General features: G+C 67.8%; 32 protein-coding genes and 2 pseudogenes (1 of these 34 running past the window's edge). 14 read left to right on the forward strand and 20 right to left on the reverse strand.

All coding sequences use genetic code 11. The features are described from left to right. Window positions 1-461, reverse strand: a 461-nt coding sequence (locus ON27_RS37490) for a HAMP domain-containing protein (protein ID WP_169334583.1), incomplete at its 3' end; no start/stop codon positions are given. 387 nt (window positions 462-848) lie between these two features. On the opposite strand from ON27_RS37490, the gene fxsT reads away from it, so the two are divergent. Beyond that, window positions 849-3,572, forward strand: a complete 2,724-nt coding sequence (fxsT, locus tag ON27_RS37505; RefSeq protein ID WP_169334584.1) for an FxSxx-COOH system tetratricopeptide repeat protein — start codon at window positions 849-851, stop codon at window positions 3,570-3,572. A 39-nt stretch (window positions 3,573-3,611) separates the two neighbouring features. On the opposite strand, the pseudogene ON27_RS45265 reads toward fxsT, so the two are convergent. The 3 genes and pseudogenes from ON27_RS45265 to ON27_RS37515 all read right to left on the reverse strand — a co-directional run. Continuing rightward, window positions 3,612-3,683: pseudogene (locus tag ON27_RS45265) on the reverse strand (type 1 glutamine amidotransferase domain-containing protein); the annotation flags it as partial. A 72-nt stretch (window positions 3,684-3,755) separates the two neighbouring features. Further along, window positions 3,756-4,127 (reverse strand): hypothetical protein, encoded by a 372-nt coding sequence (locus ON27_RS37510; RefSeq protein ID WP_043738613.1) that lies wholly within the window; start codon window positions 4,125-4,127, stop codon window positions 3,756-3,758. Continuing rightward, the gene (locus ON27_RS37515; RefSeq protein WP_043738614.1) at window positions 4,124-4,660 is read right to left on the reverse strand and encodes a hypothetical protein; all 537 of its coding nucleotides are present in this window, start codon (window positions 4,658-4,660) and stop codon (window positions 4,124-4,126) included. Before ON27_RS37515 ends, ON27_RS37510 begins: the two co-directional genes overlap by 4 nt. 101 nt (window positions 4,661-4,761) lie before the next feature. On the opposite strand from ON27_RS37515, the pseudogene ON27_RS42235 reads away from it, so the two are divergent. After that, window positions 4,762-5,004, forward strand: a pseudogene (locus ON27_RS42235) (DUF4158 domain-containing protein); the annotation flags it as partial. Beyond that, window positions 4,965-5,222, forward strand: coding sequence for a hypothetical protein (locus ON27_RS37520; protein ID WP_043738616.1), 258 nt, complete (start codon window positions 4,965-4,967; stop codon window positions 5,220-5,222). The pseudogene ON27_RS42235 and the gene ON27_RS37520, both read left to right, overlap by 40 nt. Window positions 5,223-5,386: 164 nt before the next feature. Here ON27_RS37520 and ON27_RS37525 read toward each other — a convergent pair whose 3' ends face one another. The 3 genes from ON27_RS37525 to ON27_RS37535 form a co-directional block, all read right to left on the reverse strand. Further along, window positions 5,387-6,427: an alpha/beta hydrolase gene (locus ON27_RS37525; protein WP_083888112.1), complete on the reverse strand. Its 1,041-nt coding sequence runs from the start codon at window positions 6,425-6,427 to the stop codon at window positions 5,387-5,389. Between the two features lie 104 nt (window positions 6,428-6,531). Further along, window positions 6,532-7,629: an MBL fold metallo-hydrolase gene (locus ON27_RS37530; RefSeq protein ID WP_043738618.1), complete on the reverse strand. Its 1,098-nt coding sequence runs from the start codon at window positions 7,627-7,629 to the stop codon at window positions 6,532-6,534. Further along, window positions 7,629-8,477 (reverse strand): SDR family oxidoreductase, encoded by an 849-nt coding sequence (locus ON27_RS37535; RefSeq protein WP_051047493.1) that lies wholly within the window; start codon window positions 8,475-8,477, stop codon window positions 7,629-7,631. The genes ON27_RS37530 and ON27_RS37535 overlap by 1 nt, the downstream gene beginning before the upstream one ends. Before the next feature lie 114 nt (window positions 8,478-8,591). On the opposite strand from ON27_RS37535, the gene ON27_RS37540 reads away from it, so the two are divergent. Then, window positions 8,592-9,254: a TetR/AcrR family transcriptional regulator gene (locus tag ON27_RS37540; protein ID WP_043738622.1), complete on the forward strand. Its 663-nt coding sequence runs from the start codon at window positions 8,592-8,594 to the stop codon at window positions 9,252-9,254. 180 nt (window positions 9,255-9,434) lie between these two features. Continuing rightward, window positions 9,435-9,755 carry a hypothetical protein gene (locus ON27_RS45270; protein WP_051047494.1) on the forward strand — a complete coding sequence of 107 codons (321 nt, stop codon included), beginning with the start codon at window positions 9,435-9,437 and terminating at the stop codon, window positions 9,753-9,755. 528 nt (window positions 9,756-10,283) lie between these two features. On the opposite strand, the gene qcrB is transcribed toward ON27_RS45270, so the two are convergent. Beyond that, on the reverse strand, window positions 10,284-11,900 hold the full coding sequence (gene qcrB, locus ON27_RS37550; RefSeq protein WP_043738623.1) for a cytochrome bc1 complex cytochrome b subunit: 1,617 nt from the start codon (window positions 11,898-11,900) through the stop codon (window positions 10,284-10,286). 133 nt (window positions 11,901-12,033) lie between these two features. After that, entirely contained in the window at window positions 12,034-12,924 is an 891-nt protein-coding gene (sigJ, locus tag ON27_RS37555) for an RNA polymerase sigma factor SigJ (protein ID WP_043738624.1), read from the reverse strand. A gap of 134 nt (window positions 12,925-13,058) precedes the next feature. On the opposite strand from sigJ, the gene ON27_RS37560 reads away from it, so the two are divergent. The 4 genes from ON27_RS37560 to ON27_RS37575 all read left to right on the forward strand — a co-directional run bounded on the left by ON27_RS37560 (window position 13,059) and on the right by ON27_RS37575 (window position 16,418). Continuing rightward, window positions 13,059-13,643 (forward strand): NADPH-dependent FMN reductase, encoded by a 585-nt coding sequence (locus ON27_RS37560; RefSeq protein WP_043738625.1) that lies wholly within the window; start codon window positions 13,059-13,061, stop codon window positions 13,641-13,643. Window positions 13,644-13,695: 52 nt separating this feature from the next. Beyond that, window positions 13,696-14,118, forward strand: a complete 423-nt coding sequence (locus tag ON27_RS37565) for a YybH family protein (RefSeq protein ID WP_043738626.1) — start codon at window positions 13,696-13,698, stop codon at window positions 14,116-14,118. A 96-nt stretch (window positions 14,119-14,214) separates the two neighbouring features. Then, window positions 14,215-15,015, forward strand: a complete 801-nt coding sequence (locus ON27_RS37570; RefSeq protein ID WP_083888108.1) for a phytanoyl-CoA dioxygenase family protein — start codon at window positions 14,215-14,217, stop codon at window positions 15,013-15,015. Between the two features lie 206 nt (window positions 15,016-15,221). Continuing rightward, entirely contained in the window at window positions 15,222-16,418 is a 1,197-nt protein-coding gene (locus ON27_RS37575; RefSeq protein ID WP_043738627.1) for a hypothetical protein, read from the forward strand. A gap of 71 nt (window positions 16,419-16,489) precedes the next feature. On the opposite strand, the gene ON27_RS37580 is transcribed toward ON27_RS37575, so the two are convergent. Then, window positions 16,490-17,482 carry an AraC family transcriptional regulator gene (locus ON27_RS37580; RefSeq protein ID WP_157227904.1) on the reverse strand — a complete coding sequence of 331 codons (993 nt, stop codon included), beginning with the start codon at window positions 17,480-17,482 and terminating at the stop codon, window positions 16,490-16,492. A gap of 122 nt (window positions 17,483-17,604) precedes the next feature. Next, window positions 17,605-18,816, reverse strand: coding sequence for a cytochrome P450 family protein (locus tag ON27_RS37585; protein WP_306306982.1), 1,212 nt, complete (start codon window positions 18,814-18,816; stop codon window positions 17,605-17,607). 375 nt (window positions 18,817-19,191) lie between these two features. Between ON27_RS37585 and ON27_RS37590 the strand changes: the two genes are divergently transcribed. After that, the gene (locus ON27_RS37590) at window positions 19,192-19,593 is read left to right on the forward strand and encodes a VOC family protein (protein ID WP_043738629.1); all 402 of its coding nucleotides are present in this window, start codon (window positions 19,192-19,194) and stop codon (window positions 19,591-19,593) included. A gap of 103 nt (window positions 19,594-19,696) precedes the next feature. Here ON27_RS37590 and ON27_RS37595 read toward each other — a convergent pair whose 3' ends face one another. Then, complete coding sequence (locus tag ON27_RS37595; protein ID WP_245560549.1) at window positions 19,697-20,692, reverse strand: NAD(P)H-binding protein; 996 nt, start codon at window positions 20,690-20,692, stop codon at window positions 19,697-19,699. Between ON27_RS37595 and ON27_RS37600 the strand changes: the two genes are divergently transcribed. After that, window positions 20,600-20,998, forward strand: coding sequence for a winged helix-turn-helix transcriptional regulator (locus ON27_RS37600; protein ID WP_043738632.1), 399 nt, complete (start codon window positions 20,600-20,602; stop codon window positions 20,996-20,998). The two genes, ON27_RS37595 and ON27_RS37600, sit on opposite strands and share 93 nt — an antisense overlap. Window positions 20,999-21,281: 283 nt before the next feature. Here the strand turns inward: ON27_RS37600 and ON27_RS37605 are convergent, their stop codons facing one another. Continuing rightward, on the reverse strand, window positions 21,282-21,869 hold the full coding sequence (locus ON27_RS37605; protein ID WP_043738633.1) for a TetR/AcrR family transcriptional regulator: 588 nt from the start codon (window positions 21,867-21,869) through the stop codon (window positions 21,282-21,284). An 88-nt stretch (window positions 21,870-21,957) separates the two neighbouring features. Between ON27_RS37605 and ON27_RS37610 the strand changes: the two genes are divergently transcribed. Continuing rightward, window positions 21,958-22,950, forward strand: coding sequence for a saccharopine dehydrogenase family protein (locus tag ON27_RS37610; protein WP_218003115.1), 993 nt, complete (start codon window positions 21,958-21,960; stop codon window positions 22,948-22,950). A gap of 31 nt (window positions 22,951-22,981) precedes the next feature. On the opposite strand, the gene ON27_RS37615 is transcribed toward ON27_RS37610, so the two are convergent. The 3 genes from ON27_RS37615 to ON27_RS37625 are packed head-to-tail and all read right to left on the reverse strand — an operon-like array spanning window position 22,982 to window position 50,098. Beyond that, a complete protein-coding gene (locus ON27_RS37615) occupies window positions 22,982-47,095 on the reverse strand; it encodes a helix-turn-helix domain-containing protein (RefSeq protein ID WP_043738635.1) in 24,114 nt (8,037 codons plus the stop codon). 3 nt (window positions 47,096-47,098) lie between these two features. Beyond that, entirely contained in the window at window positions 47,099-48,688 is a 1,590-nt protein-coding gene (locus tag ON27_RS43735; RefSeq protein WP_157227905.1) for a WXG100 family type VII secretion target, read from the reverse strand. Window positions 48,689-48,703: 15 nt separating this feature from the next. After that, on the reverse strand, window positions 48,704-50,098 hold the full coding sequence (locus ON27_RS37625) for a hypothetical protein (RefSeq protein ID WP_245560551.1): 1,395 nt from the start codon (window positions 50,096-50,098) through the stop codon (window positions 48,704-48,706). A gap of 256 nt (window positions 50,099-50,354) precedes the next feature. Between ON27_RS37625 and ON27_RS37630 the strand changes: the two genes are divergently transcribed. Continuing rightward, window positions 50,355-51,119, forward strand: a complete 765-nt coding sequence (locus ON27_RS37630) for a potassium channel family protein (protein ID WP_043738637.1) — start codon at window positions 50,355-50,357, stop codon at window positions 51,117-51,119. Window positions 51,120-51,156: 37 nt separating this feature from the next. Here ON27_RS37630 and ON27_RS37635 read toward each other — a convergent pair whose 3' ends face one another. Further along, window positions 51,157-51,621: a winged helix-turn-helix transcriptional regulator gene (locus ON27_RS37635; protein WP_043738639.1), complete on the reverse strand. Its 465-nt coding sequence runs from the start codon at window positions 51,619-51,621 to the stop codon at window positions 51,157-51,159. A gap of 135 nt (window positions 51,622-51,756) precedes the next feature. On the opposite strand from ON27_RS37635, the gene ON27_RS37640 reads away from it, so the two are divergent. Continuing rightward, on the forward strand, window positions 51,757-53,013 hold the full coding sequence (locus ON27_RS37640) for an MFS transporter (protein WP_051047498.1): 1,257 nt from the start codon (window positions 51,757-51,759) through the stop codon (window positions 53,011-53,013). Between the two features lie 19 nt (window positions 53,014-53,032). Here ON27_RS37640 and ON27_RS45670 read toward each other — a convergent pair whose 3' ends face one another. The 3 genes from ON27_RS45670 to ON27_RS37660 all read right to left on the reverse strand — a co-directional run. Further along, window positions 53,033-53,680 (reverse strand): VldE C-terminal domain-containing protein, encoded by a 648-nt coding sequence (locus ON27_RS45670; RefSeq protein ID WP_043738641.1) that lies wholly within the window; start codon window positions 53,678-53,680, stop codon window positions 53,033-53,035. A gap of 495 nt (window positions 53,681-54,175) precedes the next feature. Next, a complete protein-coding gene (locus ON27_RS37650) occupies window positions 54,176-55,666 on the reverse strand; it encodes a glyceraldehyde-3-phosphate dehydrogenase (protein ID WP_043738643.1) in 1,491 nt (496 codons plus the stop codon). 555 nt (window positions 55,667-56,221) lie between these two features. Next, on the reverse strand, window positions 56,222-57,671 hold the 3' portion of the coding sequence (locus ON27_RS37660) for an FHA domain-containing protein (protein WP_043738647.1). The gene runs 1,004 nt beyond the window's last position; the window shows 1,450 of its 2,454 coding nt (coding positions 1,005-2,454); its start codon lies off the right edge, out of view; it ends in the stop codon at window positions 56,222-56,224.

Raw genomic sequence — 57,671 nt, forward strand, 5'->3', positions numbered from 1 at the left:
ACCATCGTGTTGACGGTGTTCTTCAGCTCGAGGATCTCGCCGCGGGCGTCCACGTCGATCTTCTGGGACAAGTCGCCCCGCGCCACGGCTGTCGCGACCTGGGCGATGTCGCGCACCTGGCTGGTCAAGTTGCCCGCCATCGCGTTGACCGAGTCGGTGAGATCCTTCCAGGTACCGGAAACGCCCGGCACCTCGGCTTGACCGCCCAGCCGCCCGTCCGTGCCGACCTCGCGCGCGACCCGGGTGACCTCCGAGGTGAACAGCGACAGCTGGTCCACCATGCCGTTGAACACCGTCGCGATCTCGCCGAGCAGCCCGTCGGCGTCCGTCGGTAGCCGAGTGCCGAAATCACCGTCGCGAACGGCCGTCAGCCCGGCCAGCAACTGGCGCAACTCGACCTGGTCCGCGGCCGTGACAGCCTGCTCCGACGCGGTGCGGACAGAGGCCGCCGTATCCGTCATGCTCATCCTCGTTCTGCCCCACCGTATCGGAGGCGACTCCGCGCACGGCGGGTCGCCGACCAACGGTGCTGTGCTGGCTGCTGAACACGGATGCACCGGCGGCTACGCCTTCGAAAGTATCATCAGCAGACCTATCCCTCAGCATTCGTTGAAGGCTCCAGCAAATCGCGGTGCCGGTGATCATCGCCATCCCCGCGACCGATGGACACCCGTTCTGCCGTCGTCGCCGCTGGTCCCCGGCTCTGCCGGGCGGGCAATGATCGGAGCCGTAACTCTCCGCTTCGCAGCTACGATTTGACCATCGACTGGAGGCCGAAGCGGGGTTCGCGTTCTCCGGGCTCGCGCGAGTCTCGCGGTGCGGGACGACGGGGAATGAGGACGGCCGACATGAATTCGTCGACGGTCGTCGCCGCGGCGGTTGCCGCCGGCGCCGGGGCGGAACTGACCGACGCGACCACGCCGCTGGTCACGACTTTCTATGCGGCGCTGGAAGCTCTGATCGACCGCCGCTACCCACACGTCGACCTACGGCCGGTCCAGAGAAGCCCCGACTCGGCCAGGGCACGCGAGTTCCTTGCCCGAGCTCTCACCGACCAAGGCGCCGGCGACGATCCCGAGTTGCTTACGGCGGCAACGTTATTGCTCGAAGCGTTGGGCGCGACCACGGGCATTGTCGGCGTGGCGACAGGTGTCGATCTGCGAGGCGTCGAAGCGGCCGCGCTCCGAATCCGCGAAGTCCGCGCGCGTGGAGCAGGTGTCCGGGTTCGTGAGAGCCGGTTCAGTGGCGACGTCGATATCGGGGATGTGCGTGGCGGGATGGGAGCCGACGCTGTGGCCACGCGTGCCTCCGGCGCGTCGGCCGTCGCACGTCCGCAGGCCGCTGTCGATCTTTCCCACATCCGGGCCAGGGATATCGCCATCTACTATCAGCCGCAGACGATCGTCGCATCGGATTCCGATGTTGTCGTTGTCGGCGAGGTCCCCTCCGCTCCAATGCATTTCGTAGAGCGTACTGTTCTCCAGCAAATGCGGTCGGCGCTCGGGAATCGGCATGCGTCGGTATGCGCGTTGATCGGGATGCCCGGCGCGGGCAAGACTCAGATGGCTGCCGCCTACGCGCGCAGCGTGGTCGCCGCGGGCCGTGGGATCGTCGGCTGGGTGAACGCCGAGAACGATCTGGAGTTCTCCATGGGCATCGCTCGGATAGCCGAGCGACTCGGTGTCGCCGACCCCGGCGGTGACGCCGTCGAATCGGCGCGCAGGCTGCGAGAACATCTGGCCGGCGAGTCCAGGCCCAATCTGCTCGTCTTCGACAACGCCACCTCCCTGGAACGATTGAGCCCCTTCGTGTCGTCCATGGGTTTCCGCCAGGTGATCATCACCAGCAACGATCGTCATTTCGGCGAGATCGGTACAGCCATCGAAGTAGAAGGGTTCACCCGCGCCGAATCCGTGCGATACCTGATCAATCGAACGAAGATCACGGACCGCGCGGGTGCGCACGCTGTCGCCGAGCGGCTCGGCGACCTCCCGCTGGCTTTGACAGCCGCCGCGTCAGCCATCAGAGCCCGTGGGGCCGGCAGCGGTTACCAGCAATATCTTCGAGTTCTGGAGGCTTGGACGGCCCGTGGCAGCGGACGTGGCTACCAGTGGTTTCTGGAGGTCTTGGACAACCGGGCGCTGGGCGCGGCTGTTCCGCGCGGAGAGGGGCAGCCCTATCCCCGCAGCACCGCCGCAGCTCTTCGAATGGCGGTCGATGCCGTCAGCGATTCCACCGGCCTGACCGCTACGCTGCAACGTGTGGTGGCGGTACTCGCACCGCACGGGGTGGGTATGCGCTATTTGTACCGGCTCGGTGACGACTCCGAGGCAGTGGACCGAGCGGTGGACCGGTGCATCCGGGGAACCATCCTGTCCTACTCCATGGACCGCGACGTGCTCACCATGCATCGCCTCACGGCTCGCACGATCCGCGAGCAATATCTCTCCACCGTGGTAGAGCGGGACGCGATAACGGGAACAGCCCTTCGGTTGCTCGAGCCGGATTTGCCTGCGGACTCAGCTGTCTGGGAGCGCCGAGAATCCATCGCCGCCGCCGCCACACACCTCGAAGCACTGTGGGACACGACCGCGGCACACGGCGGCGACCGGGACGTGGTTCATTCGGTACTCGCTGCCCGAGTGACAGCGGCACACCATCTGAGTCACATAGGAATTGACCTCGATGAAGCCATTGCGCTCGGAGAGAGTGCCCTGACCGACTGTGCGGGCATTCTCGGCGGCGATCACCCCGACACACTCGCCGCCGCGAGCGGCCTCGCGCACGCCTACCGGTTGCGCGGAAATCTCCAGAAGGCCATCGAGATTCAAGAGGATGTTCTCGCCGAACGCAAGCGCGTGCTCGGGGCCGCGCATCGCGACACCCTCACCACCGGAAACAACCTCGCCAATGCCTACCGGTCCGCAGGCCGCTTCGATGACGCCATCGCACTGCACGAGGAAGTTCTCCAAGAGTGTGAGCGTGTTTTCGGGTCCGACCATCCCGACACGCTCACCACGAAGAACAATCTCGCGTACGCCTATCGCTCGGCTGGCAACTTGATGGAGGCGATCTTCCTGCACGGCACCGTTCTCAGCGACCGCGCACGAATTCTCGGACCGGACCATCCCGATACGCTCACATCGCGGGGCAACCTCGCCTACGCCCTCGCGTCCGCGGGCCGACTCAGCGAGGCCATCGCCCTCTACCAGAGCGTCCTGTCCGATCGTGCGCGGATTCTCGGATCGGACCATCCCGACACCCTGACGATCCGGGGCAACCTCGCTCACGTGTACGCCGCGGCCCAAAGATTCGACAGAGCCATTTCCCTGTACGAAAGCGTGCTCGCCGACTGTGCGCGAATCTTCGGACCCGACCACCCAGCCACACTCATCGCAAGCGATGACCTCGCCGAAGCATTGCGACAACGAGATACCGGCGGCCGCTTGCGACAGGTCGGGGACAAATTCGCCCGGCGCCCGCTTGCGCCCAGGGACTCGCCCTACCACTACCCGACCGGATCTCGCTATGACACCTCCGATTATCCGGCCTGGGGAGATACCGATTGCTGACCCGTCGGTCTCGTTGCTACGGACCAGCGGTCCGAAGACTCAGAGGAGGGCGGCGACCTTCCTCGCGGTCTCCTTGGCTGATCTGGGATTCTGCCCTGTCACGAGGTTGCCGACGGCTCTTTGACGCACCCTCGTCACGCCCGGCGGCCTTGTGTTCTTCCCTGTCCGTCCAGATGCGCCTTTTCATCCCCACTGGGCCGCCGCATCGAGGACGACCGTGATGGCCTCGACGTAGCGGTGCTGCCGGATGAGCAGCTTGGCCAGGTCGGTTGCGGCCCGCATGCCTGGCAGCGGACGCAGGCGGGCGATGGCCTCCTCCACGCGGCCGTCTTGGGCGAGCAGCCATGCGATGGTGGTCTCGCGGTCGTCGACCTCGTCCGGTGGCAGCGCTTCCACCTCGGCGATGGCCTCCTCGCAGCGCCCCGACTCCCCCATCAGCCACCACCGGTTGGACCGGAGCCACAACGCCTCGTTCTCCGCGAGGTACTCGGGGCTGCGACCTTCAGTGAGTTGCAGGGCCTTGTCGTGGTGGCCCTGTTCGGCGAGCAAAATCATCGTCGGCTGGAGGAGGTTTCCCTCATAGAGGTCGTCGAAGGTGTGCTCCACCGCTTGGACGGCGTCGTCGAACCGGCCCTGCCGAATGAGCAGTTCCAGCAGCTCGTTCTCGTAGCGGCTCGGGTACTCGGTGGTGTCGATGAGGCCGCGATCGCCTCGTCCACCCGCCCGGCCCCGGCCAGCACCTCGGCGTAGTCCCGCCACGCGTCTCGCGTGCCCGTCTCCATGTTCCTGGGCCGGGCCAGCTCCAGCGCCCGCGCGATACGGCCCCACCGCAGCAGGACATCGGCGCCGGCCCGCACCGCGGGCTGCCAGCCGCTGTTCGCGAACGGCTCTATCACCGTCCAGGCCCTCTCGAACTCCCCCGCAGCGCACAACCCGTGCACCGCGCCCTGCGCGCAGAACCAGTCGCCGCGCACCTCAGCCGCCTCCACCAGCGATTCCAAGGCACCATGGTCAAGTATCTCGTCCACGATCTGCGGCGGGACACCGGTGCGGTGGGTCAGCTGCCATTCGAGGTCTTCCACGTTCACAGGGGAACCCTATGCATCCGCGCCGACATCGTGAGCGGCCCAGCTGCCTGGGTGCCAGGCAGCGAGGAGGTAGTCACACGTCATTCACACGCTGCCCGAGGATGCCGAGTCCGTCGCGGCGCAGTAGCGGCAACCCGCCACCACCGCAGACCGAACCGCGTCTGCGGGAGTTCCCGGAGATCGGGCGTGAGGAGCTGTTCCGGTTCTTCACGCTCTCGCCGGCGGATCTGGCGTTCGTCGATCCCGGTCGCGGTCGGGGCCCGGCTGATCGTCTCGGGATCGCGATCGCGTTGTGCACCCTGCCATGGCTGGGATTCGTGCCCGATCGCGTGGTCACCGCCCCCAGGAACTGGCCGAACGCGGCAAATCCGGAGAAGACCGCCAGGGGTTGCTCGATCCGGCCGGGCAGCGCGTCGACGACGAGGTCCTGGCCCACATCAGCCCCGCCCACAGCGCCAACATCAACTTCTTCGGCGCGATCGAAGTCGACATCGAGGGCGAACTCGCCCAGCTCGGCCCGACCGGCTATCGGCCGCTACGGGTGCGCGACACCCTGTTCTGACCCGCTGAGCCCGCGCCCCGTAGGACGGGCGTATCGGTCCTCAGGGGCTCGCGCCGGGCTCCCAAGGTCAGCGATCTCCGGGGCGTTTCAGCCCCGAAGCGTCTGGGTGCTGGCTGTGGTTGCGTGTGGTGGGGGCAGTCGGGCAGCCCGGCGGGGGGGGACCGTCAGGCGCTCGGGCCGTTGTTCGTGTCGACGCTCTCGACGAACCGTTCGACACTGTCGAGTGCGCTCCGTGCCTCCGACAGACGTGGGTATCCCATCTGGAATACATGGAACATTCCCGGCCACAGCTCGAGTTCGCACCGCCCACCTGCCGCGCGCAGTGCCGCGGCATAGTGTTGTGAGTCCGAGGCCAGAACCTCGCTGCCGCCGGCCTGCAACAGCATCGGCGGCAGATCGGGTCCGACCGCAGCGAGGACATCCAGGCGCGGATCGCTGAAGTCGGCGTCCACGAAATAGGTTTGGGTGATCCGTCGACCGGTGTTGGCGGAGATGAACTGGTCCCACACGTGTGTGTTGTGGGCCGCGGCGAGCTGCCAGGTCGGGTCGACGACGCTGGAGAATCCGATCAACGCCGCAGGCTGGTCGACTCCGAGTTCGCGCAGTTGCACACACAAGCCCAGGGCGAGGTGGCCGCCGGCCGAATCGCCCATCACGATGATGTCGCTGGCTGTGTGCCCTTGGTCGATCAGCCACAGGTAGCCGTTGAGGATGTCGTCGTGGGCGGCGGGGAAGCGGTATTTCGGTGCTCGCCGATAGCGCACGGCGTAGGCGGGTCGGCGCAGTCGGCGTGATAGTTCCGACACCAGGCCGCGGTGGGTCCAGGGGCTGCAACTGATGTATCCGCTGCCGTGGATGTAGTAGATGACCCGGGCGCCGGGCTCTGCCTGCTCGCCGACCCATTCTCCGATGGTCCGGCCCCTGGGTCCGGCGGCATCGACTCTCCTGGGTGTCAGTGTCGGAGCGAACCACATCCGACAGGCCACGACTTGGGTGAAGCGGTAGCCGAGCACACCGAGCGGCGTATGCAGCGGCAGGAGCCACAGGGTGGGTCGCACGAAGATTCGCGACGCCCAGATGGTCGCCCACGCGGCCAAGGAGCGCGCCACCGTGGTCACCGGATCATCGCAGCGACCGCTTGCCGGGTGCGCTGTGCCGTATTCGGTCGGCCTGGCGGAGGCGGCGACCGGGTCGGGTGTGTTCATGGGGTTCCTCGAGATCAGGGTGCAGAAGGAGTCCGCCCGCACCGGCGGTGTGCGGGTGCGGGCGGGGAGTCCGGTCGCCGGTGCTGGCAGGGGTTCGAGCCTGGTTACCGGATGGGGACGGTGATGGTGCCGTAGTCCAGGCCGCCGTGGCTGAAGGTCGGCACGACCGGCCACTGTCGCTTCCAGTTCACGCATTCCGAGGACGGGATGATCTGGCGCCACTGCGGATTCCGTGGTGACGGGCTGGCCAGGGTCTTCTCCTTCACCATGGAGTCGTACTGGTCGAGGGAGTCTTCGAGGGTGTTGGCGTTGAGCACGACCTCGCGGCCGTAGAACTGCGCGGTGCGACGCACGCCGGGGATCTTCGACAGTTCGGGTTGCCAGCTGTCGGCGGCCATCCCGTTCTCCGACGACACCCACACTCCGTCGGGGGTGTTGACGACCAGGGAATGGTTGCCGTCGGTGTGGCCGGGAGTCCACAGCAGGCTGACCCCGACCCCGAGTTCGACGTCGCCGTCGAAGATTTCGAGCCGGTCGACGGGTACCCCGTTCATACCGCCGTCGACATACCAGGCCCACTGCATGGGGTGCATGGACTCGAAGGTGCCCAGTTCCCGGCGGTGCACGAGCAGTTTGGCGTTGGGGAACAAGGGCTTGCGCGGTTCGGTCTCGCCGTCGATGTGCTCGCTGCTGCCCACGATCATGCGCGGGTCCTGGACGTGGAGGTGGTCGAAGCTGATGTAGTCCACGTCGTCGTTGGTCAACCCCAGGCGCGGAAGCACCTGATCGGGGTCGTTGTAGTACTTGACGAACAGCGATTCCAGGCCGACGCGGCGGCTGAAGCGCTGCAACTGGCCGTAGAACGGGGCTTCCGCGGACCCGGCGGCCACGGTGGGCTCCCACACCAGGGTCTTGAGTTCGCCGTCGAAGCCCTCGAACTGGATCACGAACATGCGGTTGATGATCGAGATGAAGGGGTTGAGGTTGACCGAGTAGTTCTGGAACGCGTACTGCGCCGGATACGGCGCCGCGGCGATGTCGAAGCTCTTGACCGCTCGCACCTGCCCCTGGCGCAGAAACCGTTCCCGGTAGCTCAGTGCCGCGTCGCGAACGGCGTCGAGCCGCCGGCCCCGGGGCCAGATGTCGTGGACGCCGGAGAACTCCGGGATCGGGCGAACGGCGGCGGATTCGATGGTGGTCATCAGAACTCCTTCGGGTCGGTGGTCTCGGTCAGGGCGCGGCGTTCGTAGCCTGCGCGGGTGTTGGAATCCCGTGTTGCCTCGGCTTGGTTGGGCACCGTGCGGCGCAATACCAGATCGCGGATCGGCTGCGGCAGCACAGCGGTGATGCGGACCAGCAGACCGATCGTGGCCGGGAGGAAGACCTCGAAACGGGGACGGCGCAAGACCTCGACAACGGCGGCAGCGACGTCACCGGGCTGCAACAGCGAGGTCGCGCCGCTGTCGGTGCCGATCGCGAGTTCGGTGTCGACAACGCCGGGCATGATCACCGAGATCTCGACGCCGCTGCCGCGCAACTCCTCGCGCACGCCGGTGAGGTAGCCCAGGACAGCGTGTTTGGTCGCGGCGTAGGTGGATTCTCCGGGCGGGGCCAGTTTGGAGGCGGCCGAGGCGATGGTGACGATGTGACCGCGGCCGCGCTCGCGCATGGGCGGTGCGACCAAGCGCACGCCTCGGATCACGCCGTGCAGGTTCACCGCGAGCATGCGCTCGGTCGCGGTCTCGGGTTCGTTGTCGAAAGGCCCGACCCACATGACACCGGCGTTGTTGACCAACACGTCGAGTGGACCCCACAAGGCGGTGACTTCAGCGAGGAACCGGCGGAAGGACCCGGTGTCGGTCACATCGAGACCGAACGCGTGCACCTGTCCCGGTAGCGCCTGTGCGGTGGCCTCGGCGGCCTGGATGTCGCGGTCGCCGATCACTACCCAGGCACCGGCCTCGGCGAGCTGGCGGGCGATCTCGCGCCCGATGCCCTGCGCGCCGCCGGTGACGGCCACGATGCGCCCGGCCAGTGTTGTTTCCCTCATTGCCTGATGCCTTCCTTGCATCGGTTCGACACAGCGATCGATGTTGGGCAATCGCGATTGTCAGAAATGGCTCGGCTAGTATTGCACTCCGTCGGCAGGAAGGAAAGGCCCCACATGACCCGCCCGGGATCCTCCGGCCCGAAGCCCTCCGGCCGCAAGTACTCCGGTGTCGCTCCGGAGGAGCGAGTGCGTCAGCGCCGCGCGGCCATCCTCGACTCCGCTTTGGAGCAGTACGGCACGACCGGCTACGCGGCCGCGTCGATCAAGCAGATCTGCCGCGGCGCCGGCGTCACCGAGCGCTACTTCTACGAGTCGTTCGCCAATCAGGAGTTCTGCCTGGCGGCCCTCTACGACAACCTGGCCGAGGCGATGCGCGCAGAGACCGTCACCGCACTCGAGCAGGCCGATCCCGATCTCGACGCACTCACCGCAGCCGGACTCGAAGCCTTCATCGGCTACCTGACCAGTGACCCGCGTCGCGCGCGGGTCGTGCTCATCGAGGTCGTCGGGGTTTCACCGGACATGGAACAGCGTCGCCATCGGGTTCTGCGCGATTTCGTCGACACCGTGATGGCCGTCTGGGCGACAGAGAGCCCTCGCTCGCTGACGCGAGGCCAGCGGCTGACCGCGACCGCACTGGTCGGCGGCGTTAACCACCTGCTGGTCGACTGGCTGATGGACGGTTGCCATGACGACCCCGCCGACCTGGTGACCGCGTGCGTGGACCTGTTCGCCGCCGCCCGCGCGCGCTGGAACACCACCGCCTCGTCCTCATAGCCGCCCCTGCGAACCGCCCTGTCTTCTCGGCACGACAGGTGTGATCGACATCGGCGGGATCGGACGATCGGATCCGGTCGACCGATATGGGCGACGAATCGGCGGACCCGCAGGCTGCTGCTGCACTCCTGCGAGATCCGGCGTTGAGAAGTTGCCACAGAGGCCGGCCGCTGCGCCCGGGTGAAGTCCAAAGGCGCCACCCCCCGCACCCGCCGCCGCGAGCCCGCTCACCATGAGCACGTCCTCGAAACCGTGTACTGGGACGCCGGGACCGCCCGGCTGCTGCCCCGGCTCATCCGCGGCCGTACCCACGGCCCGCTGTTCGTGACGCACCGCCGCCCCCGCCCCGGCAAATACCTCACCGACCGCGACATCTGCCCCAACACTGGGCTGGCCCGGCTGTCCTACGACCAGGCCCGCGACCTACTCGACGCCGCCACCGCCCACGACGGGCCCGGAACCGGCGCTGGGACCTACACGAACTCAGACATTCCGGTCTGACGCACCTCGGAGAATCTGGGGGCCAGCATGCCCGAACTCATAGCCAAATCCCGACATCGCAAGCCTGAGAACCTGCGCCGCTACTTTAAACCTTCCCCGCAGGCGATGCGCGATCTCACCGCGTTGCTCGGTCCGGGAGCCGACCGCCGACGCTGACCAGCGGCTACGCCATATCCGTTGATTTTTCGGCGGCTACTACCCGAACCCCCAGATCGAAGGTGCAAGGCCCGGTCACCCCTCGGCTCGCCGAAGTCGGTGCACTGTCTCGGTTCTCGGTCGAGCGACATGACAACCTTCAGGATCAGGGTGGGCTCGTGTGGGCGCAGATCACGTGGTAGGCCCGGGCGGCGTCTTCCGGGAAGACGAGAACGAGCAGGCGGCGGCCGCGCCGGTCAGCCCATCCCACAGTCGATCGAATCCCATTGGTGCGCAATTTCTCACGGATAACCTGCCCCGCATGCTCGCTGGCAACGGTGGCTGCCGGGACAAGCAGGCCGTAGTCTTCGGAGCGCCTGCCACGGCGCCGTCTCATCGGTCGTGTCCCTCGCCGTCGTGGCGCTGCTGGTAGTCGCGGAGAACGGCCAGTTGCCTGCGTTCCTCGTCGTGCTCGGTCTGCACGAGGTGCGCCGCTTCGGCCGCCGGATCCGGGCGCAGGAACGAGCCGGACCCGGGTTTGCCCGCCAACCCCAGTTTGTTCATCTTCTTCGGCACCGCAGCGCCTCGATACTCGAGCGGAACCGGATGGCCGTGGTCGTCGACCGGACCCAACGGCTGGTGCATTTCGATGTATTCGCCGTGTGGCAGGCGCTTGATCACGCCGGTCTCGATCCCGTGGGCGAGTACCGCACGATCGCTGCGCTGCAGGCCCAGGCACATCCGATAGGTCAGGAAGTAGGCGGTCGGGGGAACCAGCAGCACCGCGATGCGGAAGAACCAGGTCGTCGCGTTGAGCGAGATGTCGAACCGCAACGCGATGATGTCGTTGACGCACGCCAGCGTCAGCACCACGTAGAACGACAGGGCCATGGCGCCGATCGATGTGCGCACCGGCACATCTCGCGGACGCTGCAGCAGGTTGTGGTGAGCGGTATCCCGCGACAGCCGCTTCTCGATCCAGGGGTAGACGATCAGCACCGCGAGCACCAACCCCATCGCCAGCGCGACCCAGAAGGCCGCGGGCACGGTGTAGTTGCCGATATACAGCTCCCACGGCGGCATGAGCCTCGCCATACCGTCCGCCCACATCATGTAGAAGTCCGGCTGCGAACCCGCCGAAACCTGAGCGGGGTTGTACGGACCCATGTTCCACACCGGATTTATCTGGAACACCCCACCCATGAACGACACTGTCGCGAGGGTGAACATGAAGAACGCGCTCTGGTCGAGCGAGAACACCGGCACGATCCGGGTGCCGACGACATTGTTCTCGGTACGGGCCGGACCGGGGAACTGAGTGTGCTTCTGGTACCACACTATTCCGATGTGTGCGAGGACCAGCGCCAGCATGATCGCCGGGAACAGCAGCACATGGGTGATGTACAGGCGGGGAATGATGATGTCCCCGGGGAAATCGCCGCCGAACAGCAGCCAGTGCATCCAGGTGCCAACGATCGGGATGGAGATAGTGAAACCCGAGAAAGCCGCGCGCAGACCGGTACCCGAGAGCAGATCGTCGGGCAGTGAGTAGCCGAAGAAGCCTTCGAACAGAGCGAGAATCAGCAGCAGTGCGCCGATCACCCAGGTGATCTCGCGCGGACGGCGGAACGCGCCGGTGAAGAATATCCGGCACATATGGACGATCATCGACGCCACGAAAAGCAACGCGGTCCAATGGTGCAGTTGCCGCACGAAGAGTCCGCCGCGGACTTCGAAGCTGATATCCAGCGTCGACTCGTAGGCCCGGGACATGGTCAACCCGCGCAACGGCTGGTATGCGCCGTCGTAGACGACATGGCTCATCGACGGGTCGAAGAACAAGGTCAGATAGACGCCCGACAGCAGCAGGATGATGAAGCTGTACAGCGCGATCTCCCCGAGCAGGAACGACCAATGCGTCGGAAAGACCTTGTTGATCGAGCGCTTGACGAAGGCGGACGCGCGGTAGCGCTGATCCACGGCATCTGCTGCCCCGGCCACGGTGCTCATGATTGGCAAACCTCTCGGTCCTCGACGACGGCTGCCCATAAGACGCCCACGGTCATCGATATCTGACAGGTTGTGATGTGAATCACAATCGCGCGAGTTCTGTGCGTGTACCCCGGCGGAGCCGCTGTCCGATTCAGCCCGCCGTCCAGAGCTGCAACTTCTCCGGATTCCGGATCGCCCAGATGCGAGTGATCCTGCCGTCGGCGATGTCGAAGGCGTAGACCGTGACGATGGTGTCGCCGAGCTGTGCTATCAGGCCGGGCTGGCCGTTCACCGTGCGCTCCACCAGCGTCACCGCGGGGGCGTAGGTGGCGATTTCCAACCAGGTGCGGGCGATCCGCTCGCCGCCGGCGATCGGGTCGAGGAAGGCCGGCGCCAGGCCGCCGCTGTCGGCCGTCGCGATCGCCGCCGGGTCGAGCAGGCCGATCAGGGCCTCGATATCCCCCGTCTCCCAAGCCCTTTTGAAGTCCCGGACCACCTCGGCGCGCTCGGTGCTCGACGGGGCCCGCGAAGTATCGATGCGGCGGCGGGCGCTCGAGGCGAGTTGACGGCAGGCTCCCGGGGTGCGCCCGACGATCTCGGCGACCTCGGCGAAGGAATAGCGGAAGACATCGTGCAGGACGAACGCCACCCGCTCGGCCGGCGTCATGGATTCCAGCACGACGAGAAAGGCCATGCTGATCGACTCGTCGAGGGTGACCCGGTCGGCGGGATCGACGGACCCGAGACCATCGAGCCATTCCGACCGGCCGGGTACCGGCTCCGGAATCCACTCCCCCACATATTTTTCCCGCCTGGCGCGCGCCGAGCCGAGCAGATCGAGGCAGATCCGGCTGGCGACGGTCGTCAACCACGCACCGGGCGCCTGCACCTCTCGCCGTTGCCGATCCGACAGCGCGTACCAGCGCGCGTAGGTCTCCTGCACCACATCCTCGGCCTCGGCCAGGGAGCCGAGCAAACGGTAGGCGAGGTTGATCAGCTGACGACGTTCACTGATCACCGCGGGCAGGTGCGGATCGGTCATGGTCGGCTCCTTCGGTCTGCGCTCCTCACCGGAACCGACGAATCAGCGACCCGAGTTGTGAGGCGGCCTGACATTCCGGACCGCTGTGTCGTCGGTAGATCGTGACACCGTCAGCAGAGCAGGAGCCCGGAGAATTGATCACCATCGGCATCATCCTCGGCAGTACCCGACCCAACCGCAACGGTCCCCAGGTCGCCCAGTGGGTCCTGGACACGGCATCGCAGCGCGGCGACGCCGAGTTCGAGCTCATCGACCTGCGCGATCACCCGCTACCGCATCTGGACGAGCCGATGGCGCCGATGTTCGGCCCGTCGGTCAACGCGCATACCCGCGCCTGGGCCGAGCGGATCGCACCGTTCGACGGCTTCGTGATCGTGACCCCGGAATACAACGGCGGCGCCCCCGCAGTCCTGAAGAACGCCATCGACCATCTCTTCGCGGAGTGGACCGACAAGGCGGTCGGTTTCGTCTCCTACGGCGTGAGCGGCGGCGCCCGCGCCGTTGTGCAGTTGCGGACGGTCTGCGGCACGCTGGGCATGGCCGACGTGGGCTATCAGGTCGCGATCTCGGTGCTCACCGATTTCGAGAACCACACCACCTTCACACCGCGCGATCATCATGTCGCCGCCCTGCACAAGACGCTGGATCAGCTCGTCGCCTGGAGCGGTGCGCTCGCGCCGCTGCGGACCGGCGCCGAAACCGGTCCCGTCAAATCCTGAGGAGCCGATCATGACAATCGACGACTTCCGGTCACACGACGACCGCGTCGCAATGGACGAAATCGAGATCCGCCGGCAAATCGAAAAGGCCGTCGAAGGGCTGCGAGCCAAGGACCTCGAGGCCGTAAAACAGCTGTATACACCCGACGTCGTGTCCTTCGATGTGGAGCCGCCGCTCCAGCATGCCGGAATAGCGGCGAAACTCGAGAACTGGGCGAGAGTGTTCCGGTTCTTCGATACCGTGACCTACGAAGTTCGCGACCTGACGTTCACCGTGGGCCATGATGTCGCATTCGGGCACGGCTTCGCTCGTCTGAGCGGCACACTGCAGAACGGGGCGGCGACCAGCGGTATGTGGGTCCGCGTCACTTACGGCATGCGCAAGATCGACGGCACCTGGTTGATCGCACACGACCAGGTCTCCGTGCCGCTCGACATCCCGAGCGGCAAAGGCGTGGTCGACCTCGAGCCCTGAGGTGGGCAGACGATCGAGGGGACCCGAATCGGATATCCGCTGTGCCGCTGCGAAATTAGGACTTGATCGGTCCTAAGCGGCTTCTACCGTGGGTTCGTGACTGATACGACTGAGCACCCCACTCTGAGCGGCGGCGAGAACTCGGGTGTCGAGACCCTTCCGGTAGATCTCGTCGAGCGGTACCGCCGGGACGGATACGTCCGTATTCCAGGTGTACTCGATGCTGCGGAGGTGAGCGAGTTCCTGGCTGAGGCGCGTGCCCAGCTCGACCGGCAGCCGACGGTCTCCTGGGACGCACCCGAAGGCGGGAACGTGATGGATTGGGTGGCCGAACCGGAGAACGTGAGTGCGCCGATGCGAAGACTCGCACTGCACCCGAAGATCACCGCCATCGCCGAGCATTTGGCCGGTCGGGCGCTGCGCATGTTCAAGACCGAACTTCTCCGCAAGCATTCGCAGGGAAGCGCACCTACCCCACTGCACATCGATGATCCGGCTTTTCCCATCGCGGCAGCCCCGGTCACCCTCACCGCCTGGGTGGCATTGGTCGACGTACCCGTCGAGCGGGGTTGCCTGACTTTCATTCCGGGATCACACCGCTGGCCCGGCGATACGCTTCCCGTGAACGAGGAGCCGTTCGCCCTCCGACCGGAATTGCGCTGGTGGCCGCAAGTCACAGTGCCCTTGCGAGCCGGTGACTGCACCTTCCACCACTCCCGGCTGGTCCACTCGGCAGGCGCCAATCGAACGGACGCGACGCGGATTTCACTGGCGTCGGTATACATGGACGCGGAGGCGGTCTACCGCCCGAATCCGGATTCGTGGTACCAGGACAAGGTGCCGGACCGGGAGCCGGGGCAAATACTCGACGGCGACCGTTATCCGCGCCTGAGCTGAATCCGTCACTCGCGGGGGCGCCGCCACACTGTGGCGGGGCCCCCGTGAGTGCCGCGTGCGGCTCGCAATCTCTCGCATAGAGCAAGCGCGTACCAGTCGCACCTTCGCGAGCCGGTGCGGACAGGCGGACACCGATGCGGCCATGTGAGTTCTTCCCGTGGCGGGAGCCGCGGTCTCAGCGGTGGGGATGCTGTTCGATAGGTGCCGTGGATGCTGTCGAGTTCGCGCGGGTGGTGGCGGAGTTCGGTCCCGGCTGCGCGTTGCTGGTCGAACCTGGCTCGGCGGCGGCGGCGCATGTACCCCCGCGGTGGGCCGCGATCGCCGGTGGCCGAGACTGCCGTGCACGGCGAGCCGCGGCCGTCGCTTTGTGGAATCTCGACCTGTTCGCGGACGTGCTGCCACGATTCGGGGCTGTGCTGGAGGAATGCCTCGACGATGTGCGGGTCTGCCTGTTGCGTGGCGACTGGGTGCTGCTGTACGCGCTGCGAAAGCCGTTCCAGCCGCACGAGTTCCGGATCGGATGGGACCCGGAGACTTTCGGCGCCGACCGGCCGCCGTATTGGGACGCGCTGCCCGAGGCGCTGCGGGTGTTCCTCACCACGGTGCACGCGGGCTTCACCGATCTCGATGGGATCTCCCACGGTCCCACCCGGCCCAGGGACATGCGGACGTATCACGCGCTGCACTTGGAAGAGTCGGTGCGCAATTGGGAGGCGGGCGAGGACATTCCCGGAGACCGGGCGATGCTCCTCGCCAAGGGCTTGGGCGAGACTCGCTATTTCGTCTCCCCCGATCTGCCCGGCGGCGCCATCGGCTGGGAGGCGGACGGCCATCTGGATCGGCCACTGGACTTCGCCCAGACCTTCGACGAACTGATGAGCTACGGCTTCCAGCTCGAACGCGACAGCCCGCCCGACACCGCCGCACCCGCGACACCGCCGACGCCGGAAGAATTGCGGCAGGCGAGCATGTCCGCGCCCAGGGCGGCACGGGCGGTCGTGTGGAACCGCGACCTCACCGAGGACCTCGCGCGCGACCGTATCCGCGACCTCGTCGCCGAGCTACTCGACACGCTGGGCGGTCAGGTTCGCATCCGTCCGCAAGAGGGCCTCGACGGCGAGACGCTACTGCCGTTCGACGACGACGCCGGCAACATCTACCAGGTAGATCGGCTCGAGACCCGCTATTTCCTCGATCCCCCGGCCCCGGACCGCCCGGACATCTATCCGCCTGTGGTCGTCCGCGTCTGGGAGCGGCAGGGCTGGACGGTGACGCTGTCCACCGACGCCGACGGCATCGCCGCCCACGCCCGCACCTCCGACGGCTACGAACTCACCCTCACCCTCCGCGATGACACGTTGCGCCTGGCTGTCGCGTCGCCCGGTTTCCACCGGTCGCACTGATCATCGCGGGCGCCCTGCTCGCTCGCGCTGCGCTGACGTCCATTGTTGCCGAGCAGGCACGGTGCGATCGGCTACCTGTGGCGGTCTTCCTTGGTTCCTATGCCGAACAGCCCCTCACGCAGCTGAGCCGGGGTCTGCCCGAACTGCCGCTGGAATGCCTCTCGGAACCTGCGTGTCGTGGTGAAGCCGACCTCGGACGCGATCCGGTCCATGTCGACGGGCAGTGGCGTGGACAACCGCCGGCGTGCGAGGTCGAGGCGGATCTTGCGCAGCATAGCGCCCGGTGTGCGGCCTTCGGTCGCCTTCAGTACGGTGTGCAGCGTCTTCAGCGACATCCCGCACATTTCGGCGATGGCTTCCGGCGTCACCGTCGGGTCGCATGCTTTTTGTTCGATGAGAATACGTGCGCGTCGAGCCTCCTTCGCGCGTTCGATGTCCCTCGCGGTTCCGCTCACCGCGATGGCCCGGTCGGGGGCGAGTCCACCCTCGAGCAGCGTCAGCGCACTTGAGAATGTGTAGGTGAAATCTGCTGTGGTCCAAGGTTCTTCGCTGTCGGCGAGCTGACGCACCACGCTGTCCAGCGCGCGCACCACGGGCCGCTTCTCATCCAGCACGAGCGGGATGTCTTCGGAGCGGGTCAGGCGGATCGACTTCTCCGGGACGGTCATGATCAACGCACTGATCAACTTGTCGTGCGTCATGTACACAGGGCTTCCCCAATGGAAGAAGCCGATCATTCCCGGCCGGAATACTTCTTTGGAATCGCCCTGTGCCAGTTTGAAACAACCTTCCAGCGGGATGAGCAGTCGGTAACCGTAGTCACCGTCACCGCGCACATCTCGTTGCGAGCGCTGGTAGTCGAGGGCGCCGGACTCGAACCTGACGACTTGGAACTCGCCGACGCTCTGGCCCAGCGCGGACGATCTGAAGTCGTCGTCATGGAAGGCGAGTCCCACCGACCCCTGCCTCGAATGGATGTAGTCGTGCCAGCGACCGGCCCGGTCGGCAGGTGACTCGTCATCTCTCATGTCGAAAGGGGCCTGCCGGTATTCCGGATCGGTCACGCGCAAACCCCTCTCGCACACCCCCACGCAAGCTACAAAACCGACCACGAACTTACAAGATCGTCGAGTGGCCGCGTGGTGAAGACGGCCATCCGGTGAGGTGGCCGATCACTGAAGGTGTGCTAGCGAGACCCGTGTCGAGTTACATCCCCGGTACCGCCGGAAGATCGAGGGAAGGTGCTCTTGGGGAATACGACCGGGAGCGTGGACAACGCCCGATGGAACGGTCCCGGTCGCCACTGCAGCTGGGACGGCGGCACCGCCAACCGCATCTCGGGCAGGGCATCCAGCAGCTGGTCGATCGCCTCCTGCACGATCAGCTCCGCGATCGGGCGTGCCGGGCAGGCGTGCGGGCCCGTACTGAACGCCAGATGCGACCGGTTGTCGGTGACGTCGCCCGTCCGGATGGCTGGGTCGTTGTTGCAGGCGGCCATGCTGATCACTACTGGCTGGTGGGCCGGCAACCAGGAACTGTCGAGCAGGACCGGCTCGAGCGGATAGCTGATGCAGTAGTTCGACATCGGCGGATCGTTGAACAGCACCTCGTCCAGAGCATCCCGCGTGGACTTGCTCCGGGCGAGGATTTCTCCGGCGAATCGCTCGTCGGTCAACAGCAGCAGCATGGTGTTCACGATCAGGTTCAGCGGCGGTTCGATTCCGGCGGCGTACAGCAGCACCAGCTGGTGCAGCATCTCGTCGTCGTCCAGCCCTACCGGATGCTCGATCAGCCAGCTGGTGACATCCGCGCCCGGATTGATGCGTTTGAACCGGGTCAGTTCCAGCAACGCCTCGGAGAGCATTCGATTGCCGCCCTCGGCATCGACGGTGTCGAAGATCGCCGCCATCCCGATCGCCGCGCGTTGGCTCAGCACCTCGGGGCTGCCGAGCAGCGCGTTGAGTGTCCCGAAGAGGACGGGTAGCGCATACTGGCTCACCACATCGCAGTGCCCGTCCGCGCGGAACGAGTTGATCTGCGCGATGGCGATCTGCTCGATGGTCGCGTGCAGCCGGTGCAGATCGACCTTGTCCAGGGCACTCGCTGCCGCCGACCGGTACCCTGCGTGGTCTTCGCCTGCGCTGCGAATGGGTTCGGGCCGCCACTCCATCATGGGCCGGATCGGACAGCCGGCGGGAATGTCACGTTCCCACACGCGCGGATCGGAGGGGAAACGCTCCGGGTCGTGCAGGATTTGCAGTGCGGCGTGATATCCGATCACCAAGGTGGCCGGAACACCTGGCGCCAGGTCCACCGGCGCCAACGAGCCGAAACGGCGCCGCATATCCCGGTAGAACTTGTGCGGATCGGCCGCGAACTCCTCGGAGTAGAGACGCACTCGCGGACTATCGAAGTCGCTGGGCGACGCTATCGGAGTGGTTTCGGTGTCGGAGATCATCGCTGGTTCCTATGGGGTTGTCGAGAGTGAAGACCACCGCCGGGGTCGTGAACCGGCGGGAGGAGGTTGCCGTCACGTCCGTCCCAGGATGCTCACGAACGCTCGTCCCCCGGCGGCGCCTGGGCTGACCCACGCCCAGACAGGTCGAAGTCCTCTTCTCTGGAAGTTGCCGAAAGTGTTTCTGGCACAGTAGGTTCCGGCACCATCCGGTCTCTACCGTTTTCTTGTAAGTTTGCGGACAATTTTTGTAGCCGGGGCCGACGGAAGCAGGTTTCCACTGCTGATCGATCTACGCGCACGCGTAATGTCCGGTGCATGGCCTGCAGGATCACCGAACTCGTCATCGACTGCGCCGACCCGCGACGGCTGGCGGACTTCTGGTGCGAGGTGCTCGACTACGTCGAACTCGGCTGGGACGGCGACGCCCTGGAGATCGGCCCGCCCGGAACCGGCTTCGGCGGGCCGCAGCCTACGCTGGTGTTCATTCGCAGTACCGAGCCGAGGCGCGGAAAGCTGCGTGTACACCTCGACGTGAATCCCACCGACCGCGATCAGGATGCCGAACTCGAGCGGCTACTCGCCGCCGGTGCGCGCCGGGTCGACATCGGCCAGCCCGGCACCGCTTCGTGGCATGTGCTGGCCGACCCGGAGGGGAACGAATTCTGTCTGCTCCGCCGCCGGGTCGAGCCGCCGGAAGGCCTGCCGGGCACCCGGTGACGTCACCTGACCCGGGCGCAGCATCCGGCGTGAGCGCATGAGCCTGGACTACGACCCGGTCGCCGAGGTCGAGAACACTCGCGCGCGACCTCGGCGGTCCGGCTCATCGGAAGTCGGCCGCGTGATCCTTCGCCCACTGCGCGAACGTACGCGCGGGGCGGCCGGTGATCTCCTCGACCAGCTTCGACACCGGCGGCGGTGCGATGGTTCCCGCGTGCCATCCGGCCAGGATCGCCTCGATTCCGATCGGCGGCACAGTCTTGCTCAGTTCCACGCGCGCCTGTTCGACCGATACCACCTCGATGGAGATTTCGCGGCCGATTGCCTCCCCGATGCGCCCTACCTGCTCACGCAGCGTCAGCGCTTCGGGACCGAGCACGGTGTAGGCGTGACCGTGGTGGCCCGGTTCGGTCAGCGCGGTCACCGCGACCGCCGCCATATCTTTCTCGTGGATAGGCGCGGTCCGCGCCTCCGGATACGGCAGGCGGGCGACAGCCCTGTCGCGAATGGATTGCTGCCACCACCACAAGGCGTTCGTCGCGAACATGCCCGGGCGAATGAATGTCCAGCTCAGGGCAGACTTTTCGAGAGCCGACTCGACGGCCGTGTGCAGCCGCGCGATGGGGTTGTGTTCGGCCCCGGGCAGCAACACGGCCCCGGAGGAGAGCAGCACAACGTGCCGGACGCCCGCGGACTCGGCCGCCGCCACGAATCCGTCGATCCCGTCGGGTTTGGCGTAGAGGAATACTCGCTGCGCGCCTTCCAATGCGGCGGGCAGTGTCTCAGGCCGTTCGAGATCGGCCGCGACGACGTCCGCTCCGGGCGGGAAGAGTCCCGTATCGGGATTCCTGCTCGTCAGGCGGACCCGCTCACCCTTCGCGGTAAGCCCCGCCGCGACGTGACGGCCTACATTTCCGCTGGCTCCGAATATGACTGTGACCATGCCGGCAGCGTAGGACGGGAAGCTTTCGGATAGTAAGGACGTACCTTGAAGTAAGCTCCTGATATGGCTGTACGTTTGCAGGCACAGCAGGCCGCCGCGCCGAGACGGAGTGACGCATTCAACAGTGACTGCCCGGCGCGCGAAGTGCTCGATCACCTCACAAGTCGTTGGGGCACACTGATCTTGACCGCGCTGGACGACGGGCCGCTCCGCTTCTCGGAGCTGCACGGCATAATCGGCGGGATCAGCGAGAAGATGCTGTCGCAGACCCTGCGTACTTTCGTCCGGGACGGCCTTGTCGAACGAACCGTGGAACCGACCACACCTCCACGGGTCAGCTACGAACTCACCACACTCGGCCAGGGGCTCACCGGCTCACTTCAGCAATTCCTGGCCTGGATCGGCCGGCACGCCCCGGAGGTCATGGCCGCCCAGCGCCGCTACGATCGCGCGAAACAGTGAACCGCTGATCGGGCGGGTGACTGCTTCGGGATGTCCGATAGTGCGCCCACTCATCAGGCCGAAGCCGGGATAGACCCAGCGCACTGGGCCAGTGGCGGCATGCGTCGTTTCATGTTGGCCGCGGCCGGGCTGACGCTGGCGCCGATCCTCGACCGTCTCGGGCCACCAGACCAGTCGTCCGCCGGTTCGGATCGAGCCGTAAGTCCGCCGATCCAGGTGTCGGGCACCGGCGGCGCGACTGCTGCGCGCCTGCCGACCAGCGCGACGGCCATAACAATTCGAGTTAGTCGGCCCCCGCGTCGAGCCTGCCGACGATCAGCCCCGTCAATGCGGCGATCGCGTCGTCCATGCGGACCCGCTCTCGATTCAGTTCCGCGGCAATCGCTTCGGCCGCGCCGAGCGCGCCGACGCAGTGCAGCCGAAGCGCGTCGCCGGTGAGGTCGGAGTGCGGGGCCAGTGCGGCGACCATCAGATCCGTGTAGCTGTCGTACATCTCGCGCTGGATGGCCTCCATCTCCGGATCGCCCTTCAGCGCGGCGGAGACCGCGGCGAACTCCGGCATGTCGGTGGCACAGGAGAAGTAGGCAGTGCTGATGACGCGCGCGATCCCGGCGGCCGTCGGCTCGGCCGATCGCAGCGCCTTCGTCGTGACAGCCCGGTGTCGCTCATCGAGTCGTCGATAGAGCGCGAGCAGCAGGCCGGGCCGGGTGCCGAAGTGGTCGTACACGATGGGCCTGCTCACTCCCGCGGCCTCCGCGAGGGTGGGCAGGCTCAGTCCGTCGGCGCCGGTGTCGCGCACGATCCCCATCGCCGCGTCGAGCAGCTGCGCCCGGCGGGCCTGCTTGGACAGACGAGTCGGTGTCGTGGTCATCGTCCTCCTCTTGCGTACTCGAGTCAGTTTAGCTACAAACAGTAGGTTACAAAAAGTAGCCTAACTGAAAGGGAGAATCGTGGAGCGCATGGCGTCGGTCCTGATCTTGGGTGGGTACGGGCAGGCGGGCTCGGACACCGCCGCCCTGCTGCGTCGGCGGCACCCCGGACTACCACTGACCATCGCGGGCCGCGATCACGAGCGGGCGCGGCGGGTGGCCGACGAACTCGGCGGCGCCACGGCCGTCACCATCGACCTGGATCGTGAAGACCTCGGACTGCCCGCCGAGCAACGTTTTTCAGCGGTGGTCGCGATGCTGTGGGACCGTCGCCTGAACGGACTGCGCTACGCCCAGGATCATGGGCTCCCGTACCTCAGCATCTCCAGCGGCCTGGTCGATATCGGTCCGGAGGTTGTCGCAGGCGCGCAGCGCGCGACCGCCTCACCCGTCCTGGTGGCCAGTCACTGGGCCGCAGGGCTGGTCACACTCGCCGCGATGGACGCGGCGCGCGCCTTCGGACGGGTCGACACCGTCAGGGTCGGCGCCGTCCTCGACGAAACGGACTCGGGCGGGCCCGCCGCGCACGCCGACCTCGAACGCTGGGCGAAAGCCGCCCCGGCCGGCCTCGTACGCCGCGACGGCGTCTTCACCTGGGTCACCGGCTCGGACATGGAGGCGACCGTGCGCACCGCCGACGGCACCGACCAGCCCGCCCAGAACATCGCCATCCTCGACGTGACCAGCATCGCCCTCGCTACGGGCGCCCCGAACGTCAGCTTCGCCTTCACCGTCGGGGAATCCGCGGGCAGGCGCGGCGGCGGTCCCGCCTCTGTCGAGGTCCGCATCGACCTCGACGGAGTGTCCGCCGCAGGCGCCCCCTTGGCCGCCACCCGAACCGTCGTCCACCCAGCAGGCCAGCGCCCCATCACTGCTCTCGGCATCGCCCTCGGCGTCGAACGGCTCCTCGGGCTTCGCGGTGAACCGGTAGCGCCCGGCATCCACACCCCGGAGTCCCTGCTCGACCCGTCCTACGTCGTCGAGCAGTTGAAGGACATCGGGACCACGTTCACCGACGCGTAATTGATCCCGCCGCCAGCAATTCTCGGATCTGTCATCGACCTGTGGACCCCGACCACGGCGTAGCCCTCGGTGGACCGTCCGGTGGTGGTGGGGGTGCGAACGCCTCGGGTATCCGGCATCCGCTTTCGGCGACCTCCGCGCGCAGCAGGGCGAGATCCTCCGTCCTTCTCGTCCATATCTCACCGACGTCCATCCTGAGCGATTCGCGCATCCGGCCCGAACCGGTCACTCCCCAGACGGCGAGGCGCATTCCCCCTTCGGTGGTCTGCCGCACGAAATTCTCCGACAGCAGCTGGTACGGGATCGCGAGACCGGTAGCACCCGCACGACGCGCATTGTCGATGATGGCGTCGATCTGCTCGGCCCCCGGCCGCAGCGCGCGAGCCATCCACCCGGTGGCGCCACGCATCCCCATGCCGACGACCGTCAGCGTGTTGACCATCGCCACGCGCTGCCAGTCCGGCGCCAGCTCGGCCCCTGCCGTCGCTACCCGGAGGTCGAACGCGTGCAACTGCCCTCGGATGCCGTGCCGCCGCAGCGTGGCCGCGATCGCCGCCACCTTCGCCCGGATCTCCGACTCGGGCCAGGCGGGCCCCGTGGGCAGTTCCACCGCCAGCGCCGCATCGGCGTGGGCTGCCGACCGGCAGATCATGTCGAGGGCCGCCATGTCCCCGGCGGCCCGGCCCACTTCCACGACGATCGAGTCCACTCCGAGGACCAGCGCGTCGGCACACGCCCGCCCGGCATCCGCGAGCCCGTCCTTGCCGAGTCGCACCGCGAGTCTCGGCCCCACCCGCGTTCCATCGGACGAACCTACCGCCGCTCCTGCCGCTTGCGTCGCACCCGACCGGGGGCTGCCGTCCCCTTCGCTGACCTCTCCTGCGGCAGGTACCGGCAGGTCGCGGCGCGAGCGGTGATCGCCCGGTGTGTCGAGTGCGGCGTCCAGTTGCGGCGCACGGCGATCACGGGCCGCGTCGACGACTCTCGCCCGAATGCGGTGCATCGCCGTCGGATTGTCGACAGTGGGCCGGTGCTGCTCGGTGGGCACCTCGTCACCGCGCCCGGCAAGGCACCACGCCGCGTGCCGCAGCGACTCCGTGGGCTGTGCGGCGCCGATCAGCGAATACTGCAGGTACTCGCCGTGGCCGTCGAAAGGAGCCAGCGAATACGGGAATCCGCGTTCGGCGCGTACTCGGGTCGCGACGATGTCGGTGGCCGGATCGGTTCCCAGCCCCAGTGGCCCGTCACCGAGCAAGCGACCGCGCGCATCGGGCGCGTCCCCGCCGAATCCGGTGACCGGGTCGTCGGACTGGGCCAGCACCCAAGTGCGGCGAGCACTGGCGTCCGTGGCGCTGTCGAACCGGCGGCCGCGCCCGGGCGAGCCCATGACCACACCGTGTTCGAAGACGCCGTCCAATCGGCCGCCGACACCGCCTTCGGCTACGACCGGAGTCCCATAGCTGTATCCGAGCTTCGACATTTTCGCGCCGGTTACCGCGCGCAACGCCAGCACGTCGCGTGCGAACAGCCTGCCACCGGCTTCTGCCAGTTCGGGCCTGGAGGCCCACGCTTCCTTGTAGTTCGCGGGCGCCTCGTAGCCGATCCAGCACACCACGGCGACCTTGACGGAAGGATCCGCCCGCACCAACTCCTCGTACAGATTCCGCGCACTTCCCAGGCGGGCCGGCGCCGACTGCAACCGCGTGTTGACGCCGTCCACGTACCAGACCACGTGATCGGCGTCCTCGAGTCGGCAATTCCCGATGACGAACGTGCCGGACCCGTTGCCCCCGAACGCCTCCGGGTCCAACGCCACTGTGGCGACGACCGGCGGGGGTATGTCGCGGTGCACAGTGACCGAACGGGTGAGTGCCTCGCCGACGGCGTACAGGTTCCGGAAGACCTGGCGCTCGGCCCGACTGGCGTTCTTCCTGCCGCGTGCATGGATAGCGGAGGCGGTGGTGAATCGCCGATAGTCGTTCGCATAATTCGCCACCTCGGACGGAAGTCCTGGGGCATTACCGACTATCCGGGGGTGGATCGCCACGACCGCGCGTTGTTCGTCGCGGTGCAGCGAGTTCCACCACCTTTTGTTCTCGATCGCGAGTCGACCGGCCCTCGTGAAGTCGTCCGGCAGACCTCTATGCGACAGGATCTCCGGCCTCGCCCCGGGGCCGCCGCGCTTCTCGATCGCGCTCCGGGCGAGGGCGGCGTCGCCGGCGATCGCGCGCAGTGTGGGCGTGCCAGTGCGCGGATCACGCGGCAGGATATCGGCATAGACGAATCGGGTCTGCTCATCGACGTTGCGTTCTATGCATTCGGTGAAGTGAAGCCACCCGTTCTGCACGGGGTCATGGCGCGCGACTCGATCCGGACGACCCGCCAGGATGCGGCCCATATTCTCCAGCGACTCCGTCGGCGCCTTGGTGCGGTCGTCGACATACAGCAGGAATTCGTCATCGATCGGCTTTCCCTCTTCGAACGGCTCCTTTTCATATCTCTGCGCCCTATCGCGCACATCCTTCAGCACGGCGTTCGTACGCCCCGCGTCGCCTTTCGGGAACCGGCTCGTGAATTGGATGCCCGGCACATCCTCGGCTTTTCCGGAAGCGCCCGGCCTGGACGCGATTCCGTAGTAGACGTCGGTGGACGACGCGACATCCGCGAGTGCGTCACCCATCGTCCTCAGATTCGATTCGCCACAGACCACCACCGCGTCGGTGGTACGGGCGACCCATTCGTGCGCCAGAGCCTTCTTCGCGGGCCGCCCGCCATCGCCGTACACCACCAGCTGGCGTTCGGGCCGGACCGCCGGATGTGGCGCGGAGCCGGTGACGACGTCTGCGGACACGGCCAGGTCACCAGCCAGTCGGTGACCGTCGGTCCCGGACCACACCACGACCCGGACCGGGCGCTGCGGGTTCTCCCGTACCGCGGCCTCGTAATGATTGCAAGCCAACTGCATTCGCTGATCGAGGCGGCGCAGATCGCGGTCGGTGCCGTCCACGTGCCAGGCTTCGGCGACGGGATCCGCGCTGCCGAAGGAGATCATGATCGAGCCGGCGCCCGGGTCGTCGGTGTCGAACCGCTCGAGCAGCACGGTCGGTGTGGGCACTCCTGGCGTCTCGACCGTCGCGGCCCGCTGGCCCGCCCGGATCAACAGGTCCTCGACATTCAGTAGACACTCCCGCAATGCCCGCTCCCGGCCGCTCAACCGGGTCGTCACCGCCGCGGTCTCGAGTGCCATCCGCGTTTTCGCGTATGCCCAGCGATTGGCCTGGTCGCGCACACCTTTGGGAAATCCGCCCGCTTTGCCGACGAATTCCGGCCACACTCGCACCAGCGCCCGCAGCTCGTCCACGCTCAGATTCCGCGCCCGACGCGCGTTGCGGGCCGCGTGCTGCGCGCATTCCTCAGCGGCGGCCGCCGCGCGTTCGGCGGTGGATCGCCGCCACCGGTAGACCAGATCGTCCGGGCTCGCCCCGGCGCCCCAATGCTCACGCAACACCCGCTCGGCCCGCATGCGCAGCTCGGCATCGGGCGGGCTGTAAGTGGGCAACCCGGCACGCGCGTCGACCGGCCCGATGAGAGCGGCGGGCACCTGCGCTCCGGCACGCGCCGTTTCCTCCGGCTCGTCATCCCTCGGACGGTTGCCGATGAAGCCGTCCGGCCCGGAGTTTCGTCGCCCGTCGGCGCTCGCGTCGGGTTCCCAGCTGAAGCGCGGCCACGCTGTCGATGGAACCGACCCATCGGGCGCATCGACCGTGCCCGCGCCTGGCTGCACCGGCGTCTGCCGACCCTGGTCCGGAGGCGACGGCAGCGATGCCGCCGACTCCGCCCGCAGCGTCGGTCCCTCCTGGGCCGAGGCCGGTGGGTCCGAATCGGAGTCCGACGGGCGACTGCCGATATAACCGCCCGGTCCCGCCTCGGGGCCGACCACTCGGCCGCTCAATTGCCGCCGGATGAGGCTCAGCAAACGGCGGCGGCTGCCGGCATGCAGTTGCGCACACCACTGCGTCAGCACATCGCCGGGGTACACGGGGGCGTAAGGCTGCTCGAGCAGACGCCACCGGCCGGACGGGTCCTTACCGACCGTGACACGCGCCGACATCACACCCAGTTCGAGCACTTCGCTGGAGCGTTCCGTCAACGGTGTGGGTTGTTCCGATATCGGCATGGGGCCGACGACATCGTCGGGGGCTTCGAGGACGATTCGGCGCAGCGCGGCCATAGCGCTGTGCGGATCGTCGGGCTCTTCGGCCCCGGGTGGCCGGCACCCCTCCTCGACCGCACGGTCGGTCAATATGTGGCCGTTGAACGTCGTCGTGTAGGACGAGTCACCGGCGCCCCTGAACACGCTCGGCGGAAGCGTCGCTATCCACCGCTCGAAGCTCGGTCGTTTCGGTGTTCTCCCGGGTCTGGTCCCCGGCTTGTCGAGCGCTCCCTCGCGGCACAGGCGCAGGTACTCGTGCAGCAGCCGGCCCGGAATCCGTTCCCGGCTCCGATCGGCGTCCTCCGGCCGAAGATGCTCGCCGCGCACCTCTCCGTCGGTCTGCAGCTTCACGCGGTCGTAGGCGATCGACAGGCGGCCACCGTGGCGCGGGATCGTGTCCAGCAGGTCCGGGCGTTCGGTGAACAGCTTGCGCAGGACCCGGCCGTGCCCGTCCATGCTCGCGACTGTCAGGCCGATCGGCTTGCCGTCCTGGTCCATCTTGACCGCCACCTGCGGGTGTCCGTCGATCGGCGACGTCCGGGGCGATCGCAGCGTCTCTTCGATCCGCGTGCTCGATATGGCGGCGTCGATCAGCTCGACCAGTCGCGTCGGCGCACCCGCGGCGCCCTCGGCCCGCTCCCACTCGTCGAACGCGGCGGTCCATCGCCGGGCGTCGGGCCGTCCTTGCACCCATGCGGCCGCGCCAGGGAACGTACGGCGCCAATTCTTCTTGTTGAACGGCCGCAGGGCTCGCGATTCCCGGCTCGGTGGCACTCGAAGCTCCCCGGCGGTCGCCGGTGGTCGCGTCCACGGGCCTGGCCCGAACTCGACACGTACCGTGTGCGACCAGCTCGCCAGCATCGTGTCGCTGATGTCCGCGATAGTCGTGAGTTCGACCCCGCTCATCTTGGCGTCGCCGCGGCGCGGCTGTGACAGCAGCCAAGAGCAATCGGCGCCGAAGGAGAGCACCGAGGCGGAACCAGCCCCGCGATCGGCTTCGCCGTCCGCCACCGCGACGTGCATCAATTGCTCGTCGCCGCCCGGCACGACCGAGCCGAACCACATCACGACGTCACCGCGCTGGGGACGTGGCGCCGTGTCACGGTCGGACACGAGTTGCCGTCCGGCCGGGACGAGAAGGTCGGGCAGCTCGCGCACCCAGCGCCGAGAGAAGTCGTCAGGGTCGGCCCAGTCGTAGATCGCACGGGCCTGCTCGCGGCCGAGTACACCGGCGGCTATGGCGGCGTACACCACCATGTCGATGCAGCTGATCGGCAGGTCCGGGGCCAGAACGGGAAGCTGTTCGTCACTCGACCAAGCCCATTCGGGGAAGAGGCCGTCCGGCTTCAACTGGCACCAGTAGATCGTGTCTCTCCGGGTGAGGCACCCGAGCAAGAACTCCACGACACGGGGCGACGCGGCTGCCGCAGGTGAAGCCGTGGCGCCGGGCACTTCTCCCTCGTCGCCGACACCCTCGTGGGCATCCCGGTCCGAGAGTCGTGACCATGGCGTCGTCCCCGGCGTCTGCTCCGGCGCCGGACCGCGCGCGGGATCGCCCGGTCCGGGCGGTCTGCTCCCGATGAATCCGCCCGGTCTCGTCGTGCCCTCGCCCGGTGCCAAATCGCCGGGCGACACCGGTGGACTCGGCGGCTGATCCGGCTGCGCCCTCGCCGTGCTCCACGGTGTCGGCCGGTTCCGCTCGCTTGTGGTCGCGTCGCCGGGTTCACGATGGTCGAACGCACCGCGCAACCGGGCGGCCGTCTCGGCGAGGAGCTCTGACGCGGCACCGACCCCCAATCCCAGCCGCTCGGCGGTGCGAGCCAGAGACCGTCCTTCGACCAGATGAAGCGTGACCAGCTGCTCCGCAGTGGCGGGGTCGGCCAGGTCGGCCAGCGCGGCGCGAACCGTCATCGCGAATTCGGTGTCGGAGAACCCCGCGGGAGCCGGATCGGCGACGTCCCGTTGCCGCGCGCCGTCCTTGCCGCTGATCGGCGCATCCAGCCGCAGCGCGGGCCGAGCCAGGATCTCCCGGGCCAGCGCGACATCGGCCACCTTCAATCCCGTTTCCCGCGCGATATCGGTGTCCTCGAGCGCCACCCCAGCGGCGACCATCCTGCTGATCTGCGCTTCCACCGTGCTCACGATCTTGCGCGTGCGGTTGTCGAGATCGGGGAACCGGAGCGCGAGACGGTACCGGAACACCGCTGCGCGGCAACTCGCCCACGCATGGGCAGCGAACGACGCGGACGGAACATGGCTGGTTATCGCGCCCAGCATTCCGATCCAAGCGGCCTGTACCGCGTCGTCACGAATATCCCGAGATTCGCGACGCGCCACCGCATTCGGAACCCACGCGAATGTCTCGGAAATCTCGTCCTGTGCCGCCCTTTCTTCAGGCGAACCGACCCGAGCCACCACATACCGCTTGAACAGTTCTTCTTCGTCTCGATAGCCGGACCGCTCGTAGCGATCCGCGTAGAAGCGCTCGACGACCTCCAGCAACAACTCGCCACCGATGCCCTGGGCGTGACACAGTTGCCGCATTTTGCGCAGCCGCGGGCGATAGCGATCGTTCTCGATACTGGAAAGAGTGCTGCGCGGCATCCGGGCTCGACGTGCGAGTTCGGTGACCGACATCCCTTCGTCATGACGTAGCGCCGCGATCCAACGCCCCAGCGATTCGTGGGCAGCGGGATCGATATCGGCGGTGATATCCGGGTAGAAGTCCCGTACCGCCTGGATCAGCGAGCCACCCGAGACGCTGAGCGCCCGGCTGATCTGCCGGAACGTGCTCAACCGCGGACGTCGATTCTCGGTCTCGATCTGTGCCAGGTACTTCGTGGACAGACCGGTCACCCGAGCGAGTTCGGCGCGGCTGATGTCCCGGTCTTGCCGCAGCGCGGTGATCCACCTGCCGAGGTCGTGTGCCGCCGATTCGAGGTCGAGATCGATGTGCGGATAGAAGTGCCGGGTTGCCCTCCGCAGCAGTTCGTCGTCGATCCCCATTACCTCGCAGATGCGCCGGAAAACCGCGAACCTCGGCACGTAGTTCCCGGTCTCTATACCGGAGAGATGACCCCACCCAGGCCCGATCGCGGCCGATAGCTCGGTCCCGGTCATATTCCGGTCGTGCCGCAGCGCCACGATCCAGCTGCCGGGTGACGCGGGATCGTGCGCGTGCGGATCGAGACCGAGTGCCAGATCGGGATAGAAATGGTGTGTGGCGGTAGCGAGGAGTTCCGGCGCGACTTCCAGTGCCCGGCAAACCCGCCGGAAGATAATCGAGTTCGGAGTGTATTTTCCGCCCTCGATCCCGGCGAGATAACCCGCCGACGTGCCCGCGGCTCGAGCCACCTCGGCCTGGGTCGTATCCCGGTCGTGCCGCAGCGCCGCGATCCAGTTACCGGGTGCGGCGGGATCGTGTGCCGCCGGATCGAGATCGAGCACGAGATCCGGATAGAAGCTACGCGTAGCCTCCGCCAGCGCCTGCGGTCCCACGCCCAGCGCCCGGGCGATTCGGTAGAAGACGTTCGGGGGTGGCCGATCACCGTTCTCGATCTCCCCGATCCGCGTCGGGGTCACTCCGACCGCGCGTGCGAGGTCCGCTCTGGTCATGCCCCGGTTGTTGCGATGCGCGGCAACCCAGCCACCCGGCGAATCATGCGCGGCGGCGGCGGTTTCGAGTTCTACGTTCGGATAGAACCGCCGGGTGGCCTCGGTCAGCGCCTCTGCCTCGATTCCCAATGCGCGGCAGAGCTGCTGGAAAGTGCCGAGCGACGTCCGTCGTCCCTTCTCGATATTGGACAGTGCGGCATTGGTCAGGCCAGCCGCTTCCGCGACGTCCTTCTGCTTCCTGTCCTGTTCGAGCCGCAACGCCTTCAGCCACGCGCCTCGCGCGACGTCCAACGACGAATCGGACTGCTCCCGGGGACGGCTGCCGATGAATCCGGGCGGACGGTCGTCCACGCCCGTCGTCGCCGCGCGTGCGTGCGGGCGACCCGCCGCCTCCGAATCACCCACCGTGCGCAGACCGCGTTGGAGCGCTCCTGCGAACCACTCGACGAAGTCCGGCTGCCGCCTCGACATGGCCTGCAGATCGATGTCGTGCGGCAGGCGCAGGGGCCGACCGAAGGCGAAGGTGAACACAGTCGCCGCGAATGTCCGAATCGTCGCGTCGCTGCCCCGCGTCATCAGCGGTGCCTGGAACAGCAGATAGACCGCGTTGGCGAGACGCCGCAGCAGCTCCGGAGACGGTTGCGGGGATCGTTGGCCGAGAGCTGTGGCCAGTTCGGCCAGGGCGGCATCGAAGATCGTCCGCTGATCGTGGGCCCGCGCGGTCTCGATCACGAACCGGTCGTGCTCGAGTGCGTACAGGACGTTCCCGTCGACCCGGGCGCCACCGGGCAATTCGACGACGTTTTGCAATACCGTGCTGCCGGGCGCCTCCGCGTCCATCCGATTCTTGACGAGACGGCCGATCGCGAGCGTGGTCCAGAAAGCCGGTGTGCCGACGCCGCCGTGCCACTTTCCGGTCGATGGATCGCGGCGAACCCCGGCACGCAGACCGGTCTGGCGGCCGACCATGTCCATATTGGGCGCGTCGTCGCCCAGCCTGGTGCGGAAGTAGTCGGGATGGCTTTCCCCGTGCTCCCCCACCACGTTCGGGTCGCGCTCGGCGGCCCAGACCTGCCGCATGTAGCGCTGTTGCGATATCCAGAAGTACAGCTGTGCCAGCAGTCTGCGACGCGACTTCGGCGCAGTCGCCGACTCCCATCGGCTGACAAGCTTTCCCAATCCGCGATTGGCCACATACGCCTGCCAGAGCGAGAACAACCGCAACGCCGCGTTCCTGCCCGGATCGTTGCTCCTCATCCGCAACCCCGGCACCGGGAAATGCTCCCCACGAAGCGGTCCCCGCCCGTCGCGCACCGCCTCGTTGAGGAGACGTACATCCAGGTCCGCGGTGATCTGCGGTGCCCGACCGGCGGTGACGTACTCGTGGATCACCCATTGCGGCGTGCCCAGCGCAGCGCCGTGCAGGTCCGTCTCGGCGAACCCGACGGCGAGGGCCTCGTATTCGCGCAGCTGGGCCTTGGTTTCGTCGACGAAGGCGTACGCGGGCAGTCGCGCGAGCCAGGTCTGCTCGGATTCCCGGATCAGGCCCAGTTCGTCCAGCCGGGACCAGGTCTCGTGCAGCACCCGCGGCAGGCGCGGCGACAGCAGCTCCACGGCATCGATCGCGTGCACGAATTCGTGGATCGCATCGTGGTGGAACGGTCTGTCCCCGACCGGATTGAAACCGCGCTCCCGCAGCTCGATACCGCGTTCGACAGTCCAAGCCGGCCTGCTCGCATTGCGCAGGCTGAACTGTATCCCCAAAGTTCGGAAAGTCGATGCGGAGTCGCGCTGGGCGAAGGACGCGGCGCCCGCGTTCTCGTTACCCAGGTAATCGATCCACAGTCCCCGGATATTGGTACGGCCCGGGAACCTGGTGAACATCTCGTCCAGCGCGCCGAGGATCTCCTCGACGACGTGGGCGGGAACATCCGGATGGTCGAATCCCACGATCGCGATGTGCGGGTGGTCGAGAGTGAACGCCTCGACCAGCCGCGCCTTGGTCTGCGCTTCGACGTCGAGCCCGGCGCGATGCAGGTCTTCGGCCGGAGTGCGCGCGGCGCGCCACTCGACCTCCGCCAGCGCGTCCATGTACCGGCCGTGGATGTGATGCAGCGCGGCTTTGTACTCGCCGGGGATCGGAAGATCCGAAATCCACGATTGCAGGTATGCCACCCGCTCCCGGATGGTCGAAAGCTCCGGCCTGGGTATGCCGTGGTGCTGCCACACCTCACGGCCGTCGATGTGCCGCACGAACCTCGCGGCGAACACACCGGTCGGCGTCGCGAAGATCGCCGACGGGGCGCGCCCGCCTCTCACCTCGTCGTCCGGGCCCACACTCCACTCTCGCGCGCTGCGGTTCGTCCTGGTCACCGCGTCGAAAAGACCGAGTCGCCCAGCCGAGCGCGAGCTGAGGATCTCGCGGTCCGGTGTTTGCCCGCTGTCGCCCGGCTGCCCAGGAATGACCTCGCGATAGACGGTGTCGTCCTCCAGGATCAGGCAGGTACGGCCGACCGGCGCGTCCATGATCTCAGCGACTTTCCGCTGTAGCACCTGCTCGAGAGCGGCGACAGGATCGGCGTACGTCTCCGCGAACACGCGGGTGCCGTTGCCGAAGGTCACCGACTCGACCCGCACCCCCGGCGCATCCTCGACCAGCGAACGTTCCACTGTTCCGGACTGCCTGCCCGCGAGCACCAAGTCCTGGAATTCGGGACGCGCGGACGCGCCGTCTTCCGGCGGGCGACTGCCGATGAATCCTTGCGAACCGCGCGCACCACGGCGCGCGATGGTGTGGTCGAACAGTACGTCCTGGTCGCGCACGGCGGCGGGGGAAGAGTCGCCGCTCGACTGTTCCGTCGTGCGCACCTGCTGTCCGGATCGGCCGGGTGAGAACATGGCCGATTCATCCCGCGAGGGACTGCCGGGCCGAGGCGTGAATTCATCTGGGCGGCTTCCGATGTATCCGTCGAATCGGTCCGGTCGGGTGGGCTGATGTCCCGGAGGGTCACTGTCGGCGGTCGTCGTTGCGCCGATGCCGGGGAGTACAGATCCGACCGCGGCCGTCACCGCCGGGGCGAATTCGGGCAGGGTCGCGATCCGATCGGACTCGCCGTCAGCCGACCGGCGGCTCCCGGTCCTAGCGGTCCAGTCGGAGAGGATGTGGTCGGTGACGACTCCCGCGACTGCGGAGGCCAAGAGCCGGGCGGTGGGAACGTCGATCTCCTCGACCACCTCGCGGAGGTGCGCGGCCAGCATGGCGCGGTGCCGGTCGTGCGGCCGGTGTGACCCTGGGCCGGGCGCGAGCAGGTTCAGGTGCAGCACGCGAGCCTCGTCCGGATGTGCGGCGAGGGCGGTGAGGTAGGCGTGGATGGCGGTCTGCAGCCGCGAAGCCACGTCCGCCCCCGCGGCGTCCGGCAGTGCGGCCCGGGTGGCGATCCGCACCCGTTCGACGGCCACAGCGCAGGCGGCCTCGAAGCCGGTTCGCTTGTCGGTGAACAGTTTTCGGTATGTCTGGTGCGACACTCCGGCACGCCGCTGGACAGTCTCCGGCGACATCTCGGTATAACCCTGTTCGGCCGTGACCGCGATCAGGTGCGTCAGGATCTGTTCGCGCTCATCGGGTTCCGCCTCTTGCGCCGAGCGGCTGGACTCTCGGCGAGATGGCTCCGCGGCGTCGGCCGGGCTCCCGGGCACGGCGGCGCCCACGGCCGCGGTCGTCGGGCCGTTGTGAAGCAGATCGACGAGACTTCGGCGCAGGGCCGGCGCGGCGGTGTCGTCGCCGGTCACGGCCCAGTCGGCGAGCATGCCGTAGACCGCCGCCGCCAAGGCGCGGCGCTCCGCCGTCGGCGTGATCGGTTCCCCGAACACGGTCGCGAGCGTGGCGGCGATTCCTTCGACCATGCCCACGATGAGCTCGGCGCGCGCTCCCGGGTCGGCGGCGAATCCCTCGACCAGCAGCAGGCGCGCCGTGGCCGGGCGTGCGGCCAGGGCGCTCACGAACGTGCTCACCGCGGCGGTGACACGGGCGGCGCGGTCGGACGCCGGCATCGCGCCGACCTCGTCGACGACCAGTTGGTTCAGATTGCTCAGGGCCAACCGGTGCGCATCGGCCAAGGCGCTGTGGGTGCTCAGGAAGTGGTCGCGGAAAGTGTCCCGGGAGATCCGCGCACGGCGGCAGACGTCGTCTATGCCGGTCGCGCCGAATCCTTTCCCCGCCACGGTAGCGACGAATGCCCGCAAAATATTCGCACGCGAACCATACTGCCGCGCAATACTTCTCGTGGACGGATCGAACAGCCACGCGTCGGTCTCCGCCGCAGCGAGCCGGATGGGCAGCGGGTCCCGCGCGGGTGCGAACTCCACGACCGTGCCGCCCATGACGGCCCGCCGCATCGCGGGATCGGTCTCCATCGCGTCGGCCACGGCGAGTATCCGCTCGTAATCGGTCTCCTCGCCGCGCGCCACAACATGCCCGTTCTCGATCGCCACCTCGGTCCGCGACGGCCGGATCGCCGGGCGGGGGTGCGGATCGGTGTTCAAGGCGGCATGCACGAGCATCTTCGCACTGCGCTTGCCGGTGAACGGTCGCAGCAGTTCCTGCAATCGGCGCGCGGCCGCCCACGCACCGGGCACGTCGTCGAACAAGGAGTCCAGTGCCGCGACCCAGAGGTCGCTCTCCGGCGCCGCCCCGAGATGCTGTTCGACGACATTGAATCGTGCCGCCAGTTCGCGGTACTCGTCCAGTTCGGCGAGGAAACGGCCGACTCCGCTGGACGACGGGACCACGACCGGCACACCCTGCTCGATCGCCTCGGTGGCGACCAAGCCGAATCCCTCGGCGCGCGACGGCATCACCACGACCGTCGCCGAACGGATGTCCGCTTGCAAAGTGGCACGATTCGACGTCTGCGGAGCCACTTCGACCGCATCCGGGTCGCCGACGAGCCGGACCAACTCGGCGCGAGCGGACTCGAGGCCGCGCTCGGGATAACCCCGCACCATCAATCGTGCGTCCCGCCCCCGAGCCCGCAGCTGCCGCACCACGCGGGCGGCCGCCGCGACACCTTTCAACGGGTCGTCCGCACGTCCGAACAGCAGAATCCGGGCCGGATCGCCCGGCGCGGGAACCGGCGGCTGTTCGGCCATCACCAGACCCGGCTGGAGTTCGTGCACCGAGCCGTGGCCTGCCATGACCGCCGAGGACAGCGCGTCGGCGGCGAGCACCGGGCCCAGCCCCGTGACCAGGTGTGCGCGCCGCGCCAGATAGACGTCGGCCGCGACCTTGGCGCGGCCGCGTTCCGGATCATTGCCGAGGGTTTCCCGCAGCATCGGCGTCAGATGATTGACGCGCACGAGTCGCGCGGCAGGATACCGTTCCTCGGCCGCCAGTGCGGCGGCGAGACCGCTGGCCGCATCGTGCACGATCACCAGATCCATCGATGGCGGCAACTCGTCCCAGTCGGACAGCATCCGCTCCCGCATGCTCGCGAACGGCCCGCTTTCGCGATGGCCGATCACCGTCACGCCAGGAATCCGGTGTGCACTCCCCACCTCTCCCGCCCGGACGATCACCTCGTGCCCGGCCTCCGCCAACGCTCGGCACAGCGCCACGTTCAACGTCGCCATGCCGGTGCTGTCCGTGCCCCACTCGCCGACGCACACCAGAATCCGCTGTCTGGTGAAGTCGAGCCGGAGACTGTGCCAGACCTGCCCCTGCGGTAGGGCGTCGGCGGTCTCGACGTCGATGCGGCAGTCCACGTCGGACAGCTCGCGGCGCAGTTCCTCCCGGGTCACACCAGGAGCGGGATCGGTGGCGTCCGGCCGGGTGTAGTCGAGTTGCGCGACCAATCGCGGCCGGCCGTCGGCGTCCTGGGAGGAGGTCACGACGATCACGGGAGCATTCCCGGTGTCGCGGGAACTGGTCGCCTGGGCCCTGACGAACTCCGTGATCCGCGGCAAAGCCTCGATGACGTCTCGGGACATGCCCGACGGGTCCGATCCGGGCAGGCGGGCAGCGATGGTGGCGGCGAGGACAGCGGAGTCCGAGGCGTGCGTGCCGGGCCCGACCACCACCTGCCAGCGGAAACCGCTGTACTTCTCGCGCATCTCGGCCGCGTGCGAGCGGGCGTCGCGATAGGCGTCCAGCGGCGTGTAGAGCGAGTCGCTCGCCAACCGGTCGGCGATCTCCCGGAGCTTCGCGGCGTGGTCGCGGCGCATTTCCCGGTTGGCAGGCAGCCACCCGTCCGGCGGCTGGTATCCGCTGTCGGGATGAGTGAAAGTGGCATTGCCGCGCAGGCGCTCGAGGAGGGCCTGACGCACGGTGATATGGCCGCCTTCCGGCGGCATGCGTCCGAACCAGTCCGCGAGCCGCAGCGCTTCGTCGACGTCGTTGACCCGAGCGCCCCATTCGGACAGGACTCGCCCGAATACACGCGCCGGGTCGAAGCGGCGCGACATGAGATCCTCGAGTGCCAGTTCGATGGCCCGCACGACCGCGTCTGGTTCCGACAGCGTCTGCAGGTCCGCGGCGGCGACCCACCGCGCGACCCGCGTCGCCGTCCGGAATTCGCCGTCGGTCATCGTCCCCCAGCGCTGCCGCATCTCCGCGACAGCCGCGGGTGAGGCGATCATCTGGGTTCCGGTCCGCTCGTCGAAACCGGTGCCGTTGACCGCGAATCCGAGCATCCGTGCGATGCTCGGGTCACAGCCGTGCGACAAGGCTCGGTCATGGAGCAACCGCGCCGAGCGCAACTCGTCGTAACCGTCGGGATTGTCGCTGCGCCGCCCGCCGCCGTAGACGAGATCACTCCACGCGTCGGCGACCATCGCCCAGACGATCTCGTGCAGGTCGGCGCCCTGCAGGACGCCGTTGTCCACGATGTGGCCCAGGTCCTCCGCGACGCCCATACCGTTGTGGTAGAGCGCCGCCACCCCGAACTCGCGTAGTTCCAAGGCGTCGTCGTAGAGGTTATTGGCGCGCCCGACGTCGGGATGGCCGTACAACGTCCGGTTGGCGAAAAGCCCCTCAGCCGCCAACCGTATCCCGCGCCGGATCTCCGGATCGGCGAGCTGCTCCCGCGGCACCCGCGCCCGCAAGATCTCGGTCACCTCATCGATTTCGCGCTCGATCACCTCGGCGGGCAACGGCGGACCCGCCGGGCTCAGCAAGCGTTCCTTGATCAGATCGGCTGACGCCCGGTCCTGGGTCTCCTGCGTCCAGGCATAGACGTCGGCCGGCAGAGCGACCTTCGATCCTCCTCCGGCAGGCTGCCACGACCGATCGGCCAGATCCTCGTGTGACACCCTGTCGGTCCCGACACCGGGCCATCCCACCGACACTCGGAACCGGTCGCGCGTCAACACCGAGGGCTGGTCGTCCTCCGGCGTCCAGCCTGCGGCCTCGCATTGCCGGTACAGCCACTCCGGGATCGACAGCTCGATGACATCCTGGTCATCCGGCGTATCCGAGCCCAATACCCGCGCCGCCGCCGCGCGTCCCACCACGACGCCGTGCTCGGCCAGCGACCTGCCGAGTTCGCCGACCACGGCCGGCCCGGACAATTCCGGCGTACCGGCCTCCGCCGTTGTCCGTGCGGCGCCTTCCGGGTCGGACGATGGCCTGCTGCCGATGAGACCACCAGGCCCCGTGCGCTGTTCCCGCTCGCCATGGGCGCTGTCCGGCTGGACGAGGTAGGCGCATCGGGTGACGTCGTATCCGTTGAATTCGGAATCCCCCGGATTCAGCCGTACCGGAGTCAGTTTCCGGCGCTCTGCGACCAGGTGCCCGAACAGCACCGGCCGATTCGTCGCGGCATCGCCGGCGCGGCCGTCGATGACGATGGCCAATCGGCGCCCCCGGGCGGTAGCGATTCCTTGTGCCCAAGAGGTGAATTCGCGGTAGAAGTCCGCGACGGAGACGTGGTTGATATACGTCTCCGACGGGTTGAGACCGCGCACGAGCAGAATGGGTTCGCCGGATGCGCTGGTGGTCTCGATGAGGAGGCCCGCCCCGGCCAGCGCGGTGCGGCCGGGGTCGTCGGGATTCCGGACCATGATGACGGCCGTCATATTCGGCATGGCCGCGGCGACCGAACGGTACTTACCCGCCCAACAGGCGCTGGCGATATGCCCGGAGAGTTCGAGCAGCGGACCCCGCGTCGGAACGAACTGCAGCTTCGTGGTATCGCTCGAAACTCCGACACCCTGGGTGCGCAGTATCGCTTCGTCCAGCGCCGCGATACTGGTCATCCGACGAAAGACGTTCGCGCCCTTGCGGTTCGCGAAGTAATGTGCGAACACCTGCTGGTTGGTGATGTGCTCCACGAATTCCCGGACCAGAATTACGTCCTCCAGGGTGGGTTCGTCGGCCCGGATATTCTCCAGTCGGTCCACCCATTCCGGGTGCCGGCGCATCGCCCAGGCGAAACAGATAGTCCGCAGATCGTCGTGCAATTCACCGACGCGAGCAAGTCGCTGAAAATTGTGTTCGAAATCCCGCAGGGAACGCAGCGCCGGGAATCGCTGCGCGCTCTCGGTCGTGGGTGCGAGGAGTTCCTGCATTTCCTGTGCCCGGGACATCATATTCCGGCGCGCGACGTCGTTCATGGGCGAACCGTCGGCCAGTGTCCCCGAGCGGATGGAACGTTCCAACGCCTCGACATGGTCGGCGATGCCATGGCCGAGCTTCCCGAGCAGATAGGTGAACGGTCGCGGTACGCCGGTCAGCGCCGCGCGCGCGTCCTGCAGATTCTTCGACAATCGGGCGAAGCGCGTCAGGAGGTCCTCGGTCCATCCCGGACCGGAGTCGGGGTCGCGCGTACGCAGTTTCGCGACCTCGAGCACGCCGCTGGGCCGGTATTCCTCGGGCATCGGTGCGATGTGGCCTGCCGCCGCCGCCCGATCGTGATTGCCGAGCAGTTCACGCAGGGACGCGATGCCGCGGGTCCCCCACCCCGAGGAGTCGTAGCGGGTGATGTCTATCAGCAGCCGGGCGAGGAACTCCGAAGACTGCACCTTGGCGAGGCTCTCCGCCGAAATGACCGCGCTTTTCACCTCGTTCACAAAGGAGCTCGCGATCTTGTGCAATTCGCGCAGGCCCGCGTCGCCCGTGTGCCGCAAGCCGAGCGCCTGGCGCTCGGCTCCCTGAGCGCCGTCCGCCAGCAGGTCGCGCAGACATCGGGCGAACTCCGGCGTCACCTCGCGGGTGAACTCCATCGCGGTGCGTATCGTCGGCGGACGCTGGCTGGGCGGTAGCTCGCCTACCTTCGCCAGGTAAAGGGTGAAGTCACCGCCCTGCGACCCCCGGAGGTAGATGTCTTCCACCTCGCGCAGGCGTTGCGCGGTGAAGGTCACCTCCGAACGAACATGTTCCGGGAGGTTCGCGATTTGGCCCGCCGCCAGGAATACGTCCGCGAACTTCTGCCGGACCCGCCCGGGAGAGAAATCCTCGAGATCGAGCAAGAAGTCCCAGGCTCGGTCATGGGCGGTCACCTCGTCGTCACTGGACGAGCCGCCGGCTATCACCCGGCTGATGTCACCGACCGCAATCGGTGACACATACCTGCCGAACCCGTCGAGCAGACGGCCGTCCACAGCGTCGGCCGGAATCTCCGCGATCCGGCCCAACTCCCGGCCGACGCGCTCGAGCTCGGCCGCGGTCGATTTCGACATCCTTCTCGCGACGTAGGGCGCGAAATGGGGGTTGTTACGGTGGATCTCACGCAGCGCGGCGGCTACTTGGGGCCTGACCAGGAACTCCAGAGCGTTGCCGATGGTGGCGCCGGTCCAGTGCGCGCTGCGCACCATTTCGAACAGAAGGACTTCCGACATCGGAGTCGAGATCACGTCCAGGATGTCGGGATGAGTGGTGAGGGCGACCCGAATCCGCTGCGTGCGCACACAATTGTCGAGCCGGTCGCGGTCGCCTAGGTCAGCGTAGACCTCGGCCGTCATGTCGTTGATCTCGAACTCGTCCGCGAGGTCGCGAAGATAACCGACGAGCCTCTCCTGCTCCTCGGCCGGTCGTCCGGCCGCCCGTCGGGTCAGCTGTTCGATGTCGTCGACACTCAGCGAGAGACGAGATCCGAGCCGCGCGATCGCTGCCGCGGCGTCCGCGGGTGCGGGCGCGGGATCGAACGACTCCAGCGCGGAGGTGAAGCGCTGCGCGAACTCGCCCTGCACCTGACGGTTGACGATTCGGACGTCCAGTTCGCCATGGGTCAACCACCGAGCGTCGGCGATCTGCCCCTCGCGGGCGGCCGCACCGGTCCGCTCGGCAGCCTCGACCGCGGCAACGCCGGCTTCCGTGCTGTGCGACCGGGTCGTCGCCCGCACATTCAGCGCCGCCGCCTCGCGCGCGGACGGCAGTCGCCACAAGGTCGGCTCACCGTCGCCGGGGGCATCCTTGACCACCAGGAACCGCTCGACGCCTACCGAATCGATATGTCTGGCCAGCACCTCGGCATCCGGGGAGGGGATACCGGGAAAGCGCTGCGCTACAAGCTCGGCGACGTCCTCGCCGGAGCGGCCGCCCGGATCCGCCAGTGGTCGGCTGCCGGTGGGAACGGCATCCTCACCTGACCGCGACACGGCCTCGGACTCCCGCTCGATTCCGGGGGGAGTGACCGCGCGGACGCTGTCCGGAGTCCTATCCGCACCCGGTGTGCGATGACCTGTCAGTGCGAACTGGCCTCGCCGCAGTGGCGGGGCACGGCTCGACCATGGCCCCGGCGGGGACGAACCGGGGTCCTGGGCGGAGAAGACGGGACGCCGCGCCGTGGGCAGAGGGGAAAGAGGTTGACCGGTACTGTCGAATTCGATAGCGAACACTCGGCGGTCCGCCTCGTCGAGCTGTTCGATATACGGTTGCTGTTCGCGCTGCCACAGTTGGAACGGAACGGCCCTGCGCAGCAGCGCGCGCGGCGCGGCCAGATCGGCGGGCGTGATCGGAGCCTCTCCGGGGGCGGCCGCGATGTCCAGCACGACCAGGTTCGGGGCATCGGCCCGGTCACTGTCGTTGACCAGCAGCACCAGGTGGCTTTCCACTTCACCCTTGTTCATCCACTTGTAGACCAGCGCCTGGCTACCCCCGGGCCGCGCCTTCAGCGATTCGGCGGCCTCGTCGAGCGCCCTGAATGTCCGGAAGTCGCCGCCGAAGGCCCGCTCCGTGTCCTCGGTGTTGTGTCCCCGCAGTGGCATGTCGGCGGGCATTTGGTAGGCGTGCTCGTTGCCGGGGTACAGCACTCGCATCATCGTCACGCCGTTGTTGACGCAGCTTTTCGGGCTGCGCTGGTGGATGGCGACGGCGAGGTCGAGCAGGGCGCTGACGGCCAGATAGGTCGATGCGGCGAAGACGAGGAGTTCGGTGGCCGTGTCGTCGGCGGTTTCGGCGGGAGTGAGCACGCGGGCGACCGCGTCGGCGAGCACGTCGCGGGCGGTGGCGGCGTTCACCTGGGTGGCGGGAACGTCGAGGAGTGCCGCCAGCTCTTCACGGGACGTGGCGACGGCGGCGCCGACTTGACGCACGCCCTCCGCGGCGGCGACCTGGCCGGGTTCCCAGCCGAGTTCGGCGGCCAGCCGGTTGCGCCGCGGCCTCAGCTGATCGAGCGCTTGCTCGTCGGTGAGGGCATCCGCCCGCAGCACCGCCGCGGGCGGGGCGTGGTCGAGGTGCTGGTTCAGCGCTTGCACCGCGGCGGAGGAGACACCCGCTCGTTCCAGCAGTCGGCTCAGTGGGTCGTCGTCATCGTCGGTGTCGGACGCGGCCGCGGCCGCCTGCACCGAGGCGGGGATCCCCAGCCACCCGGCCAGGCGCGCGAACCGGTCGCCACTCAAATGTGGTTGGACAGCGTCGAACTCGGCATGGACGGTCTCCGTCGCGGCACGGCGCTCGGCGGGGACGGTGTCCGAGCTGGTCCGGCCAGTGTCTTCCGCGACCTGGCCGACCTCCGCCGCAATATGGGCGGTGCCCGGCGCAATCTGAGGCACACTCGCAGCGAAGGTGGCCGGGGGCGAGACCGCAGCGGGGAATTCGGCGGTCGGGGGCGCGTGGGCCTGGTTGGCGCGGCGCATCGCGCGCTGCAGATACGCGCGGTCGGCCGCGTCGTTCTGCAAAGGGGCCGTCAGGCTGCGCATCTCCCGCTCGGCCGCGGCGACGTCGGCCGCGGTGGCCGCGACCTTCGCCCGCGCCGCCTGTACGGCCTCCCCCGGTCGCGCCGCATCCGTATCGACCAGGCGGCCGGCTTCGGCGTATTCGGCGGTGGCCTCGGCGTGCATGGCCATCGCGGTCCGATAGTGGGTGATCGCGACCCGCGCACCGTGCTGCTGCGCCTCGCTGTAGAGGCGGTCGGACGCGGCGACGTTGAAACAGAAGCTGCCGTTGCGGCCGTTGCGGCCCGCGCGCGCCGACCACTGATGGTCCTCGTCCGGATTGGTCGGCGAACGCCCCAGCATGTGCGCGTGCACCCCGCCCAGCTGATCGACCTCGTCGCTGATCGACACGTCGAAACCGCGGCCGAGCATCCCCGTGCCGACGGTCACCGCGCCGCGGACGCCCGCGGTGTCCTTGACCGCCAGCAGGTGCTCCTCGGCGGCGTTGTTGTCACGGTGCTCGGCGAACCACCGGGCGTCGATCGCGTTGTGTTCCACGCCGGCCTTGCTCAGCATCAACGAGAAGTTCCGAGCCAGATCGTTGAACGGGCAGATCACCAACACCGGCCGCCCCTCGGCCTGCAACTGCCGCACCCGGTCCACCGCGTCCCGCAGCTTCTCCGGCTCGGTGAGGAATATCCGATCCTGCTCCCCCACCAATTTCGACCGGCCGAAATCCTCCACCTTCGCCAGACCGCCCCCGACCGGGAAGTTCTCCTTGATCTCGGCCGCGGTCCGCTCCAGCGTGCCCGACATCAGGTGCAACTGTTCGTACCCGCCGAGGACGTCCTCCACGGTGACCTGTTTGGATCCCGTCCCATCCGAATACACCGGGGCGCCGAACATCGCCTCCACCATTTTGTGGCGGCCTCCGAACCACCGGCTCTCGGTGCCGATCTTCGGATCGCTGCGCGGCTTCCCGTACTCGTCGAGAATCTGTACCTTCTTCTCGGCATCCTGTCCGAAGATCTGGAAATCCCTGTTCAATTTCAATCGGCCCGCCTTGACGTCCAGGAAAGCGCGGGCCATCTCGATTTCCACGGCGGTGAACTTCCGCCCGGCGTAGCTCTCCCACAATCGGCTCACCGTGTCGAGGCACTGCTCGGGCTGCTCACGCAGCGACCGCGCCGTCAGAGTGCGGGCGGCCCCGACCTCCTCCGCCGACAGCGTCCGTGCCGCCCCGGCCTGCTGCGCTGTCAGCGGCCGATCGTGCATTGCCTGCTCGAGATGCACCGACAGGTCATCGGCCGCCGTGATCCTGCTGCGCAAGACGGCTTTCAAGAAGTCACGCACGCGGTAGACCCCTGCGGCCTCCACCTCCGAGGCGAGCTCGCGCTGCCCCTCGGACTGGTAGTGCACCGTCTGGTTGTGCACGAGCACCGCGTCCGCCTCGTCGATGGTCGCGGTCTTCCCCGGCGGCGGCCGGTCGAACAGTTCGGCTGTCGCGCGCTCGTCGTAGGTCATGTAGTACGCGGTCGGGCGATCCGGCGCTCCCTGCGGATTGTGCGGATCCCAGCGTGCGACCTCGTACCCGAGACCGCGCAGCATCGGGGCGAATTCCCGAACCCCCTCGTTGGCCAGCACCTCCGTCGTGGTGATCACGTGGTGCACCCGCACCGAGTCACCGCTCGCCAGCTCCACCGGCTCACCGCGCGACAACTGCCACAGTGTGTCCAGCGCACCGACCATGGACTTGCCCTGCCCCGTGCCCATCTGACGCATGAATCCGTGCTCGCCGAGCAGGAACGCCTCGATCTGATTCCACCGCGGCGTCTTCCCGGTCCCCTCGCGCACCGCGTCGATGTACCGCAGCAGCGACTCCGCCCGATCGCCGTGCTCCATCGCGTGCCTGCGCTGCTCCCACGACTCACCGGCAAGTTCCTCCTGCCGCAGCCGATACAACGCCAGCGCCTTCTTCGACGCGGCTTTGAACTGCGTCTGCTGCTCGGCGGTGAGGTCCCGCTTCGTCGCCGGGTCGGCCGACGGCAACCCCGCCAGCTGTTGTGCCAGCTCCTCCGCCGTGTGCCCGGGTGCGTCCGGCGCGGACGGGCGAGCGTCGGCGGGCAGCGCATCCTTGGAGTTCTCCAACCCCGGCGGCTCGTGCGTCGGCGGTAGGTCCGCGTGCTTAGGCGCCGTAACCCTGGGCGGGGCCTCGCCACCCGGACCGTTGCGGCCCGGGGTATTGCCCGCCTCGACCGGCGGATCGGCCTTCCCGTGCCCCGGCCCCGGACGTGTGACCGTCGGCTCGTGCCCGGCCGCACCGTCGCCGCCGGGAGCGCGAGCGCTCGGGACGCCACCGACCGCATGCGCGTCGTCCTCGCCGTGATCTGCCGATTGCCGCGATTCCGAATCGGGAGGGTCGCCGCCCGCGCCTCCCAGGGCGGCACCGGCAGCCGCACCACTCCCGACCTGCGCACCGGGAACACCTTCACCGGCATGCCCGTTGCCACCAGCGTCCGCACTACCATCGGTCTGACCATTGCCACCGCCGGCTCCACCACCGGCGAGGCCGTTGCCACCACCACCGGCGAGACCGTTGCCGCCATCGCCCGCACCGGGAGCGGCGCCACCAGCCTGCCCGGTACCGGCTTGCGCACCGTCGCCACTGCCGGTCTGCGCGCCGTCCCTGGTTTGCGCATTGCCTGGGCCACCGGCTCGCGCACCGCCGTCGTGCGCACCGGCACCGTCCTGCCCAGCGCTGCCCGCCTGCGCACCGCGACCGCCGCGCTCTCGATCTCCGGTGTCGTCTGCCGCAGGGTCGTCTTGCGCCCCGATCGAAGCCTGGCCCGGTCGCTCGTCCGCACCCGTCCGACCGTTCGCGTGGTCATCCGAAGCCGGAACCGGCTCACCCGATCCCGAATCGGCGAGGTGCCGCGCCGGGGCTCCCGCCCCGTCCGGTTCGTGCCGCCCATCGCCCGTCGGTCCCGGCGGAGCGGATGCGTAGAGGTTCCCTCCGAGTTGCGATGCTCCCGCGCCCATCGCGTGACCGAGTGCGGCCGAGTTCGCGAGCTGCGAGTCGGCATTGCTGTTCACCGGAGCAGGCATCAGCGATTTCGTACCCTCGGGAGCCCCCGCCAGCCGCAGCACGGCATCTTTGCTGAGACTCACCGTGGAAGGATCCGGAGGGACGTATGCTCCGCTGCCGTCGACCACCTCCCCGAAGGAAGGGCCGAGATTCGACTGGGGGCGACCGTGGACATCGACGACTCCGGCGAATCCACCACTGAGCAGCGACGCGAGGACGTCCTCGAAGTTCTCCGGCCAGCCCGTGATCAATGCCGCCGCACCGAGGCCGGTCCCCGCGCCCGCGAGTCCCTGCACCAACCCGAGCGCCGCGCGGCTGGACGCCAGCCGGGGAAAGACTTTGGGCGCCAGCACGCCCGCGGCCATGCCGCCCAGCGCACCCCCGGCGCCCGAGACTGCCGCGGCTTCGATCGACTTCAGATCGATACCCCTCGGGTTCTCCCCGTTGGGGCCCTTGACGCCCGAGTTCCGGTCGCCGGAGGCGACCTGCATCAGCTGTGCCCCGAGATCCACGCCCGCGGGCAAGGCGGCGGCCGTGCCGACCGTGAGAGCCAGCCGGTACGGCCCCATAGCCGACAGCCGGGCCGCCGTCTTCGCCGCACCCGCCTTGTAGGCCTGCTCCAGGCCGGCGCGCATCAGCGCGACTTTGCCTCGGCCCTCGATCAGCATCGACTCCACCAAGGGAGCCGCCGCGAGCTGTCCGGCCGGACCGGCCGCGGCGGCTGCCGAGATCGTCCTGATGATGCGCCAGCCCAGCTCGACGCCGAACGCGAACATCACGCACAGCGTTTTCTCCGCATCGTTGGCGGCCGCGTGCGCTTGATCGGCCAAGGCCAGCGCTTCCTCCCGCAGCCTGGCCGCGCCCTCGTGGTGCAGCTGCAACATCTCGCGCACTCGGTCACCGAGCGCGCCCAGCGAATCCTCCTGTGTCAGTAAAGTTTTGGCGTCTTCCGCATGACCGTTCATGGCGGCGGCCTTGGCTCGTAGTTCCGCGGCCATCCACCGCATCCCGGACACGTCGGCGCGCGGCAGGTCGCCACCGAAGACCACCAGTTCGATCGGGCGCCGCACCGGGGTGGGCAAACTCTCGAACAGTCTGCGCACCTCCACGACCGGGTTCAGCGACCACGAACCGTCCGCCGGCACCGCCTACCCCCGCCGCGACGTCGCGTCGACCAGCACCGCGTGCAGTGCGCGCGCCTGCGGGCTCGCCTCGTCACCGCGCAAAACGACATCGGCGAACGCCGCGCCGATGGCCCGGCCGACTTCGAACTCGCCCGTATCCGCCGCCAACTCGGAGCGCCAGCGCCGGTATCCCCGCACCACCTCGGCGAATGTGCTGTCCGGTCCCGCCTCGAGACGCAGGTACTCCGCGATCAATACGCGTTGCGCCTGCCTGCGCGCGCGACCGCCTCCGGCGAAGTCGAGGGCCCGGCCGAATTCGCGCAGCGTCGCCAGGTGGATTTCCTGCTCCGCCGACCCGGCGTCGGACTCCGCCGTTTTCGTTGCCCCGCTCGACTCCAGCGCGGTCTGCTGGTCGAGGGTGATCGACCGATCAGCGCCCGCGCCCCGCGTATCGCGTGGTTCGTGACTCCACCACACCGGCCGCGATTCGGCGTCGAGCTCCGCCACCGCGACGACATCGAGAGCGATCACCGGGTAATCGGTGAGCACCCGGTCCACCGCGGCGACGAATCCCCGCATGACCGGCACCCGCAAACCAGGGGTGTCGAATCCCTCCACCCGTACGCCGTGGTGCTCGGCCAAAATCCGCGCCAGCCAGCTGATCACGGGATGGGTGACCGGCGCCGGTTCGGGGCGACGCCGATCGCGCCCGCGTGGCGCCTCGCCGGCGGGATTCTGCGGCCGGGGCGGGGACCCGAACCGAGGGCCCGGAGGTCTCGGCTCGGCTCCGGCCGGTGGTCCCGCCGTTCTCGGCGGCTGCCCGGCCCATGCCCTCGGGACTCTCGGCTCGGCTCCGGCCGGTGGTGCGGCGGTTCTGGGCGGCTGTCCGGACCACGGTGTGTCTCGCCGTCCCACACCATCCGGTAGGCCGGCCCCTGGCTGCCGCGCGGCCGGGGCACGGGATGAATCCCGGGCGGCGGCCGGAGGGAACACCCCGGAGTCCGGAGGACGGCGACCGGAGTCTCCAGCAGGTTTGCCGGAGTTACCGCTGCCCGGTCCGGCTGCTCCCCGATCCCCTGCCCCCTCGGAAGGATTCCGCTGTGGACCGCCCTCCGGTGTGGAACGTCCCGCCGAGGTGTCCGGCGTCCGCGCCGCTTCGGGTATGGATCCCCGGGGAGAGTCGGCCCGGTCGGTGGGCTGCGCCGGGGCCGCCGCTGCCGGAAAGGTCGCTGCGGGCGAAGACGTGCCGGCGTCACTGACCGGCGAGGGCAGCGCCGACTCACCGATCGGCTGCAACTCCTCGGCGGCAGTGCCGACCCGGCTGGCACCGTACCTGTCGTGCACTTCGAAATGGTCTGCCGCGTCCCTTATTCCAGCGGCCGTACTGTGCAGGCTTTCCTGCATCGCCCGCAGATTGACCAGCAATTGGTCGGCGTGCGGTTTGAATTCCTTGGCGAACGCGAGACCGAGATCGTCGTCGCCCCAGCTGCCTTCGGCATGAGCCAGGGAATCGCGCAGTCCGGTATAAGTCTGACCCACGCGGTCCCCGAGTTCGGACAGCCGCGCTCCCCGATTTCGCAAGCGGTCCGGATCCAGCCGAACCTCACCGTTCACGTCGTATCCCCCCGGTCAGGCTCGGTCGTCGCCGCGCAGCCGGAACCGTCGCTCGAAGCCGGTGACGAAGACCGGCAACGGCACCGACGTGGTCGAGCGCTCCACGACTCCGTCGTCGGCGACGTAGAATACCGCACGGTCCAACGCGATTTCGCCGTTCGGCACCGGTGAACGGACCACCCAGCCCACGCTGATTCGGTCGGCCCGCAATGTCGTCAGCGGGTATCCCGTAGTGTCGTACCCCTGTCGTCGGATGTGCTCCCGGACCAGGTCGAGCGCTTCCGGCGCACCGATCCCCTCGGTGTGACTCGCGTCCAGGTCCGCGAGCACGAACTGGAACATCGCACCATCTATGTCGGTGCCGTCGCCGTCACCGAAGACCTGCACGATCGCCTCGCGGGTAACCGCACCGGCCTGCGCGGCCGACACCAGCGACTCGGCCGCGCCCGATGCACCACCCGGCCGGTTCGCCAGCAGGTTGCCGATGACGCCCGCTACGGTGCCGACGGTCCACACCGCGGGCAGCGCCGGCGCGCACTCCGATATCGGGTCGGACGCACCCCGGTACCACTGACCGCCCTCCCACCAGTAACAAAACGACAGCAAACCGCTGGCCGCCCGCGGATTGAGCACGGGGTCCGCCACCCATCCCGGGGCTCCGGCGAACAATTCCGGCATCGCCGCGCCCCCGTTGTAGGCGGCGTCCAGGACCGCCGCATCCCACACTCCACCCGACAGCACGGCTCGGTCCCCGGGCAGTAACGTCAACGTCGAACCGCTGCGTCCCGCGCCCTCGAAGATGCCCACCGACGGAACGATCCGCGGCCCCTGCCCCGACCCGACCGCCACGAAGGCCGCCGCCAGCACCGCCCACCTGGCCCACAACACGGCCAACTCCGGCAGCTCGTCATCCACCGTCGTGGCCCGCAATCCCGCCCGCCGGTCCGCACGCATCGCCTCGGCGGCGACGCCCGGCGGCCGCGTCCGGCGTTCGTCGCGCCGCAGGTAGGCCGCCAGCCACACCGGCAGCCGATTGCGCGGGTAGCGTTCCAAGTCGGCGAGATAAGCCTCCGGCGCGAACAATTGCTCGCCCGGGAACGGCGACGCGCCGTGGTCGGCAGCGACCTCCACACCGTTCGCGTCGATGCGCACCAGCAGCCGCCACCACGGCCCACCGTCGGCGTCCGCCGACAACTGCCGATGCCGTCGCACCGCGTGCCACACCGCCTCCGGCACCGGGCGCCGAAACGAGCGGATATCGTCCTCGACCAGCACTAGCGCCGCTTCGGCGACCACGGTCATCGCGAACGCAGCCTCCAGCCGCCGCCACCCTGGCGGGGCCGCCTCCCGCAGCTCGTCCGCGATTCGATCGGCCAGCCCGGCGAGATTCTCATCCGGAGCCTGCGTCACGGCACTCTTCCCGTCCCACAATTCGCCTGGATCGGTTCCTCGCCAGGCTATGGAATGTCCTAGCCTGAAGATTTCGCACTTCCCGCCCCTGCGCAATGGCGGTATTCACCAGCCATGGCAAGCCCGCCGAGGTATCGGCACCGCGTCCCGGGTTCCGTGTGAGAATCGTCGTGAGAACGGCCGGTCGCTTTCCGGAGCCGAAGCGGCCGACCCTGCGGTGTCGCCGGCGCCGCGGCCGAGCGACACAGGTAGTCCGATGCCCGAAAAAGATCTCGAGTCCACCCCTAGGGCGTCCTGGGAGCGCAAGACCGGTATTCCCATGATGGCGCTGGCCCTCGCGTTCCTCGGCGTCTACGCCTGGCAGGTGCTCGATACCGGGGCCTCACCTCGCTTGGACGCCTGGCTCACCCGGGTCGACGTGGTGATCTGGGCGGTGTTCGCGCTGGATTTCGCCGTGCGACTGTGGCTGTCCGGCAATCGGTGGCGATTCCTGCGTACCCACCCGGTCGACCTGTTGATCGTGGTGCTGCCGCCGCTTCGCCCCTTGCGGCTGCTGCGAGCCGCCATGCTCGTGATCGGCACGTTGAACCGGAATACGACGACCAGAGCCAGGCTCGCGGTGTTCGTCGGGGCCAGTTCGATACTTCTCCTGCTGCTGTGCAGTCTGGCCTTCTTCGACGCCGAGTACGGGGCGGCCGACAGCAAGATCCACAATTTCGGTGACGCGCTGTGGTGGTCGATGGTGTCGGTGACCACCGTCGGGTACGGCGATGTGTATCCGGTGACGACCGAAGGCCGGTTGGTCTCGTTGATCCTGATGACCCTCGGCATCGGCCTGATCAGTTTCGCGATCGGCACAACGACCAGCTGGGTGATGGATCAACTGAAGACCGTCGAGGCCAACGTGGAGAGTGCCGACCGGGAGATCGCGGAACTCGTCGCCGAGATCAGAGCACTGCGCGCCGAAGTGGCCGCGATGCATACCGGGATGACCGCGCCGACTACCGTGCAGGCCGAATGACCGGCCGGTCCACTGCGCCTGGTGCGACTATCCGCTGCTACGTCTCGTCCACCTTGCGTACTCGGGTTTCGTGTGCCCGGACGGCCCGGCCGTCAGGAGTTGTGTAGGTCAGTTCGGGGACCGGAAGGCCGGTGGTGGCGTCCACCAACTGGGAATGGGGTTCCCCAGGTGAGAAGGCGTGGCCTTGGCCCCACTGACGCAGGCTGACAAACAGATCGAAGAGTTCCCGTCCCGCCTCGGTCAGCGCGTACTCCTGGAATCGGCTTCCGTCGGAAGCGGGTTCGACGCGAAGCACGCCGATCTCGACGAGGTTGCGCAGCCGATCGCTGAGGATGTTCTTGGCCACACCGAGGTTGCGGTGGAACCGACCGAACCGGGTGACGCCGTCGAAGGCGTCGCGAATGATCAGCAGCGACCACTTGTCGCCGATCAGATCTATCGTCCGTGCGACCGGGCAGGGCGGATCGGTCCATACCCGCTCGCGCGACCCGGTGTCGCTCATGCCGACTCCCACCTTCCGTTCGCCATGTTCGGCCCCGCCTCCATAGTTGCATAAAACTACCATCCCGACCTATGGTTTCGAATCGAAACCATTGTGTCGTGGCGACTCGCCGCGGACCGAACCTGGAGGAGTGTGATGAGCCGGGCAGCCGAGGCCGGTACGGGCACAGCGGAGTCGGGCGGAATCGGCGCCCGGCTGGCGACGGTCCTCGCGGTGGCCTGCGGAATGGCGGTGGCCAATGTCTACTACGCGCAACCGCTGGTGGAACGGATCGGCGCAGACCTCGAGGTCGGCACCGGCCAACTCGGCCTGGTGACCACCCTGACGCAAGCGGGTTACCTGATCGGGCTGGTGTTGCTCGTACCCCTGGGCGATCTGGTCGATCGACGGCGCCTCGTCGTCAGTCTCACCTCGGTCGCGGCTTGCGGCCTCGTGGGTGTCGCGATGTCACGGGACGCGATCTGGTTCTTCGCGGCGAGCGCGGCGGTCGGGTCGGCGTCGGTCGTGGTGCAGGTCATCGTCGCCTATGGTGCGGATCTGAGCGGGCCGCGGCAGCGGGGCCGGGTCGTGGGCACGGTGACCGGCGGGGTGGTGATCGGGATCCTGCTGGCTCGCACGGTGTCGGGGCTGATCTCCGAACTGGCGGGGTGGCGGGCGGTGTTCATGGTGTCGGCCGTCCTGATGGTGGGATCGGCAGGGACATTGGCACGTCTTCTTCCGCGTGATCATGTCGCGCGGGCGCCGGTTTCGTACGCCTACCTGATCACTTCCGTAGTGCGCCTGACCGTGCGCGAGCCGGTGTTTCGCGTACGCGGCCTGATCGGTTTGCTGATGTTCGCTGGGTTCGGTGCGCTATGGGGTTCGATGGCGCTGCCTTTGGCGGCGGCGCCATGGCATCTGTCCACCGGCGAGATCGGCCTGTTCGCGATCGCGGGGGCGGCCGGTGCGCTGGGGGCGACCCGGGCCGGCCGACTGGCCGACTGTGGCCGGGCGCAGACGGTCAGCGCGATCGCGCTCGTGTTGTCGCCGCTGTCGTGGGCGGCGGTCGCGGCGGCGCCGCACTCCCTGGCGCTGCTGGTGGTCGGTGTGATCATGTTCGACTTGGCGGTGCAGGCGCTGCATGTGACCAACCAGCACCTGATCGTCGACATCGATCCGGCTGCGAGCAGTCGTCTGATCGGCAGCTACATGGTCTACTACTCGCTCGGCAGCGGCGGCGGAGCGGTGACCGCCACCACGCTGTACAGCCTCGCCGGATGGAGAGCGGTCTGCGCTCTCGGCGCGATACTCGCCATGTCGGCTTCGGCCGCATGGGCGGTGGACCGGCTGCGCCAGCGCCGGGTCTCGGCGCTCGAAGCGTCCCCACCGAATTCGGTTGCCGCCTGCGACTGAGTGCCACTGGACAGCCCGATCAGCAGGTTACGTATACCTCGGCGGCCCTGTCGAACGACACGTGCACGTGGTCGTAGTGATTGGCCGTCAGGCTCCCACGGTCTTCCAGGTAGGACCAGCCGCTGCCGTCGTTGTACCGCTGCCGCCAGATCACATACGTCACACCGAAACGCTGCTTGTTGGCCAGAACGAAGTCGGCGATCGCGTCGCCGCGTGCGAAATCCGAGGTCATGAGATCGAGCGCCAGGCCGGCGCCGTGGTCGCCGTCGCCACGTCCGACGGCGCCGCCGATGTCGCTGACGCCGAAAGTCTGCTTGAGCAGGTTGCCCACCTGTGCCACATGTGGCCGCGTGCCGGCGAGTTCCGTCGAACACGGAACGGGGGGTGGCGGCGGAGGCGGGTGCTGAGCGGCCTGCTTCTCCGACAAGGGCGGCGGTTCGGCCGCGGCCGCGGCCTGCGCCGGCTGAACCGGGGGCGGCACGGCGGTCGGCGCGGGGGTGGTTTCGACGGCGGACGACGCCGGCGAATCGTTCGCCGTGACATGCCGCGCGTGCGAGCCCGGTCGTATCACCGCCCACAGCACGACGACGGCAGCCGCCGCGATGCCACACACAGCCAGAGCGGTGAGCTTCCGGTCCGTGGTTCGTTTTCGATGTTGACCAGGCATGATGTCGAGTACCGATTACAGTCGGGAACAGGTCACCGATACATTACGAAATGGTCGCGGAAAAGTCACGTCGACAGTCGTGGATCCGGCGCCTAGCACTCGACCCAGGTCCGTTTGCACCCAGCCCATCAACGGTTCCCCGGCGACTGCCGAGGCGTTCGAGTCCGCTGCGGGGCGAGCGAGGCTCCGCTTGGTCGCGAAGCCGTCAATGGGATGGGCTACTACCGGTTACCGCCGCTTCGGCGCCTGGCGTCCTCGTACGGATCCCGTCCGTCCAGCGCCACCAGGTCCCCCCGGCCGGGCGTAAGCCCGCGCCTCTCCGTTGGACGCGATGGCGAAATCGTTGTGAACGGTCCCGCCGCTGCCCCCTCGGCATTCAGCGCTGGGCCGCCGTCGCGGCAGCGCCTCCGGATCTTTCATTGTGGGACAGGGAATCTCGGGACTCCTATCCCGAACGGGCACAGTTCGCCGTCCGCCGATCTGTCGCTGCGCGACTCAGCGCGCGTCGGTCGCTGTCAGCACGCGAGAGTCGGCGGCGTGGTCCGGCCGCGCGCCGACCTGCGGGTAGGTCGGATACTCGATGCCCGAGATGTACTGCACCGTGCGCACCACCTGGCATGAGTAGCCGAACTCGTTGTCGTACCAGACGTACAGGATCGCGGTGTCGTCCTCGACGATGGTGGCGTTGGCGTCGATGATCGAGGCTGCGCGCGACCCGATGAAGTCGCTGGAGACCACGTCCGTGGCGGCGGTGTAATCGAGGTTCCGGCTCAACGGCCCGGCGAGTGAGACCCGGCGCAGATATTCGAGCACATCGCTTTTCGTCGTCTTCCGTTCGAGCTGCAGGTTCAAGATCGCGACCGAAACGTCGGGGGTGGGAACCCGAATCGAGTTGCCGGTGATCTTCGCCTTGAAATCCGGCATGGCCTTCGCGACCGCGGACGCGGCACCGGTTTCGGTGAGCACGAGGTTGAACGGCGCGGAACGACCGCGACGGTCCGCCTTGTGATAGTTGTCCAGCAGGTTCTGGTCGTTGGTGAACGAGTGCACCGTCTCCACGTGCCCGCGGATGATGCCGTACTCGTCATCCATGGCCTTGAGCGGCGGAACGATCGCGTTGGTCGTGCACGAGGCGCACGAGAAGATCTGCTGCGACAGGTCGAGGCCGCGGTGGTTGACGCCGTGCACGATATTCGGGACGTCGCCTTTACCGGGCGCGGTGAGCACGACTTTCGCGATGCCGGGGCGCAGATGCTGCGACAGCCCGGCACGGTCACGCCACCTGCCGGTGTTGTCGATCAGGATCGCGTCGTTGATCCCGTACGCGGTGTAGTCGATCGTGGTCGGGTCGTCACTGTAGATGAACTTGATCACGTTCCCGTTCGCGGTGATCGTGTCGTTGCCGGTGTCGACCTTGATCGTGCCGTTGAAGTGGCCGTGCACCGAATCCCTTCGCAGCAGCGACGCGCGCTTGGCCAGATCGTCCTCGCCTCCCTTGCGCACCACCACGGCACGGAGGTTCAGCCCGTTGCCGGATCCGGCCTTCTCGATGAGCAGACGAGTGACCAGACGACCGATGCGGCCGAAGCCGTAGAGGACGACATCCCGGGGACCGGACGGCCGAGCCTTGTTGCCGTTGGTCACCTCGTGCAACACCGCGGCGGTGAACTCGCGGATCGAGAGCCCACGATCGTCGTTGCGATAGGTCATGACCAACTGACCGAGATCGATCTTGCACGGCCCCAGGTCCAGCTCGCTGAGCACTTGCAGGAAGGGAAGGGTCTCGTCCACCGACAACTCTTCGCCCTCGATCTGCCTCGCGAAGCGGTGCGTCCGCAGAATGCTGATCACCGACTTGTTCACCAGCGACCGGCTGTGCAGCAGGATCGTCACCCCTTTGCCCCGATACAACGTGCCGATGATGGGAATCATCGCCTCAGCGGCGGCTTCCTGGGCGTTCCAGCGGTCAAGTTGTTCGGTAGTCAACGCAGGTCCTCGGATTCCTCGATTTGTTCGCGTATCGATGCTAGTGAGGGCTGGGATATCACCGAGGCCGGATACCCACCCGTGAGATCACCAGGTTGCGGCGTCGACCGAGCACGGCACCGGCGGAGCGGTCAACCGATGAGTTCTCGCACGGCCGGTCCCCGGCCGTGCAACATCGCCGACTCGGCCCACAGCCACGGCAAGACCGGTCCGCTGTCGCGGTGGCCGCACCCACTCGGGCGATCGCCTGAACACCGGGCGCGCTCGGCGCCTCCGGGCAGGTGTCACGTGGGGCCGCGGCCGCGGCCGCCTCGTCCACCAGCGCGGTCTTCCCGATCCGGGCCGAACCCTGGATGAGAATGCCGCTGCGATCCTCCGGACCATCGATGAGCGCGCCCAGATCCTTCCGCTCGGCTTCTCGCCCGAACAGCGGCATGGTGCGCACTCCTTCACGGCCCGTCCCGGTAGCGGGTCCGCTGCGACCCTACCGAAGCGATCGAAGCCGCTTCCCGCACCGCGCACCCGATGCGGCGGACCCTTTTTCTCGTCGCGGCGTCAGATCCGCGCGGGGCGAGCTCCGCGGCGCCGTGGGCGCAGCTGGAACAGGCGGTACCAGGCCAGCGCGAGGAAGATGGCCGCCAGACCGGCGACGACTCCCATATCGAGCAGCCACGTGCCCAGGCTGTGTTTCCACAGTGGGTCGGGTGCGCCTTCGTGCGGTGAGAGAGTGTCGAGGTCGAGCGTGGCGGCTCCCGCGCCGTAGCCCCAGCGCGACGGCGATATATAGGCCAGCTGTTCCAGCACGGGAGTGCCGGGGAGCCGCACCAGACCGCCGGTGAGCACCAGCTGTGCCATCGACAGCACGATGAGCAGTGGCAGCGTCTTCTCCGACGTGTCCACCATCACCGAGACCAGCAAGCCCAGGGTCAGCGACGCGATGCCGAGCATCGCCATCGCCAAGATCAGCTCCAACTCGGCCGACATGAATATGCCCTTGGGCGGCAGATTCTCACCGAGGGTGCCGATCAAGAACAACACCGCCGCCTGAAGGGTAGTGATCACGCCCAGGACCAGGAACTTCGACATCAGGTAGACCCCGGTCGACAGACCCGCCGCGCGTTCTCTGCGATAGATCGTCTGCTCTTTGACGATCTCGCGAATCGCGTTGCCGGTGCCGACGAAGCATGCGCCGAATACCAGGATCATCAGCTTGGTCGGGGCATCGGTGTTGGTGCCCGGCGCCCCGGTGAAACCCTCGCCCGACGGCACCGCGGCGATCAAGCCACCGAGCAGCAACGGCATCACGCCGAGCAGAGCCAGATAACTCCGGTCCGAGGCGATCACTGCCAGATATCGCCGGCACAGCGTACCGAGCTGGCTGAGCTTGGACTGCGGCGCGGGCGGCGGCGCAGGCGGGTGCACTTCCGCCGGGCCCACCTCGTCGGTGAGCCCGCCCGCCACGTACTCCTGGAAGCGCGGCGAGGCCCGGAACTCACCGGCCCAGTCGCGGTCGTCCTCACGATCGAACGCCTGGAACACCTCGGCCCAGCTGCGCTTCCCGAACTGCTGCAACCCCTCCGCGGGCGGCCCGTAATAGGCCAGTCGCCCACCGGGCACCAGAACGAGCAAGCGGTCACAGAAATCGAGGTTCGCGACACTGTGCGTGACGACGATGACGGTACGCCCGTCGTGCGCCAATTCCGACAGCATCTCCATGACCGTTTTGTCCAGGCCGGGGTCGAGGCCGGAGGTCGGTTCGTCGAGGAACAACAGCGAGGGTTTGGTCAGCAGCTCCAGCGCCACGCTCACGCGTTTGCGCTGCCCGCCGGAGAGCTTATCGATGCGGGTATCGGCGTGCCGCGCCAGACCGAGCTCCTCGAGGACCTCGTCGACCCGCTGCTCCCGCTCCTCGCTGCCGGTGTCGCCGGGGAAGCGCAGTTCGGCCGCGTAGAGCAGGGCGCGCCGCGTCGGCAGCTGACTGTGCAAAATGTCTTCCTGCGGAACC

The sequence above is a fragment of the Nocardia asiatica NBRC 100129 genome (assembly GCF_000308415.1).
Classification (GTDB): domain Bacteria; phylum Actinomycetota; class Actinomycetes; order Mycobacteriales; family Mycobacteriaceae; genus Nocardia; species Nocardia asiatica.

What these genes read in the sequence shown, in the direction of transcription:
- fxsT (WP_169334584.1), top strand. Translation starts at nt 849, where the DNA reads ATGAATTCGTCGACGGTCGTCGCCGCGGCGGTTGCCGCCGGCGCCGGG.
- ON27_RS37510 (WP_043738613.1), bottom strand. Translation starts at nt 4,127, where the DNA reads ATGATTTTGCTCGCCGAACAGGGCCACCACGACAAGGCCCTGCAACTC.
- ON27_RS37520 (WP_043738616.1), top strand. Translation starts at nt 4,965, where the DNA reads ATGGCTGGGATTCGTGCCCGATCGCGTGGTCACCGCCCCCAGGAACTG.
- ON27_RS37525 (WP_083888112.1), bottom strand. Translation starts at nt 6,427, where the DNA reads ATGAACACACCCGACCCGGTCGCCGCCTCCGCCAGGCCGACCGAATAC.
- ON27_RS37530 (WP_043738618.1), bottom strand. Translation starts at nt 7,629, where the DNA reads ATGACCACCATCGAATCCGCCGCCGTTCGCCCGATCCCGGAGTTCTCC.
- ON27_RS37535 (WP_051047493.1), bottom strand. Translation starts at nt 8,477, where the DNA reads ATGAGGGAAACAACACTGGCCGGGCGCATCGTGGCCGTCACCGGCGGC.
- ON27_RS37540 (WP_043738622.1), top strand. Translation starts at nt 8,592, where the DNA reads ATGACCCGCCCGGGATCCTCCGGCCCGAAGCCCTCCGGCCGCAAGTAC.
- qcrB (WP_043738623.1), bottom strand. Translation starts at nt 11,900, where the DNA reads ATGAGCACCGTGGCCGGGGCAGCAGATGCCGTGGATCAGCGCTACCGC.
- sigJ (WP_043738624.1), bottom strand. Translation starts at nt 12,924, where the DNA reads ATGACCGATCCGCACCTGCCCGCGGTGATCAGTGAACGTCGTCAGCTG.
- ON27_RS37565 (WP_043738626.1), top strand. Translation starts at nt 13,696, where the DNA reads ATGGACGAAATCGAGATCCGCCGGCAAATCGAAAAGGCCGTCGAAGGG.
- ON27_RS37590 (WP_043738629.1), top strand. Translation starts at nt 19,192, where the DNA reads ATGGCCTGCAGGATCACCGAACTCGTCATCGACTGCGCCGACCCGCGA.
- ON27_RS37600 (WP_043738632.1), top strand. Translation starts at nt 20,600, where the DNA reads ATGGCTGTACGTTTGCAGGCACAGCAGGCCGCCGCGCCGAGACGGAGT.
- ON27_RS37605 (WP_043738633.1), bottom strand. Translation starts at nt 21,869, where the DNA reads ATGACCACGACACCGACTCGTCTGTCCAAGCAGGCCCGCCGGGCGCAG.
- ON27_RS37610 (WP_218003115.1), top strand. Translation starts at nt 21,958, where the DNA reads ATGGCGTCGGTCCTGATCTTGGGTGGGTACGGGCAGGCGGGCTCGGAC.
- ON27_RS37630 (WP_043738637.1), top strand. Translation starts at nt 50,355, where the DNA reads ATGCCCGAAAAAGATCTCGAGTCCACCCCTAGGGCGTCCTGGGAGCGC.
- ON27_RS37635 (WP_043738639.1), bottom strand. Translation starts at nt 51,621, where the DNA reads ATGAGCGACACCGGGTCGCGCGAGCGGGTATGGACCGATCCGCCCTGC.
- ON27_RS37640 (WP_051047498.1), top strand. Translation starts at nt 51,757, where the DNA reads ATGAGCCGGGCAGCCGAGGCCGGTACGGGCACAGCGGAGTCGGGCGGA.
- ON27_RS45670 (WP_043738641.1), bottom strand. Translation starts at nt 53,680, where the DNA reads ATGCCTGGTCAACATCGAAAACGAACCACGGACCGGAAGCTCACCGCT.